The sequence below is a fragment of the Halopseudomonas salegens genome, from assembly GCF_900105655.1.
Classification (GTDB): domain Bacteria; phylum Pseudomonadota; class Gammaproteobacteria; order Pseudomonadales; family Pseudomonadaceae; genus Halopseudomonas; species Halopseudomonas salegens.
Map to the genome: position 1 here is coordinate 343,786 of NZ_LT629787.1, position 57,671 is coordinate 401,456.

General features: G+C 54.3%; 40 protein-coding genes and 1 tRNA gene (2 of these 41 only partly in view). 28 read left to right on the forward strand and 13 right to left on the reverse strand.

The window, feature by feature from the left end; genetic code table 11:
* From BLU07_RS01565 to BLU07_RS01590, 5 genes are all read left to right on the forward strand, one after another.
* Window positions 1–922 carry the 3' portion of a DEAD/DEAH box helicase gene (locus BLU07_RS01565; protein WP_092383470.1) on the forward strand. Its footprint begins 1,679 nt before the window's first position, so the window shows 922 of its 2,601 coding nt (coding positions 1,680–2,601); the start codon falls outside the window, past its left edge; its stop codon occupies window positions 920–922.
* 101 nt (window positions 923–1,023) lie between these two features.
* Complete coding sequence (locus tag BLU07_RS01570; protein WP_229744492.1) at window positions 1,024–1,242, forward strand: DCL family protein; 219 nt, start codon at window positions 1,024–1,026, stop codon at window positions 1,240–1,242.
* A gap of 131 nt (window positions 1,243–1,373) precedes the next feature.
* A complete protein-coding gene (locus BLU07_RS01575; RefSeq protein WP_092383474.1) occupies window positions 1,374–3,671 on the forward strand; it encodes a 3'-5' exonuclease in 2,298 nt (765 codons plus the stop codon).
* Between the two features lie 614 nt (window positions 3,672–4,285).
* Window positions 4,286–5,098, forward strand: a complete 813-nt coding sequence (locus BLU07_RS01585) for an inositol monophosphatase family protein (protein ID WP_092383476.1) — start codon at window positions 4,286–4,288, stop codon at window positions 5,096–5,098.
* Window positions 5,099–5,502: 404 nt separating this feature from the next.
* Window positions 5,503–5,967: a hypothetical protein gene (locus BLU07_RS01590; protein WP_092383478.1), complete on the forward strand. Its 465-nt coding sequence runs from the start codon at window positions 5,503–5,505 to the stop codon at window positions 5,965–5,967.
* A 99-nt stretch (window positions 5,968–6,066) separates the two neighbouring features.
* Here BLU07_RS01590 and BLU07_RS01595 read toward each other — a convergent pair whose 3' ends face one another.
* Window positions 6,067–6,324, reverse strand: a complete 258-nt coding sequence (locus BLU07_RS01595; protein ID WP_092383480.1) for a helix-turn-helix domain-containing protein — start codon at window positions 6,322–6,324, stop codon at window positions 6,067–6,069.
* 89 nt (window positions 6,325–6,413) lie between these two features.
* Here BLU07_RS01595 and BLU07_RS01600 point away from each other — a divergent pair, with 89 nt between their 5' ends.
* The 3 genes from BLU07_RS01600 to BLU07_RS01610 all read left to right on the forward strand — a co-directional run bounded on the left by BLU07_RS01600 (window position 6,414) and on the right by BLU07_RS01610 (window position 9,429).
* The gene (locus BLU07_RS01600) at window positions 6,414–6,818 is read left to right on the forward strand and encodes a hypothetical protein (RefSeq protein ID WP_157719049.1); all 405 of its coding nucleotides are present in this window, start codon (window positions 6,414–6,416) and stop codon (window positions 6,816–6,818) included.
* Window positions 6,819–7,224: 406 nt separating this feature from the next.
* The gene (locus BLU07_RS01605; protein ID WP_092383484.1) at window positions 7,225–8,094 is read left to right on the forward strand and encodes a site-specific integrase; all 870 of its coding nucleotides are present in this window, start codon (window positions 7,225–7,227) and stop codon (window positions 8,092–8,094) included.
* A gap of 21 nt (window positions 8,095–8,115) precedes the next feature.
* Entirely contained in the window at window positions 8,116–9,429 is a 1,314-nt protein-coding gene (locus BLU07_RS01610; RefSeq protein WP_092383486.1) for a hypothetical protein, read from the forward strand.
* A gap of 649 nt (window positions 9,430–10,078) precedes the next feature.
* Here the strand turns inward: BLU07_RS01610 and BLU07_RS01615 are convergent.
* The 8 genes from BLU07_RS01615 to BLU07_RS01650 all read right to left on the reverse strand — a co-directional run bounded on the left by BLU07_RS01615 (window position 10,079) and on the right by BLU07_RS01650 (window position 19,743).
* Entirely contained in the window at window positions 10,079–11,701 is a 1,623-nt protein-coding gene (locus BLU07_RS01615; protein ID WP_092383488.1) for an NADP-dependent glyceraldehyde-3-phosphate dehydrogenase, read from the reverse strand.
* Between the two features lie 57 nt (window positions 11,702–11,758).
* Window positions 11,759–12,403, reverse strand: a complete 645-nt coding sequence (locus BLU07_RS01620; protein WP_092389504.1) for a bifunctional 4-hydroxy-2-oxoglutarate aldolase/2-dehydro-3-deoxy-phosphogluconate aldolase — start codon at window positions 12,401–12,403, stop codon at window positions 11,759–11,761.
* Between the two features lie 51 nt (window positions 12,404–12,454).
* Window positions 12,455–13,168, reverse strand: coding sequence for a 6-phosphogluconolactonase (gene pgl / locus BLU07_RS01625; RefSeq protein ID WP_092383490.1), 714 nt, complete (start codon window positions 13,166–13,168; stop codon window positions 12,455–12,457).
* Window positions 13,155–14,624, reverse strand: a complete 1,470-nt coding sequence (gene zwf, locus BLU07_RS01630) for a glucose-6-phosphate dehydrogenase (RefSeq protein ID WP_092383492.1) — start codon at window positions 14,622–14,624, stop codon at window positions 13,155–13,157. Before zwf ends, pgl begins: the two co-directional genes overlap by 14 nt.
* 148 nt (window positions 14,625–14,772) lie before the next feature.
* The gene (locus tag BLU07_RS01635) at window positions 14,773–15,732 is read right to left on the reverse strand and encodes a glucokinase (RefSeq protein ID WP_092383494.1); all 960 of its coding nucleotides are present in this window, start codon (window positions 15,730–15,732) and stop codon (window positions 14,773–14,775) included.
* Complete coding sequence (gene edd, locus BLU07_RS01640; protein WP_092383496.1) at window positions 15,729–17,555, reverse strand: phosphogluconate dehydratase; 1,827 nt, start codon at window positions 17,553–17,555, stop codon at window positions 15,729–15,731. Before edd ends, BLU07_RS01635 begins: the two co-directional genes overlap by 4 nt.
* Window positions 17,556–17,611: 56 nt before the next feature.
* Window positions 17,612–18,694, reverse strand: a complete 1,083-nt coding sequence (locus BLU07_RS01645) for a Gfo/Idh/MocA family protein (RefSeq protein ID WP_092383498.1) — start codon at window positions 18,692–18,694, stop codon at window positions 17,612–17,614.
* Window positions 18,691–19,743 carry a Gfo/Idh/MocA family protein gene (locus tag BLU07_RS01650; protein WP_092383500.1) on the reverse strand — a complete coding sequence of 351 codons (1,053 nt, stop codon included), beginning with the start codon at window positions 19,741–19,743 and terminating at the stop codon, window positions 18,691–18,693. The genes BLU07_RS01645 and BLU07_RS01650 overlap by 4 nt, the downstream gene beginning before the upstream one ends.
* Before the next feature lie 559 nt (window positions 19,744–20,302).
* Here BLU07_RS01650 and BLU07_RS01655 point away from each other — a divergent pair.
* The 5 genes from BLU07_RS01655 (at window position 20,303) to BLU07_RS01675 (ending at window position 26,616) form a co-directional block, all read left to right on the forward strand.
* Window positions 20,303–20,962: a TetR/AcrR family transcriptional regulator gene (locus BLU07_RS01655; protein ID WP_172830082.1), complete on the forward strand. Its 660-nt coding sequence runs from the start codon at window positions 20,303–20,305 to the stop codon at window positions 20,960–20,962.
* A gap of 128 nt (window positions 20,963–21,090) precedes the next feature.
* A complete protein-coding gene (locus tag BLU07_RS01660; protein ID WP_092383505.1) occupies window positions 21,091–22,086 on the forward strand; it encodes an alpha/beta hydrolase fold domain-containing protein in 996 nt (331 codons plus the stop codon).
* Window positions 22,083–24,023, forward strand: coding sequence for a cellulase family glycosylhydrolase (locus BLU07_RS01665; RefSeq protein ID WP_092383507.1), 1,941 nt, complete (start codon window positions 22,083–22,085; stop codon window positions 24,021–24,023). The genes BLU07_RS01660 and BLU07_RS01665 overlap by 4 nt, the downstream gene beginning before the upstream one ends.
* A gap of 74 nt (window positions 24,024–24,097) precedes the next feature.
* Entirely contained in the window at window positions 24,098–25,540 is a 1,443-nt protein-coding gene (locus BLU07_RS01670) for an MFS transporter (protein WP_092383509.1), read from the forward strand.
* A 389-nt stretch (window positions 25,541–25,929) separates the two neighbouring features.
* On the forward strand, window positions 25,930–26,616 hold the full coding sequence (locus BLU07_RS01675) for a TetR/AcrR family transcriptional regulator (RefSeq protein WP_092383511.1): 687 nt from the start codon (window positions 25,930–25,932) through the stop codon (window positions 26,614–26,616).
* 156 nt (window positions 26,617–26,772) lie between these two features.
* On the opposite strand, the gene BLU07_RS01680 is transcribed toward BLU07_RS01675, so the two are convergent.
* Window positions 26,773–27,840 carry an alpha/beta hydrolase gene (locus BLU07_RS01680; RefSeq protein WP_092383513.1) on the reverse strand — a complete coding sequence of 356 codons (1,068 nt, stop codon included), beginning with the start codon at window positions 27,838–27,840 and terminating at the stop codon, window positions 26,773–26,775.
* A 972-nt stretch (window positions 27,841–28,812) separates the two neighbouring features.
* Here BLU07_RS01680 and BLU07_RS01685 point away from each other — a divergent pair.
* The 7 genes from BLU07_RS01685 to BLU07_RS01715 all read left to right on the forward strand — a co-directional run bounded on the left by BLU07_RS01685 (window position 28,813) and on the right by BLU07_RS01715 (window position 38,013).
* Entirely contained in the window at window positions 28,813–30,645 is a 1,833-nt protein-coding gene (locus BLU07_RS01685; RefSeq protein ID WP_157719050.1) for a DUF1302 domain-containing protein, read from the forward strand.
* 8 nt (window positions 30,646–30,653) lie between these two features.
* Complete coding sequence (locus tag BLU07_RS01690) at window positions 30,654–32,000, forward strand: DUF1329 domain-containing protein (protein WP_092383517.1); 1,347 nt, start codon at window positions 30,654–30,656, stop codon at window positions 31,998–32,000.
* A gap of 378 nt (window positions 32,001–32,378) precedes the next feature.
* On the forward strand, window positions 32,379–33,917 hold the full coding sequence (locus BLU07_RS01695; protein ID WP_092383519.1) for a carboxylesterase/lipase family protein: 1,539 nt from the start codon (window positions 32,379–32,381) through the stop codon (window positions 33,915–33,917).
* A 167-nt stretch (window positions 33,918–34,084) separates the two neighbouring features.
* Window positions 34,085–35,707 carry a methyl-accepting chemotaxis protein gene (locus tag BLU07_RS01700; RefSeq protein ID WP_092383521.1) on the forward strand — a complete coding sequence of 541 codons (1,623 nt, stop codon included), beginning with the start codon at window positions 34,085–34,087 and terminating at the stop codon, window positions 35,705–35,707.
* Window positions 35,708–35,728: 21 nt separating this feature from the next.
* A complete protein-coding gene (locus BLU07_RS01705; protein ID WP_092383523.1) occupies window positions 35,729–36,889 on the forward strand; it encodes a hypothetical protein in 1,161 nt (386 codons plus the stop codon).
* Between the two features lie 10 nt (window positions 36,890–36,899).
* Window positions 36,900–37,295: a phosphate ABC transporter substrate-binding protein gene (locus BLU07_RS01710; protein ID WP_092383525.1), complete on the forward strand. Its 396-nt coding sequence runs from the start codon at window positions 36,900–36,902 to the stop codon at window positions 37,293–37,295.
* A 313-nt stretch (window positions 37,296–37,608) separates the two neighbouring features.
* Complete coding sequence (locus BLU07_RS01715) at window positions 37,609–38,013, forward strand: hypothetical protein (protein ID WP_092383527.1); 405 nt, start codon at window positions 37,609–37,611, stop codon at window positions 38,011–38,013.
* 97 nt (window positions 38,014–38,110) lie between these two features.
* Here BLU07_RS01715 and BLU07_RS01720 read toward each other — a convergent pair whose 3' ends face one another.
* Window positions 38,111–38,296, reverse strand: a complete 186-nt coding sequence (locus tag BLU07_RS01720; protein WP_157719051.1) for a hypothetical protein — start codon at window positions 38,294–38,296, stop codon at window positions 38,111–38,113.
* Between the two features lie 246 nt (window positions 38,297–38,542).
* Window positions 38,543–39,973, reverse strand: a complete 1,431-nt coding sequence (locus BLU07_RS01725) for a tyrosine-type recombinase/integrase (RefSeq protein ID WP_092383531.1) — start codon at window positions 39,971–39,973, stop codon at window positions 38,543–38,545.
* 177 nt (window positions 39,974–40,150) lie between these two features.
* Between BLU07_RS01725 and BLU07_RS01730 the strand changes: the two genes are divergently transcribed.
* The 3 genes from BLU07_RS01730 to BLU07_RS01745 all read left to right on the forward strand — a co-directional run bounded on the left by BLU07_RS01730 (window position 40,151) and on the right by BLU07_RS01745 (window position 43,036).
* Window positions 40,151–40,223 (forward strand) — tRNA-Thr (locus BLU07_RS01730).
* A gap of 303 nt (window positions 40,224–40,526) precedes the next feature.
* The gene (locus tag BLU07_RS01740) at window positions 40,527–40,847 is read left to right on the forward strand and encodes a nucleotide pyrophosphohydrolase (RefSeq protein WP_092383535.1); all 321 of its coding nucleotides are present in this window, start codon (window positions 40,527–40,529) and stop codon (window positions 40,845–40,847) included.
* Window positions 40,844–43,036, forward strand: coding sequence for a DUF2075 domain-containing protein (locus tag BLU07_RS01745; protein WP_092383537.1), 2,193 nt, complete (start codon window positions 40,844–40,846; stop codon window positions 43,034–43,036). Before BLU07_RS01740 ends, BLU07_RS01745 begins: the two co-directional genes overlap by 4 nt.
* Before the next feature lie 192 nt (window positions 43,037–43,228).
* Here BLU07_RS01745 and BLU07_RS01750 read toward each other — a convergent pair whose 3' ends face one another.
* Window positions 43,229–44,272 carry an alpha/beta fold hydrolase gene (locus BLU07_RS01750; RefSeq protein ID WP_092383539.1) on the reverse strand — a complete coding sequence of 348 codons (1,044 nt, stop codon included), beginning with the start codon at window positions 44,270–44,272 and terminating at the stop codon, window positions 43,229–43,231.
* 607 nt (window positions 44,273–44,879) lie between these two features.
* On the opposite strand from BLU07_RS01750, the gene BLU07_RS01755 reads away from it, so the two are divergent.
* The 5 genes in view from BLU07_RS01755 to BLU07_RS01775 are tightly spaced (at most 53 nt apart) and all read left to right on the forward strand, a layout consistent with a single transcriptional unit that may run on beyond the window.
* Window positions 44,880–46,457 carry a TolC family protein gene (locus tag BLU07_RS01755; protein ID WP_092383541.1) on the forward strand — a complete coding sequence of 526 codons (1,578 nt, stop codon included), beginning with the start codon at window positions 44,880–44,882 and terminating at the stop codon, window positions 46,455–46,457.
* A complete protein-coding gene (locus tag BLU07_RS01760; RefSeq protein WP_092383543.1) occupies window positions 46,457–47,188 on the forward strand; it encodes an efflux RND transporter periplasmic adaptor subunit in 732 nt (243 codons plus the stop codon). Before BLU07_RS01755 ends, BLU07_RS01760 begins: the two co-directional genes overlap by 1 nt.
* A 53-nt stretch (window positions 47,189–47,241) precedes the next feature.
* Window positions 47,242–55,800 carry a VCBS domain-containing protein gene (locus tag BLU07_RS01765; RefSeq protein WP_092383545.1) on the forward strand — a complete coding sequence of 2,853 codons (8,559 nt, stop codon included), beginning with the start codon at window positions 47,242–47,244 and terminating at the stop codon, window positions 55,798–55,800.
* A 10-nt stretch (window positions 55,801–55,810) separates the two neighbouring features.
* Window positions 55,811–57,151: an efflux RND transporter periplasmic adaptor subunit gene (locus BLU07_RS01770; protein WP_092383547.1), complete on the forward strand. Its 1,341-nt coding sequence runs from the start codon at window positions 55,811–55,813 to the stop codon at window positions 57,149–57,151.
* Window positions 57,145–57,671: the 5' end (the start) of an HlyD family efflux transporter periplasmic adaptor subunit gene (locus tag BLU07_RS01775; RefSeq protein WP_231701715.1), read on the forward strand. It continues 1,582 nt past the right edge of the window; only the first 527 of its 2,109 coding nucleotides appear in the window; it begins with the start codon at window positions 57,145–57,147; its stop codon lies off the right edge, out of view. The genes BLU07_RS01770 and BLU07_RS01775 overlap by 7 nt, the downstream gene beginning before the upstream one ends.

The window sequence follows — 57,671 nt, forward strand, 5'->3', positions numbered from 1 at the left end:
CGATCTTGGGGACGGCATGGCGGACTATCTCTCTAAACGTGGACTATCGGATCTCTCCAGTATTGAGGACAAGGATAAGTTCGAGCAGGTTGGAGCCTATTTGCTCACCACTTTTATGCGGCTCGGCTCCATATCAGCGGCTAGCCTTGCGAAACGCCATGACGCTGCATCGATTGCGAAACTCGACCAAGCCCTAGGGGGGCTAGCAGAGCAGATCGAAATCAGCGTCGACCTTGCCACCAGACACCCAGGCGTGAATGCGATTGGCCTTCAGCATCTTCTCGAAGCTTTTCGTGCCTACCCTGGTGATGTAGAAAACCTGCTCCCTGCTGAAGTCGCGAGCAACGACAGCTATGATCGATTCGTAACAATTATGGAGAGAGTCAACGAGCATTTGTTTTTTGCTTTCACACCCGGGACTCGTATCAAGCTGTATGCGTTGATCGTCGTCAAATGGCTAAAGGGGTACTCGCTGGCCAGGATCATTCGTGACAGTATTGATTGGCACCAAAAGGTCGGCAGGTCTTTCAAGTTGCCTGAGCTCATCCGTGGCACGATGGAGTTAGTGGAGCAGATCGCTCGGTTTAGAGCACCAAAATACCTTTCCGCTTATATGGATGTGCTGCATTTGCACCTTCGCGAGATTGGCCGTGAAGACCTAATCGATGATGGCATAGATATCGGAATGCAACTTGAGTTTGGCGTTTCGTCGACGACGCTACTTTCGCTCATGGAGCTTGGTCTCTCCCGCATGAGCGCTGTTGCTTTATACGAGAAAATTGCCCGCGACGATTTAAACAAGGAGGAATGCATAGCGTGGGCCTACGAGCGCGCAAGCCAACTTCACGCAATGGATATTCCAGCCATTATCATTCGCGAGGTGCGCGAGCGTCTTGCACTACCCGATCAAGCAGCGCAGTAAATAACCCTACGACTTAGAGGTTACCTATGCCAGCAAAGCCTATCACTCTCGGCTCTTTGCACTTTGAAAGGAGGGGGGACGCCATTGCGTTTCTCAAAGCGATGCTCGGGCGTTATGACTTAGGCGATCGAGTCAACGCTGACGACGCAGTTTTCTTGCGAGCGGCGCTAGAGAATCACCCGGATTCTGCCAAGAAAATCGGTTGTGGCATTATTGACTTTAGCGTTCGAAGCGCCGACTTCGGCACCAAGTGCTTCTGGGTCAACCGCTCCGATGGAACGACAGAGAAGTTTTCCGTCACTGCTTGTATCCGCGGCTAGCTCTACGAAAAACGAAGTATTGCCCGCTCGCAGTGAGTGACCGCTTCTGGCTGCTTGCAGTAAAGAACAGGCCAAGTGCATTCTTCAGAAATCGCTCATCCGCGTCAGCCAACTCAGATCAAGGAAGAATCATGGAAGCAGTCATCTACACCAAGAAATTCAACGGCTATCTGAGGTCGCTTCAAGAAGCTGGCCACAAGAAGATCGTTCAAGCCGTTCGAGCTGCGATGGCCGAAGCAGGAACAAATGGCTCTATTAGCTCTCTGCCTCGCACCAAGCATGGCGAGTCGCGCCTCAAAAACGTAGAGAAATTCGATCTTCCTGGCGCCTATCGACTTGTTGTCCAGCTGGTGGACGGCGTGAAAAAAACCAGGGCATTCCTGTTCGTTGGGGATCACGACGATGCCGAAAGATGGCTGGATAGCCATCGAAACTACACCTGGGTAAAAAGCCCAACGGATGGCACGCTGAACTTCATGCCAGCCACCTACGACGGTAACCGCCATGTTCCGGTCGATCGCTTGGACTTAGATAGCCCTGAGTCCGAGCTCCAAGCTCCTCTCCTTAGATTCTTGAGCGACGATGATTGGTCGAACCTGAAGTGCAACGACAATCAAATGTCACTAGCAAAACGAATAACTGGTGCGCAATTCGAGCAAGACGCAGATGGCATCCTCGTAAAGTTGGATGAACTGGGTGACTACGATTCAGCTAGTACGCTTTTCGACCTATTCGTCTTGGCTCATAACAAGGACTGGGCAGAGCTTAACCATCGAGTACTTATCGCAGACGAAGCGAGCGTAGTATCCGAAGATAATACCCTTCAGGCGGAAATGCGCTCCATCGCCAACGCCGAGCACTTTGTTACCTTCGACGACGAAGGCATGCTTGATGAGTTTTTCGGGAAAAAAACATTTTCCGACTGGATGCTGTTCTTGCACCCAGAACAGAAAAAAATTGTACAGCGGGACTATAAGGGACCCGTTCGCCTGCGAGGCGTATCGGGAAGCGGAAAAACCTCAGTCCTGGTGCATCGAGCTCGTTTCCTAGCCAAGAAATACCATCAGCCTGTCGTGCTTGTGACGCTTACGGAAAGCATGAGAAAGCTTTTGGAAAAGCTGGTCGATGAGCTTTGTGGTGCAGAAAAATCACTCATCCAGACCAAGACCATGAACTCCTTTGCTCGGGACGTGCTTAGCGAATTGCAGGTACGCATCAATTTTGCGCCCTTAGCACCTGAGGCCCAGCAAGTCCTGATGGAAGACGCTATAGCAACACTCAAAGATGAAGCTGGCTTTTCCAAAACCCCAATGGGCTCAATGCAAGAGCTTGAACTACGCAACTTCCTTAAGGAGGAGTTCGAGTATGTTCGCGGTCGCCTGTGCCCATCAGAGTTTGAGCGCTATCTCGATTCAAGCCTGTTCAATCGTAGAGGCAGGGCGATAGCGCTCAATAAATCCGCACGCGAAATGATCTTGAAGGTAGTAGTGCGCTATGCCGCTGGCGTTGAATCCAAGCGTCAGCAAGATCATGAGCTTCTTGTATCCCAAGCTGTCGAGCGCATGTCTAAAGAAAGTGGGAATGTTGGCCAGTACCGCAGCGTTTTGGTCGATGAGGTCCAAGACCTGACCGAACTAGACGTCGTGCTTCTTAGCAAGCTCAAAACGCCGGAGGGCGAAGTGTTGGCCCATGTCGAAAACGGGATATTCCTGGCCGGCGATGGAGCTCAGAGCATCTACAAACGGGGCTTTGCACTCAAACGAGCTGGTATTGATGTTGTCGGACGAAGCGTTAGCCTCAAAAAGAACTACCGGAATACACACGAAATCCTCACCGCTGCATTCAACCTGGTCTCTAAGTTCGAGTTCTCGGATACCGACGAAGATGATCTCCGCCGCCCATCTCTACCGGACTTTGCCAAACGACACGGTGAAAAGCCATGGTTGATTCAGTGCCAGAATCAGAATGATGAAGTCGAGGCCGTCGCGAACAAAGTCCAATCACTGCTTGCCATGGGACAAACTGCTGGCCAGATCTGCATCATTGCGCCCCAGAATAGACTACGAGAGGAGGTCCGGCAGGCTCTGACGAACAGAGATATACAAAGTGCTGAGCTTCGTCAGGACATCGACTATGAGAGCGATAACGTTAAAATCAGCACCATTGAGTCCGCGAAAGGGCACGAGTTCGCTACCGTGTTCATCATGGGTTTGGTTGAGGGGGTAATGCCCCAGGCAAATATACAAGCCCATGAGGAATCGCGAGAGGCATCCAGGCTCTACGTGGCAATGACTCGTGCGCGGGAATCGCTATATCTGACGTACAACCCTACGCCCGGCTACCCAGCGTCCAGATTCCTAATGTCTATTCAGGATGATTGCAAAGAGGCTAGGTACCGGAGCGGTGAGTTCCAGCTGATTGAAGCTTAGTCAATGGGATGAGCGTACTGGGAGTCTGAGTCGCCCTTAGTTTCGCACGCAACTTTAGGCGTCCGCTTTTGGCCGATAGCTGCCGATCACATGCCGTCTAGCGTAAGATATCGATTACGGTAGAGCAGTGGCTGAGAGTGAGGCGAACTTCCCATGAGCGAATCAGTACGGACGATTGTGAGATGCCAAGATTCCGGCGATGACACCGGGGATCTTATTGTCGAGCTCCCGCCAAACGTGCTTGCAGGAATGGGCGTCGGTCCCGGTGATTCACTAACTCTCGAATTGATTGACGGCGTGATAGTCCTCACTCCAATCAGGCATGCTGAAACCAAATCCTGAGACAGCTGTTGACCGCCGAGAGTAGCTCCTCCCACGGGGTGCAGGCGGCCAATAGCCGACAAAGCCAAAGCGATAGCCATCTCGAAGATGGACCGTCGTGGTGATGAGGCGCGGATTGGTAGACCACTACACTCTCGACGCTGGAGGGGCTAGAGCAAGTGCGCTCAGCCTTTGACGCGGAGTCCGGCTGAAGCTGAGATTCTTCTGTAGTATGCATCTGCATCACCTGTCAGGTGTGGCTCCTTCACGTTAAAGCGAAATGGAAAGCAGGTATGAATACGCTCGATTATGCTCAGGTGCTCAAGGAGGTCATCCGTGAGGTCGTTGCTGCCGGTGAGTTGTTAGTGGCTGAATGGCAGCGACCTTCAGGTCCTCGCGGCTCCGGGGACAAAGCAGATGTAGATTTAGAAATCGAAAGTTTGCTTCGCACCGGCTTGATAGAAATTCTGAACTGCGACTTTTGGGGGGAAGAAACTGGGTCGCAGCTTAACGGTGCGGAGCACCTTTGGGTGGTCGACCCGAACGACGGAACGGCCGATTTTTTAAGCGGGTTTAAAGGTTCGTCGATTTCCGTAGGTCTGCTTTTCAGGAGCAAGCCGGTTCTAGGAGTGGTGTATGCACCCGTGACCGAGGATCGCGGCCCGGATTGCATCGCCTGGGCACTGGGGACGGACTACATCTACCGCAACGGCCTGATGCTGAAGCGTTCGCTTTGCGACATTGAACTGCAGCGCAGCGCGAGCGTGTTGGTCAGCAACGGAGCTCGGAAGAAACTGGGATTAAACGCGCAACTCTGCGCGCCCGCGACACCTGTGCCTACTACCAGCATCGCCTACAGGTTGGCTGCGGCAGCTGCGGGCGACGCGATTGCGGCTATTTCCCTCGTCCCCACCTCAGCACATGACGTAGTGGCGGGACACGCCATCCTTCTCGGTGCCGGCGGCGTATTGGTAGATGAAACGGGCGAAGCCATCGGTTACGACTCGATAGAGAAGCTCAAAACTACTTCCAAGCGCTGCTTCGGGGGTGCGCCAGCTGCCTGCCGCGACCTCGTGATGCGAGACTGGGATATCGTCTTTCGCTAGCGGAGGATTCGCTAAAGCCTCATCATCCGGGCTTACGCGCTCAAACAGTTCGGTTATCAACCTGCGGGGCGCAGTATCAATATCGAGCACGTCGATGGCTACGTCGGTATGTTGATGGCAAGGCTGAAAGTCTCATTCCTATCTCTCCAAGCTTCTGGTTTCAGCGCTCAATCAGGGGCATGTCCGTAATTGTCCAGCGACAAGTCTGTACTTTTGGTATGGGGTTAGCTTGCGCATTTGAAACATTTCTTCTGGTATACTAAGTCATTGAAAAACAAGATAAATAGATATTGACTCGGCAATTTATGACCTCTACCATCAAAACTGTCGTGGATGCTGGGGCGGTGAATAAAAACGCTGTCACCACCCGTTGACCATCTAGCAACCTTCCACGAGCGGTATCTATGCAAGAAAACAGTTCACACCAGAATAAATTCAGTCCGTTGCTAATCCTGGTCCACCCTGGCTCGTTATGTGGTTCGGCGGACATGAATCTTTCCGACGAAGCAGATGCTGCCAGGGAAGCTGTGATAGACGAGTTAAACGGCTGGTCGGGCAACATACTGGTACTCGACGGTTGGTTGAGTGACGAGCTTGGGCTTTACCCTCTCCTCGATAGAGCCATTAAAGATGCGATTTCAAGATCGCCGATGCTTGCCGACAGGCTAGAAGCAGACGATCCAGAACACACAGAGATCGCCCTTAGTCATCTCGCAGAGCTAGGTGTTCCTTTGTCCACACCTATCTCCTTAACGGGCGCCTGGTATGAACCAGATTACAATTCAGGTTGCGTGCTTGCCACGCAGCAGGGTCTCCTCGAAGCTGGCTACACAAACGTTACCGTTATGCAAAGCGCTGCAGTGCTGTGAGAGGCGAGTGCTAGCGCTCATATTGGGAGCAACCGGTGTAGGTCCGATTCGCTGGCTCTGATCATTGTGGACTACGACCTTGGAGGCTCCGGGCAAGCTTCACTGTTGCCGCGACTCCGCTACTAACTGCTCGTACCGTGTAACGAAGTCGATAAGGCTTAACCCCAGCACCGCACATATATCCCTAAGTTGGACCAGGTCGAGTCTGCGTGAACCACGTTCTATGTCGCTTACAAACGATTGTGGGCGGTCAAGCGCCTTCGCGAAATCGGCCTGTGTTAAACCCGCTTCTGTTCGGCATTCCTTGATCAGCTTGAGCAGTATTGTTGTTTCAGGACGATAAAGAGATTTCGACACAAGCGCCTCAGGTAACTGTTGACAAGGCGCTAAGGTATTACTAATATGCGAATATCGGTTTTTGGGATATTCAGATAGGAGTGCTTGATTTGCAATGGCCAGAGCTTAAAGGTTTCATCCAACTCGTTACCTCGTCCAAAGGGATGGTTTATTTTGACGCGCTCGAGGCATGCAAGTTTTACAAGATTGATATGTCGGACTATCAGGTAATCCTTGACCGATGGAAGACATTTCTCAAATACATGCCATTTGACTCAGAGCATCAGGCTTTGGAAGAAAGTCTTTGGATACCCATTGTATGCATAGTGTCTTTTCTTGAAGACTTTGGTTGGGAGCGCGATCATGTCGGAGAAGGTGACTTGTCACACGTGACCGACAAGCGAAAGGAAGGGTTGGTACGCGCAATGGTAGAAAGCCAATTCGCTGAGGCCAAGTACGCTTTGGCAGAAGACCGCTCGGCATGGTCGAGCCGGCTGTGGTCTTCGGTGCAGTAAGCCAGGTGCGGCTTGCTGCTTAGAGGGTCGCTAAATTCGACGCGTGCGAAGCGCTCGTCGGCATGCGTTTGATGGCAAACATACAAGCCGTACTCGATTCATCGAGTACGGCTCGACGTTACCCATACTTGACCGTCAAGTATGGGGGCGTTGAGGATATTCGCCCAGAAACGAGCAAGACTTCGAACGCAGGTGAGAGGTCTTCAGTTTCTGGGCGAATGTCCTCAATGCACCTTCGCGAAGCGGCTAATATTTTGCCATCAAAAACATGATGTTTTTCTATGCTATGCATGGCTAACCGATTTATATAACTAAGGTTGGCTGGCTGTAAACTTGTTCTGCACCGAACAGATGCTCATTATATACATACCGGCTGAGCGCCATAATAATAAGAAATCGGTGCGTTATGAACGATCAAACAAAAAAGCAATATATTGCGATTGCTGCACACTTTTATAGCCATCATATGAACGGTGCTGCTTTGAGTGTTTCAAGTATCAAGCAAGCTCTGGTATCTACCGCTGTAAATTTTCAGCCCGCATATTTCAGAAGGTTGAAAAATGCCATCTCCTTCGATCTGGAGAACAAGGGGCATATTAAAGCGGCTACAAAAATCAAGGCGGTAGTGAACCCTGTCACTGAGCGCGGTAGCACGCTAATCAAAAAAGCAAAGCCAAAGAGGGCTAAATCATTCGCTGACGACGACCTCGTCGCCCTGGCTAAACATCTTGGGGAAGCTGACTTCCTGCCAGCCTTTGCCGCTGTCTGCCTGATAAGCAAGACAGGAGCCAGACCCGCAGAGCTTCGTGATATGCATCTTGATGGAAATCTACTCTTCATTCGCGGTGCAAAAAAGACTAATGGCACGCGGGGTGCTGACAGGCTGTTGACTATCACCGATGAAACTGTGAGAGGGATAGTAGCAACATGCATAGAAATCCTTCGAATAAATACTTGGACGATTGATGCCATCAGACATCGAATCCGAATGGAAGGCCAAAAAATTTGGCCGCGAAAGAAAATTATTCCAAGCATGTATTCAATACGGCATCAGGTCGGTGCGAACTTGAAAGTCTCATCGTTCGATTTAAAGACAATCGCATACATTATGGGTCACCAGTCTACCAACTCAGTTAGGCGCTATGGTGACAAGCGGCAAGGAAACCCAAAGGCGATAAAGATCGAGCCAGCACCGGTAGCTGACTTGAGGGCGGTGCGTGACAAAATTAAGCCATATAACAAAAAGATGCTCGATAGCGATGTGCTTAAGAGTTAGTGATAGTAGAAGGAATCAGGAATGGCAGTTAGGCTAGAATTTTTGACCCAGGACCCTGAGGAGATCGAGCTAGCGAAGCGGTACTGGGCTATGGACGGTGAGGGCGCTTACATCGAAAAAGTAAGTGACCTGGTTCCGTTTCGTAAACTGACCCAGTCAAGCTTTGTTAGTAGCCATGTGCGCCAGTGGTGCCTCGCTTATGATGAGAATCAGCGATGCTACCTTTGCAGCGGAGCCGTCTCGGTAACCAAGCGTCATGAGCCGAGAAAGGCGTTTCAGCTTTCTAGCCGTCCTTGCGCAGCGTGTACGGAGAGTATCAAACAAGATGAGCTGCGGATGAGGCAAGCCGAAGAGGCGGAGCTCCAGTGCATGCTGGAAAAGCGCAGTCATGAGATGTATTCCCGTACTATTTCATATGAGTCACTGCCAGATGACGTCTGCGTGCTGCTGGTGGCCATCGATATGCTTTTAGGACCACGTCTTGCCAAAGGCACCTTCAAAGAGGCCGAGTGCGATGCGCTCGCTCCATATGGTTCCAGTTGTTTCTTCAGAAGGCTGCGCGAGGAACATATCATCTTGGATTCGCCCCGCATGGCTAGGCCAGGGACTTACTTTCTTGAAGATGATGAGCTCATGATTCGCCGGAATCAGGCAGAGTATTTCCTGGTTGCCGACGAAAAATGTGGGCGCGGCGATAAAGCCATCAGAACCATCGCAGAGCGTGAATTCACCGACGCGAAAGCTTTGTTCGAGCTCTGGCTGGATTATGCTGAAAACGACGTCGTTCGTTATTTATTTGACCAGTGTGACACCTATCGTCTTATCCTCGAACCTGAAGACCTCGAGAAAATCAGAGGGGCAGTCAGGCAAGGGCTTCACACCTACAGTGTTTCACAGCTATGGTTCGTGGTATGGGTTGTGATAAAGGGCGCTGCAAGCTACGCAAATCACAGGTTCTCCAACCGCACTAAAGCTGCCGCAACAATACCCAGAAAAATTCGAAAGCAGCTCGAGATGGCGGCCCAGGAGAATGGTATCGGCAGAAGCTGGAATCGACCAGATGGTCATCTTGCAGGCTCTCTTGGGAAAGTCTTTTTGAATACCTTCCAGATCGATGAGAAAGCCGACGGTAGGCAAGTATTCCAGAGATTCACGCTGTTGAATCCATCAAATATGGAACTTGAGTCTTTGGAGTCCGCAGCGGCGTCGTTCATGCGGAGGGCCTTGGAGCGACAGAACTCCGGGACTGCGATGGTCAATTTTGCTGAGGCTATCCGTGCTGGGTGTGATGCCTGGACGGCGCTTGAACGGGGCATGTTCACCGATCAAAGGTAAAGGTTTTTAGCAAACACCTGTCCCCCCAACGGTCATTAACAAACATCGCCTGGGGTTATCTCGTAATCGCACCATCATACGTCTTGTGACCCTTCCAGCATGCAGGCTAACAGGCGAGCATCCTCAGGCGCATGATGCGGTGGTTCTGCTCCAGAGTAAGCAATCGCCAAGTCACTTTTGATTTCGCCTTGGGACACGTTTGTTGGCAGGCCTACCGGACCGGCGAGCCACAGCAGCAGCGGCCAGTCCCAATTAGAGCGTCACTTGTGATCTCTATCGGGCCCTGCTCTCCGAGAAAATCCAGGAGCTCGGCTCGGGCCTGCGCAGTTGTGCGGCCTTGGGTTTCGAGGTCTAGCTGCGGTAGCAGGTTTTCAAGAACAAAATCGGAGAACGAGCCTACTGCCGAGTGGAAGTCCAAACTGATCAGTCTAGCGTTGGTCGTTGCGCATGGGCCGGAGCTATATGTCGGAGAGCCAAGTGTCTAGAATACTAGGAGCGATTCAGTCCTCGAACTGCTCCTACCACTTTGAATGACACTCGCTTAGCATCGGTTGCTAGCGACATGTCCTGGTTTTCGTGCGGGCGGTCGCTTTCAAAGCTGCTTCAATATCAGGCGGAGGGCGCGGTTTTGCTCTGACGCGCCCAGCCCTCACAGGAGGTAGTCTGTGCTTAGAAACTTTGATTCGCGGCCTTCTATGATCTGCTTCACAAGGTGTTTGTTTGATTTGGTAAAGCGCGTTGCGACCACAGAACGGATAGAGAACGCCCGCAGTGCATCTGCCACAGAGAGCGTTCCTTCCGCTGAATCTTTTCTACCGGTAAAAGGGTAGCTATCCGGTCCGCGTTGGCATTGGGTGTTGATGTTGATTCGCGCTACCTGATTCACGCAGGCGTCTACGAGGCGGCCGACTTCTGATGGATCTTCGCCGAAAATCGATAGTTGCTGGCCGTAGTCTGAGCACGTTATGTGTTCAATGACATCGTGGAGGCTTTCGTAGGGGACTACCGGAATCAATGGACCGAATTGCTCTTCACGGAAAAGTCGCATCTCTGGTGTTACCGGGCTCACTATCGCTGGATAAAAGAAAGAATGATTTGAGTCGCCCCCGTTTGGGTTTATAACTTTCGCTCCCTTTTCCAACGCGTCGCTCAGTAATTGCTGGAGATATTCGATCTTGCCGGGCTCTGGCAAAGGCGTTAGGCCAACGCCTTCATCCCACGGCATCCCTGGGCGTAGGCTCCCGATGCGAGCGCTTAGACGTTCCAGAAAGTCCTCGACGATGCGCTGGTGAACGAAGAAGAGCTTTAGCGCGGTACAGCGTTGACCGTTGAAAGAAAGGGCGCCCGTGACGGCCTCTTCGACAGCAATATCTAAATTGGCATTTTGAAGCACAACGGCCGGATTTTTCGCGTCTAGCCCCAAAACGGAGCGAAGTCTGTGCGGGCGAGGATGAAGCTTTTTGAGAGTATTCGCGACCTTGTGGGTGCCAATGAAGGCGAAAATATCGACGTTGCCGCTGGCCATCAACGGGCTCACGGTATCCTGCCCGCGGCCATAAATGACGTTGATCACGCCGGCTGGGAAGCTGTCTCGGAAAGCTGCCAGCAGCGGGCGTAATAGTAGAACGCCGAGTTTCGCTGGCTTGAACACCACTGTATTGCCCATGATCAGGGCGGGAATCAAGGTGGTGAAGGTCTCATTGAGGGGATAGTTATACGGCCCCATGCAGAGGGCGACGCCCAGAGGTACGCGGCGAATTTGGCCGAGTACACCTTCTTTCAGTTCGAACCTGCTGGAAGCTCTATCAAGTTCCTTTAGCGCATCAACGGTCTCGACTATGTAATCGCAGGTTCTGTCGAATTCCTTTTGTGCATCCTTGAGAGATTTTCCAATCTCCCACATGAGCAAATTTACCACTTCACCGCGCTGCTCGCGCATACGGACCAGGAACTGCTCGACGCGATCAATACGTTCTGAGACGCGCATGGTCGGCCATAGCCCGCGGCCCTTGTCGTATGCGCTGACTGCGGAGTGCAAGGCTTCGTGAGCCGCCTCCGCATCTAGTTGCGGGGCGCTGCCGAGGACGACCTGATGTTCTTCGCCTGTCTCGTCGCACAAGAAAATGGGACTCGTCACAGGTGCTAGTACGCCTTTCCAAATTACCAGTTGTCCGTTCAGAAGGTATTCACGCTGCTCCGTTGGATTAGAAAGTTGAAACTGCTTGGGCACAGCTTCACTGCGTGGAAAAATATCTACGACTGACTTGCCCATCTCGACTTCTCACTGTTTGGTTGCGTTGCTCGGAGGGGGTGGTACCTGCTGTCGGCGTTAATTCGTTCCGCACGCAGCGAGTGCAGCCTTCGTTGCTGTCTCGACTGCTCTCCAGTTGGCCTGACGCACATTCTCGGCCTCCAACATCCAGGTACCCCCGACACACATCACGTTCGGTTGCGCTAAATATTGAGCGGCGTTTTTGGCGCTGATACCTCCAGTTGGGCAGAACCGGATGTCTTCGAACGGGCCGCCAAGCCCTTTTAGCGCCCCGATACCGCCATACATTTCAGCGGGGAATAGTTTGAAACGACGGTAGCCCCGCGCGTAGCCAGCCATTACGTCAGACGCAGTTGCAACACCCGGAATTAGTGGAACAGGACTGTTCAAGCCAGCTTCAAGAAGCTCCGGTGTGCTGCCCGGGGAAACAATGAACTGGGCGCCTGCCGATTCCGCCTGGGTGAACATGTTCGTATCACGAATCGTGCCGGCGCCTACTATCAGCTCAGGACGCTCTTTTCGTAATAATTGGATCGCATCCAAGCCGATTGGGGTACGCAGGGTCACTTCAAGTACCCGCAGCCCTCCGGCCGCCAATGCATCTGCGAGGGGAAGGATGTGTTCTTCTCGCTCGATGGTAACGACTGGCAAGATGCGCGCCTGATTACACCAAAGGTCAATAGCCTCAACCTTTTTGGCCATGAAGGTATTGCTAGATGGGGTTGGCATAGGATGTATTTCTCCTGGTGGTGCTCAAGGGCACCAGTAGATTTGCATAGGGTGTGCTAGAAACGCGCGAACCGGCATGTCGTCGACACTTGCGCCGCCAACTGCTTCCTGGAGCGTTGCAAGTTTGTTAGCGCCTTGAATCGAAAGGATTACTCTCGATGCTGTCCGCAGCATCGAGAAAGACATGGTTAGGCGTTGCTTGGGATCGTCGGGAGCTAGCATGGGCAGGCATCGCTTCGCCCCATCCGGGCATAAAGCCTCTGTCAAATTGGGGCTTTTCGGGAACAGCGAGGCGGTGTGACCGTCGTCGCCCATACCGAGAATTAATACATCGATGTGGGATAGGCCGCTTAGCGCTCGGTCGGCCCGAACAGCTGCTTTCCCATGTGATCCACACGGCTCATAAAGGCCGAAAAAGCGGGCTGAAGCAGCGAAGCCTTTCAATAGGTGGCGACGCACCAAACCTTCATTGCTTTCGAGATCCTGTATCGGTACGCAACGTTCGTCAGCCAAATAAATACGTACCCGAGACCAGTCGAGACGCTGCCGAGAAAGGTATTCGAAAAACAAAATAGGACTTCGGCCGCCGGACACCGTCAGGGAGGCGTCTTTCTGGTTGGCCAGCACTTCACGCAGCAGTTCTCCTACCGCATGCGCCAGTTCCTTGGCTAGCTCAGTACCGTCAGAAAACTTCGATAAAGATGCATTAGAAGGAAGCTGGATATCAGTCATCGTCATGCCAACTCCGGCCGTCGCGATCCATCAGCTTCATCGCCGCTTCAGGACCCCAGCTTCCTGCTGCGTAGTTGTCAGGCGAGATTCCCTGGGCTTTGCAATTGGCGATCAACTGGTCGCACCACTTCCAAGCGCATTCGATTTCATCTTTTCTAACAAAGAGGTTTTGCTGGCCTTTCATTACTTCCAGCAACAAGCGCTCATACGCGTCTGGTATTCGAGAATTAGCGCTTGAATCGGCGAAATTTAAGCGCAGTGGCTCGCTTCTAAGCTGCATGCCCCTTTCGAGGCCGCGGTCAGTAGTCATGACCGATAAGGAGATGCCTTCATTTGGTTGTAGACGGATGATCAGTCTGTTGCTGATTATTTGGCCGTGCTCAGGCAAGAAAATGCTATGTGGAGGTGCTTTGAAATGAACCACAATCTCGGACAGCTTTTTTGCCATTCGCTTGCCGGTGCGCAAGTAAAATGGCACGCCGATCCAGCGCCAGTTTGATATTTCAACTCGCAAGGCAACGAAAGTCTCCGTTGTGCTTTCGGAATTTGCGCCTTCTTCTTCAAGATATCCTGGCACAGTGGTGCCTTGCAGGTTTCCTGCTCGGTATTGTCCGAGGACCAAGTTGTCCTTCAGCTTTTCAGAGGAGATGGGAACTAGAGACTTCAGTACCTTAACTTTTTCATCACGAATACTGTTTGCGGACAGATCCGGGGGTGGGTCCATAGCAATCAGGCAAAGCAATTGCATGAGGTGATTCTGTATCATGTCGCGCAGTTGCCCGGCCTGGTCAAAATAACCCCAGCGACCTTCAATGCCGACTGTCTCCGCGACGGTAATCTCGACATGCGAGATGTGGTTTTGATTCCATTGGCTACCGAACAAATTGTTGGCAAAACGAAGTGCGCTCAAGTTTTGCACGGTGTCCTTACCAAGATAGTGGTCGATCCGGTAAGTACGGTTTTCTGGAAAATAGCGAGATACCGCATCGCTAACCTCGTGGAACGAAGCGAGGTCATGGCCGATGGGCTTCTCTAGAACCACGTCGCAGCGCTCTGCTAGCCCGGCAGAAGCGAGCCCGGCGCAGATTGAGCCGTAAACAGACGCCGGCGTCGCGAAGAAAGCGATAATCGGAGTGTTTGCTCCGACTTTCTCCGCCAAGCTATCAAAATCGCTCGGCTTACTAAATTCGATAGACAGACATTCGATTCTTTCAACGAAGCGTTCTAGGATCAAATCGTTGATATGTGGATGAGCAACGTGACGAACCAGCTTCTCTTTGATTAGTGCTTGCGCTTCAGTCCTATCAGTAGTTTGGCGTGACAGGGCAATTATTCTGGTATCCGCCGACAGTAATTCAGCCCGATCGAGCTGATAAAGAGCGGGAAAAAGTTTTCGAAGGGCCAGATCACCGAAGGCGCCGAAAAGCGCAAAAATGCGCGGCTCTATAGAAGTTTTTGACATGTAAAGATCTCATCCGTTTGCGTTTGATTTCTCAGTCGGAAATATCTAACGCGGTAGTTTTTATTCCAGCTCGTGGCACCATTTATTTAAGTGAGCGCTGATAGTTCGCGCGCGTAGGCTGGACAACATTGAAGCGGCTTGCGGGGATTTATTTGCCGCAATTGCTATCTATCGCAATACCAGCGCCTTCAAGGCCGACAAATTCAGCGGTAACCAGCCACACGGGAACTTGATCGAGGTAGTCAGCCATCCGATGTCCGTCTGAAAAACCGTAGGTGAAGCCACTTGATGCGACAAACGACGCGAAGCGAGGCACTATGCCTCCCGCTATATAAACGCCTCCGCGAGCACCCAGCGTAAGTACGTTGTTTCCGGCAACCCGGCCTAACCAGATACAAAAGCGTTCCAATGTTTTGGTGGCGCCCGGGTCACCAGCCAGAGCAGCCGCGCTAACAGCTTCTGGAGAGGTAAAACGCGGCTCAATACGTTCGATAGCGCACACCGCTTGGTAGAGCTGCAACAAGCCCCTCCCGCTCAGAACATCCTCGGCTTGTACTCGTCCCTGTTTCACTTTCATCTCACGCCAAAGCGCAATTTCCTGGTCGTCCCCAAGGGGTAGGTCGATATGGCCGCCTTCGCCCGCCAGAACGGTGTGGGTTCCGTCACTGGCGGGCACTAACGTCGCGACACCGAGCCCGGTTCCTGCCCCAATCACAACTATGGGGGCTGTGGAATCAGCTCTACCTTGTCGCAGAGGCAAATAATCCACATTTCCTAGGTGTGTAACTCCCAAAGCGGTTGCCGCAAAATCGTTGAGGAGCACAAGCCGACTCAAAGAAAAACGGCGACAAAGTGAGCTGCGAGATAAGTGCCAATGATTGTTGGTGAATCGGAAATGCTCGCCCTGGATTGGGCCGGCGCAAGCTAACGCCATCTGGGAAATCTCGGCCCGATCGTGGGCTAGCGAATGAAGGTAATGCTCTACAGCATGCTCAATATTCTCGAAGCTTGCGGTTTCGAATACCCGTATCGATTCCAATCGCGATTTCCGCCACAAGCCGAATCGAGCGTTGGTGCCGCCGATATCACCGACTAGCGCAATGCTCATCGCAGCGCACCTAAGCTGGCAGTGAATACACTCGCGCCTTCTTCCGCGGTGCTGACTGATGCTCGCATGAAGGAAAAGAGTTCTCGGCCGAAGCCTTGAGTTTGATTTTCAGCCTTCTCAGTCGGTGCTCTTCCCGCTAGCACTTCTTGGTCGACTAGCGCTTCGACAGTGCCTCGGATGCCGTCGACCCGCACAAGATCGCCGTCACGCAGTTGGGCTAAAGTACCGCCATCAGCCGCCTCGGGGCATACGTGAATAACAGCCGGAACCTTTCCAGACGCGCCGGACATTCTTCCGTCGGTAACCAGTGCTACCTTGAAACCTCGATCTTGAAGAATGCTCAGATAGGGTGTGAGCTTATGCAGCTCTGGCATGCCGTTACTGCGAGGCCCTTGAAAGCGCACTACCGCTACAAAGTCGCGCTCAAGATTTCCTGAATCGAACGCCTCCATCAGCTGCGCCTGATCGTCGAATATGATTGCTGGCGCCTGGACGACCTGGTTCTGAAGCGCTACGGCCGAGACCTTCATCACGCCTCGGCCGATATTGCCTTCAAGCACTCTTAATCCGCCCTCCGGGCTAAATGGTTTCGAAGCAGGACGAAGGATGGTTTCGTCGAAACTCTCGGTAGCAGCCGGACGCCATGCGAGGCGTCCGTTTTCCAAGAAAGGTTCGCTCGTATAGCGATGCAATCCTGGTCCCATTACGGTTTGAACGTCGTCATGTAATAAGCCTGCATTTAGAAGTTCTCCAATTAGAAATCCGACGCCGCCTGCTGCATGGAAATGGTTTATATCGGCCGTACCGTTTGGGTAGACCTTCGCCAGTGTGGGAACTGCAGCCGATAAGTCGGCCATGTCATCCCAGGTCAGATGGATGCCGGCGGCTTGAGCAATGGCCGGTAGGTGCAATGTGTGATTGGTCGATCCGCCGGTAGCGTGCAAGCCAATTACGGCATTGATGATGACCTTTTCATCAATTAGTTTGCCTAGGGGGGTAAACGCGCCTGCTTGCTTCGTCAGCCGAGTAACTCGAAGCGCTGCTTCATCGGTCAAAGCATCTCGTAGGGGTGTGCCTGGGTTCACAAATGAAGAGCCGGGGAGGTGCAGGCCCATTATCTCTAAGAGCATCTGGTTGGTATTGGCGGTGCCGTAAAAAGTGCAGGTCCCTGCGCCATGGTAGGCTTGCATTTCTACTGCGAGCAGCTTCTCACGGCCTACCAGCCCTTCCGCAAACTGTTGCCTTACCAGAGCCTTCTCTTTGTTTGAAATACCAGTGGGCATCGGGCCCGCTGGAACGAACAACGCGGGTAGATGGCCGAAACGCAAAGCGCCGATTAGCAAGCCGGGTACGATCTTGTCGCAAACGCCAAGCAGCAGTGCTGCATCGAACAGATTGTGGGACAACGCTACGGCGGTAGACAGAGCGATAACTTCACGACTGTATAGGCCAAGCTCCATCCCTGGTTCGCCTTGAGTCACGCCGTCGCACATCGCGGGTACCGCGCCGGCTACTTGCCCGATCGACCCGATATTGCGGAGAGCTGCGCGCAACCTTTGGGGATAATCTTCATAGGGTTTATGGGCCGAGAGCATATCGTTATAAGCCGTAACGATAGCAACATTGGCTGAATCGACCAGACGCAGGCGTTGTTTGTCGTCTCCCGAGCAGCCCGCCACGCCATGGGCGTAGTTGGCGCAAGGTAACCCATGCCTGGGTCGATCTTTTTCAGAAGCTTCTTCGATCAAGCTTAAGTAACGCTCACGAGTAGGTCGACTGCGCTCGATCAGGCGTTCGGTCACTTCTAGAACTCGCGGATGCATAGGTACTCCAATTGTGTGACATCTGGTTTAGGCGCGCAGGTCGCTTCGCGGACGGATCAAAGGGCCATATGCGCTATCGGCGTTGAGTCATCACTGAGCTGAGTGTCCAATGAGACAGCTCTTTTAGTAGTCGCACAGTGGTAGCAAGCGGCTAACCAGCGAAGAGTCCGTTCACCCTCAACGGCACCTAGTAGAGGCTTGGTCGCCGAGCTTAGAGCAGCGCAGAAATGATCAATCTGGGGGGCATACCCAGAGCGGGTGAACATGCCGCGCAAGGTGGCCTCTGTCCAAGAATTGAAAGAAATCGGAACAGCGTCCCCGCCTTTGCGTTGCAATGTGAGCATCTGGGGCTCTGGCATAAACTTCGCCTCTAGCGTGCCCGTCGACCCAACCACCTTGTAGCCGCATCCGAGGGGGTCGATACCGAAGCCGACTGACAGGGTTAGATCAACACCGCGGCTCGACGCCATAACTGCATCCGCACGACGGTCAAAACCAGTCTGGTCATCAATTTCTATCGTCACCGATGAGACCTCTTTCAGCTGGTCTTCAGCTAATAACCAATCAAACGTAGCGATTACGTGGGACCCGAGATCCACCAGTGCTCCGCCTCCGGCAAGGCTAGATGATGCATGCCAGTTGCCCGGTGGAAGGGGAGGATTGTAGAAGTGGCTTTCAATACGCTGAACATCGCCTATAACTCCGCGTTCCATCTGGCGACGCAGTTCGACCATGATTGGAGCAAAGATATGGTTCTCTGCATAACCGATGAAAGCGCCGTCATTTTCCAACTTCACAAGCGCCGCAGCGTCAGCAAGCGTCAACGTCAAAGGCTTTTCCACAACGATTGCTTTTCCTGCGGCAATCGATTCCTTGGCATGCTCTGCGTGAGTCCCGTTCGGGCTGCCGACAATCACGAGGTCGACGTCCGGTTGGCTCAACATTGAGTGATGGTCGGCGAATTGATAGTGCGGAACTCCCACCAAAAGGCCCATGTGCTTGGCTCGGGTCTCGGACCGCGACGAGATTGCGGTCAATTGGGCTGAATTCGAGCTGCGGATACCCAGGGTATGCAGGTAGGCAACCAGGCCTCCACCGATGAGCCCGACGCCAGTTTTTTTACGGGTGTTGTGTTTCATCGGCGCAGTCTCTTCAAGATTTCTTCGCAAATTTCCAGATCGAGCACGGAATTAGCGATGCTCGTAGCGTTCCCTGAAGCAGCCTGAGCTAGTTCATAAACGTGTTTCCATTCGCGGCGGAAGCCGGTTTCATAGGAGTCACTCCACACCTGTCTTTCGGTCCCCCCGTTTGCAGCTTTGCTAACGGTGCATTCCGAGCTGGCGGTGGGCGCGTATGTAGTGGGATATCGCACCTGCACGGAGGTATCTTTGGTCCTCAATGAAAAACCCCAGTCAATCTCGCGCTCTGACTGAAGGAAGCTGGTCAGGTAGACTCGTCCGGTCCCGTAGCGAAAACCGACGTGTAACCCGTGCTCGCTAAAGCGCTCTGCAAACGTGATTTCGTCGGGTTCGCCCAGCAACTTACGCATCACCGGAATGTCATGAATATTCAGGCCAATGGCAACGCCATAACTGAGAACATCCGGCAAGCCAATATCTGTCCCAAGAGGCTCCGACGCCGCGAGCGCGTACGTAAGAGTCTGCATCGTGGTGGATGCTGCTGTGGTGGGCCGATGGATATGGGCAACGTCATTAATAAAGTCGACGTTTGGACCCAGGATGGTACGGAACTCTCCTAGTGCCGGCTTCCTACCGGCCCAGAGCCGTTCCGCCTGCTCTACTGCCGGGTCATAGACATGCGGATAACCCACAACTACCGCAGTTTCGGACTTCTCAACTACAGCAGCTACCTCTTTGGCCATCCGTACGTTCATGGTGCATGGCTTTTCAACAAGCACAGCCTTCTTGCCTGCTTCGCAGGCCGCGAGTATGTACTCGGCATGGAACACTTCAGGCGCTGCGATGAGCAAGACGTCGACAGACTCGTCCGCGATCATGGCAAACGGATCGTCCCAGGCTTTGGATCCGGTGCTAGCGGCAAACTGCCGCGCCCCTTCAGACCAGGCATCATTGCAAGCGTAAATAACGAACATTTCCGACAGGCTCAGAAGGACGGGGCGGTGTACCACTTGGGTCACCACTCCGCAGCCGATGATACCTACACGCATTCGCCCAGCCACAAAGTACTCCTTTCGCTATCCGGCCGTACCTGCGGCCGATCCGGTTCGTATTCATGCATGACGGAGGGAAATTAGGGCCTTCGTCGACGTCTAGTAGAACCGTTGTGCTTTCTATCGTCTGTTGGCCCAGGGTTGCTACTAGGCAGCGGACTGTGCACATTTTAAGCATCTCAGCAATAAACATACAATACAGATAGTAAGTTTAATGGAAAATAGCTTCGCCTTACCCAAGCCGGCAGTCGTGCTGCGCGGATTTTGGCGCTCGGAGAGCTGGAAAATTCGATCTATTCGATTTCTGTTCAGCTAGATGCCACTTGCTGCCACTAGTGTTGCGTCTACACCAATCTGAAGATACTATCCGGATAGAACGGAAGTATTTAGGAAAATAACATGGGTTTAACAATGTTCGTGATTGCACCTCTCATCTCGACCAAGCAGAATCAGAGTCGCGATCATTGCTTGTTGCTGAAATCGGCACTTATCGCAATCAGCTGTTTGCAGATAAATAGCCGCAATGAAGCGGCTCAAGAACAGGGATGCCCTAGCTTTGAACCGTTTACAGTCCCACAAGGCGGCGTTGCCTCCTGCCGCTACCGCGAGCCCGCGAACCCGTCGGACCCAGGCGCAACGCACGGCGGAAACCAGGCAGGCGTTGATAGATGCTGCGGTGAAGATTATTTACGAATTGGGCTATGGCGGCGCTACGACAGCGGCTATAGCAGACGAAGCGGGTGTAAGCCGCGGTTCCATTACACACCAGTTCGGCACCCGTGCAGCCTTGATGGCCGAAGTTCTGCGCTGGGTGTACCAGCAGGAGGCTCAGTCGTACCGCGAGCTCTTAAGCAAGCTGGCGAGCACCGCCGATCCCGCGGACTGGGTGACGATGTGTTGGACGGTCATGAGCAAGCCATCGGGCCTTTCTGTTATCGAGATTCTTCAGGCCGCGCGGAGAGATCAGGTGTTGGCCGAGCAGATTATGCCGATGCAGCGTTCAATCGAGTCGGACGCGCTTGCGGCAGTGGCCGGGCTGGAGCAGACCGATCAGAGTCGTCGCCTGGATCTCATGCGGATGATTGTTTGGTCAATTCGCGGACTGTCTTTGGCCAAAGTCATTATTACCGACGAACACGAGATCGATCGCGTCGTCGACCTTTTGCGTCGCACAGTTATGGCGGCCACGGATGCCAAGCTGTTCGGCGACCGTTAGTTCGTCGCTTCCTGCCTGATCCTAGCTTGGGCTGTGCACCCACAGCCCGGGCCGCTTTGCCCATCTCAATCCACCTTCCAGTGATCTGCGAGTTTCGCTCGTAGGTCTGTTCCTGCACGGAGATATTTATGGCTGAGCCATCTGCCGGACCCGGTGTGCCGTTGCACCCGCGTTATGAAATCCCAACCACTATTTCCAGAGAGGCTGCGGCAGCTCTGGCTGGCGTTTATCAACGAATATCTCAGTTTCCCCTTGGGACCTCACCGACCTCTGAGGAAGAGTGGAAACAAAAACAGGTTTTCATGGAGCAACTATTTCGACCAATGACAGAGGCAGTAGCGGACGCGTTGAAGGTCAGGAGGGTCAACGACGTGATCGGTGGCGTTGATGTGGTCCGGCTCCGCCCACCCTCATTCAAGGGTAATGAACAGCAGTTGATCTACTTGCACGGAGGCGGCTACGTGCTTTTTTCGGCCTATTCCATGCTGACCATTCCCGCATTGGTTGCGGCGGCGACGGGCCTTGAGGTGATCTCAATCGATTACACACTCGCGCCTGAAGGCAACTGCCACAGCGCGACCGATCAAGTTGTCGCAGTTTGGAAAGAACAAATGGGCGATGGGCGTAGGCCCGGATCCGTTGGGATGTTCGGAGATTCCGCCGGTGGCGGACTGGCTGCTGGATCGATTTTGAAAATGCGTGATCTCGGATTGCCTTTGCCTGGTGCGCTTTATCTGATTTCGCCCTGGTCTGATATTGCTGATGCCGGAGACACCTTCAGAACCCTGGCGTCGTTTGATCCGACTCTCACATCGGAATCACTGGCTTCCGGTGCGACCGCTTATGTTGCGCCGGAGGACCAACATCACCCCTACGCCTCTCCGTTGAACGGCGATTATTCCCAGCCGTTTCCGCCGACTCTGATCCAGGCCGGCACGCGGGAAATTCTGCTAAGTCAGGCGATACGACACTACGATGCTATCGCTTCGGGCGAAGGGACCTGCATTCTTGATATCTACGAAGGTATGCCCCACGCCTTTCAGGCGTTGATTCCACATGCTCCAGAGACGCAGCGCTCTATAACAAGAGCTGCAGCTTTCTTCGCCAAGGAGCTCTCGATATGAGCCGTTTTCTCGATATACGTGGCAATCAATTCGTTGACCGACTCGGTCGTCACGTCATCCTCCGAGGCGTCAACTTTGCAGCGGATACGAAGGTGCCCCTTACCCCAGATCAGCGGACCTTCGTGCCAGCGGACTTTTCCGACCACCGCACCGTAAGTTTCGTTGGCCGGCCAGCGCCGCTTGAGGAACTGGACATCCACCTAGACCGCCTCGCTCACTGGGGTTTCAACTGTCTTCGCCTGATTACAACGTGGGAGGCGGTAGAGCACGCTGGGCCAGGTCAGTATGACGAGGAGTATCTCGATTATTTCGCGGAAGTTTGTCGGCGGGCAGGGGCGCGTGGATTCTACGTTTTCGTCGATTTTCATCAGGATGTCTGGGCGCGGATGTCGGGTGGGGATGGCGCACCGGGCTGGACGTTCGAAGTAGCGGGCCTCGACTTCACCAAATTCGACAAAGCGGATGCAGCGCTGCTAATGCAGAAACGGTATGACCCAAGCAAAGGCGGACGTCAAGAGTCTTACCCGTCGATGAGCTGGGGTAGGAACTATGCCATGCCGGCAAACGGCATCATGTGGACCCTCTTCTTTGCAGGATCAATTTTTGCTCCGTCGGCGAGAGTGGGTAACGAAAACATCGGGGACTACTTGCAGCGGCATTATCTTGGATCGATGCGCGCTCTTGCCGAGCGCGTCGCAGATCAAGAGCATGTCGTAGGTTTCGATACCTTGAACGAGCCGGGAACCGGCTATGTAGGGAAGCTGCTTGAGCAAGATCTTACGTTCGGTGGCGGGCTGCGGTGGACCCCACTGCACGGGCTGGCAAGTGCTAGTGGAGCCGCTCAAAAGCTTCCTGTGCTCGCGCATGACAAGAGCGTCGTCGGTGAAGTCACTGTCAACGCCGCTGGCGAATCTATCTGGCTACCAGGTTTCGAAGATCCTTTCCGCAAGGCAGGAGTGTGGGGCTTCGACGAAATGGGGCGAGCGGTTGCGCTGAAATCCGATCATTTCACCAAAATCGACGGGCGCGAGATCGACATCAATCGGGACATCATGGCGCCTTTCTTCAATAGAGTTGCGTTAGCGGTGCGTCAAGTGCGTCCGGACTGGCTGATTTTTGCCGAGGTCAGTCCGTTCGCACTGGCTGCCGGGAACGGATTCCCAAGTGGCTGCCCCGATAAAACTGTCAACGCGAGCCATTGGTACGACCTCACCTCGCTTGTGCTCAAAAGCTTCAGCGCTGAAAAAATGGTGAACCTACTTACAGGCCAAGTCAGCACAGGCCGCGAGCAGATCGAAGCGAGCTACAAAGAACAAATGCAGCAGATCAAGGCCGCTGGCGATCAACTCAATGGTGGAGCGCCAACTTTGATAGGTGAGTTTGGCATTCCCTATGACATGAACGGTGAGGCAGCCTACAAGCGATGGGCTCAGGGCGAGCGCGCAGCGGATGTATGGAGCGCGCAAACCGAGGCGCTGAACCTCATGTACAACGCGATCGATCAGCTATTGCTGTCCTCGACCCAGTGGAACTACACCCTGGGTAACCGCAACGATGCAATGATTGGCGATGGCTGGAACCAGGAAGATCTTTCCATCTGGTCTTCAGATCAACACGATGCATCAGTGGACGAGCTAGATAGCGGTGCTCGGGCGTTGCATGGCTTTTGCCGTCCCTACGTTAAAGCGTGTCAGGGAAAACTTCTCTCGCAGCGCTTCGATAAAACTGCTGCTTCATTCGAAGCAGAGATCGAAGTTGACGCCGCTATAGAAGCGCCCACAGAAATCTATGTGCCAGCTGTTCAATTCCCCAACGGCATAACCATTTCCCTGGGCTCATCCAGCGCGGAAGTGAAACATACCGGGTCGATCATTTCGGTTGCGTCGTCCTTATCCGAAAAAATCATCATTCACATTCGGGGTCGGGATGCTGCCTGATACAGACGAGACGGGCTGCTGGCCTGAGTTCGGATGGCAGCTTTTCAACTCACCAGAATAAAAAGAGGTATGTGATGGAAGCCGAGACGCTCGCACAACACAACGCACGAAATGTGAAACTACCGTTTCGTCATGTCTTTGGATACTCAACAGGACAACTGGTAGAGGGAGTGGTTGTGCACTCCTGCAACGTATTTCTTTTCTTCTACCTGACCGCGGTCTGCGGGCTGACCAGCAGCTTGGCAGGAATTGCGCTGGCCATGGGGCTTATAGTCGACGCTGTGCTCGACCCATTGATTGGTTCCTCGTCAGACAATTTTCGATCTAGATTCGGCCGTCGCTTGCCGTTCATGGCTTTCGGTCTAGGGCCGCTTGCCGTGGCGCTCGTCATGATCTTCTCGCTTCCCACAGGGCTTGAGGACTGGAGCCTATTTCTATGGATTTGTTTACTCTCGGTGACGATGCGGGTGTCGCTGTCCGTGTTCATCCTCCCTTACATGGCGCTAGGGGCTGAGCTTACAGAGAACTATGAAGAGCGCTCTGTACTGAACGCTTGGCGTTGGGGTATTGGAATTTTGGGTGCCCTGGTGGCCATTGCGCTCGGTTTCGGAGTGTTCTTCGAGGGGGAGAACGGGCTGGAGAATCGAGAGGCCTATACCTCATTCGGCTTCACACTGGCGGCAGTGATTGTCGTTGGCGGGCTGCTTGCGATTTTGACAGCTTATACGACGCGAAGCAGGCAGCATCAGATAACCGAATCATCCTCCATCTTCAGTGTATTCAGTGAAGTCAGAGAAGTTTTCAACAATGCCTCCTTTCGAGTGATCTTCGGCAGCGCGCTCTTCTTCTTCATCGCTATAGGCGTGCACACCACGCTAGGGCTGCACGGCAACAAGTATTTCTGGAGTCTGACCAACGAGCAAATTCAGTGGGTAACGCTGTCAATGTTCGGGGGCCTCGTACTCGGGGCACCGGTAGCTGGTCCATTCCTCAAATTTTTTGAAAAGCGCACGGTGGCCCTCGTCGGTATGGCGGGCCTGCTTACCGCGTACGGCTTGCCTCCGTCGCTTCGGCTCCTAGGTTTACTTCCATTGACTGGCAATGAGTTGGCGATAGCGTTGGCCACAGCTACCTTGACAGGTGGAATCATGATCTCGGCCGCCGCGATCGCATTCGGATCGATGATGGCCGATGCGGCTGACGAACATGAGTACCTGTTCGGATCACGGCGAGAAGGCCTGTTTTTCGCGGGGTGGATGTTCGCGATGAAAGCTGCGATGGGTGTAGGTGCTCTGATTTCCGGATTTGCACTCGATCTCATAGGATTCGACGCGCCCGAGCCTGGGAGCGGAGAAGTGATAGCGCAAACCGCCGCGGTCGTTCAACAGCTCGGCTTGATCTATGGGCCTGGCTGCGCGCTGGTGGGGTTCATCGGTTTGGCAGCGACCTTTTGGTATCGTCTTGACCGACAGCGGCACGCTGAAGTAATGGTTGATCTAAGAACGCGGCGCGGGTAGCGAAGCTCGACAATTTACTGGTCGCGAAGTCGTAATCGTAAATACACGTCTATTGAGAGCACCAAAAACATACAACTAAACCAGTATGTTTTTGGTGTCGTATTTCAATGCTTTGATCGCCGCCAGGCTCGGTGGTACTCATTGCTGGCGCTGGTGGCAATATTCTGGGGACGGTGCTTAGCCGCTTCCGTTAATTGTTGCGCTCGTGTATATGTAAATATACTATCCAGATAGAATGTAGATGGCAGTGTTCTGGGAGGCCGTTACTATCTGCCTTAGCTACTCCAGCATTGATAGCAAAAAACTGAGCTGGCGATGATTTCGCTTCGCTGATAACGAAGCGTTTCTCGAAGGTCGATTTAACACTTAGAACCGTAACCAGTCGGTGCATGAACAGGATTGCCATAGCTTTGAATCGTTTCCAGCCACTTGAATCAGCACCTCAGTCATCAGTTCCTGAGAGTAAACAAGTACCCGCGCGTCGTACTCAAGCACAACGGACTGCGGAAACCCGTCAGGCTTTAATCCATGCCGCGGTAAAAATCATCTATGAGCTGGGTTACGGTGGTGCTACTACGGCAGCGATTGCCGACGAAGCCGGGGTTAGTCGCGGCTCCATCACCCATCAATTCGGCACCCGCGCAGCATTGATGGCTGAGGTATTGAGTTGGGTTTACAAGCAGGAGGCTCGAGCGTACAGAAAGTCTTTACGCGAGCTGGCAGCTATGCCCGATCCGGCCGAATGGGTTCGCATGTGCTGGGCCGTGATTAGCAAGCCGTCAGGTCTTGCCGTTATCGAGATCCTGCAAGCTGCTCGGCGAGACCCAGTACTAGCCGAGCAGATTCTGCCGATGCAGCGAGCAATTGAGTCGGACGCGCTCGCGGCTGTAGATGGGTTGGATGAGGCCAATATGACCCGTCGGCTGGATGTGATGCGGATGATTGTATGGTCGATTCGGGGGCTATCATTGGCCAAAGTAATCATCAATGACGAAAACGAGATCGAACGCGTCGTCGATCTTTTGAGGCTCACCGTTACGGCTGCGACGGAGGCGAAGCTTATCGGCCACCGTTAGAAACAGGTCGCAGAGGCGTGACTGTAAGTTCATGTCTGGAATTTGATATTCCGTGGTTTGGCGGCACGCCACGAACAGTTAGCCGTAGCGCTGAGAGCAAAACCTTCACGCAGCAATCAAATGAAACATGACCCGCGGCGGGTCGCTCAACTATTTTCAAACCATGCCCGATGTTCCTGATGTTAGCCATTGGCGTAGTCGTTCGATTGCAAGTTTTCCGTCATCTGTTTCCGGGCGATCCAAAGGAGCATGTTCCGACTCGGCAAATACATCGTGCCAGACCTCTACGCCAGACATACGAAGTCGTTCAACGTACGGCTCACTGCTTCTTCTCAGTATGTCCCTACCACATGTCATCACGTACGTAGGCGGAAGCCCTGAAAGTGAAGCCAAGGCGGGAGATACATAGGGCTCGTCCCAGGAAGCAGTCCCCGCCCAGTTTGCAAACATCTCTGCAATCCAGTCACCAGGTAACGTTTGAGCGATTGCGAGATCCTTCTCCATCTCTGTTGAGGAGGGTGGCAAGTTGCCTTCGAGCACTGGGTATGCCAAGTAGAGGGAAGCTGGCTGCACGCGTTGCTCATCACGTAAACGGAGGGCCAGGCTTGCCGCCAGACACGCACCAGCGCTACCTCCCCCAAGATGGAAATGTGGAGCCTTAATCCCAAATTGTCTAAAGTGTTTTACCGCCCACTCCCAAGCGCTGAACACGTCATCTTGGGGGGCGGGGTAATGTACTCCGTCGAGACACATCCGGTAGTCGACAGAGAGCACTGGTATGCCCGCGGCGGCCAACTCAATGGATGGCCAATGCGCCTCTCTGGCATCAAGGCTGCCCATCACAAATGCCCCACCATGAATCCATACGAATGCCGCGCTAGCCTTGGGTGCATCTTCTGGAGGCAAGTACAAGCGGGCTTTGGTCCATTCGGAATTAGCACCTATCACGTCGTGTACGCGAACACCTGACAAGCCCGGTCGGTCTTCGAGTAGTTTCTGTTGCCAGAGGCGACCATCCGGGATCCCGCCTGCCGTTTCAATAAGTTGGAGTACATCCCGAAAAGGCGGGATATCACCACTGAGTGAGCCAGTCGTTAGACTGAGCAAGCGTTCGCGGAGAGGGGCCGGTAGCTGCTTCGCAACGCGCAAGGCATAGCCGATAGCTGTATATAAAAACCGTGAAGGCTTGGGAGCAAGGGTGTGCTCAATTTGACCGTCGATCATGTCGTCATCCCCCGAACGCTGTCTGCCGATCTGACGTGATAAGTTTTTGCCTCGAAATCTATACAACCACCGTGTACTGCCTCGCCAACCAGTAGGCCGCCGATCCAAATTTCTTCTCGCGCAAGAAAACTGTCTTGGCTAGGTGCTCTGTCTGAGGTCTTGTAGCGGCATTCCAGAAGCATCACACGTCCTTTCGGTTCTTAGAGCTCACCTCTGGGATATTTCCAATCGTGAGCGTGTGGTCTTGAGTATGTTTTGGAAGAAACATACCGTCAAGCATGAATGTTTCTGTGCTGGGGGTGTGAAAGTAAAGATATGCTGGGATTAAGCGCAGACCGTGCCGTACCTCTTAGATCGCCGTTTGCCGAAGAGAGAATTCCAGGTGCAGCGGTTGATCGTATGGACGAACTAGCATGGTGACTCTACGAGCATTGGCTCTGCGCAAACCGCCCGCGTTAAGGCCTCATCTCACGAAAAATAGGCGGTAAAGCCAGATTTCAGGCAGAAAAGCACTTAAATGGTCAGGAAGAATCAGAAGCACATTCGATCGGCGATTCATTCGAGGTAGCTTGGGCCTGTCCGGTTAGATATTAACCCCGTTCTCTAGCTAGTGCTTCTCCTATGCCTCGAATTTTCAGCGAGAGAGTGGGAATTATGTTGCGTTGAGCAGCAGCTACATTTACTATCCATCCGGAACGCAAGTATCCTGTGCGGCGAATGGATGTATCTACGCTCTTGGACTTTGCGTTTCCATTGGTAGAGCTTCATACGATGTGGATGCGGAGCTAACTCAGGCGGGTTGAGAGTCGAGATAACGGGCATACGACGGCCCTCTTATTCCGGCTTAAGAGGGATAAGCAGGTGCAGCGGGTAACCGCACCGCTATGTGTATCGAAACCTGTGCTAGCGCTCAATAAATACAAAAACCTTCCAGCAATGAAAATGAATGATTGGGAAAGGTCGGAGCAGTCTATGAAAACAACAAAGAATCAACCTACACCATCACGGTTCCTCACAAAAAATAATCCGGCATACGCCTTCGGAGCTTTGAGCCAAGCAAAGCCGCGTTTGCTTCTTTTGTCATTTTTTGGCGCGGCTTCTCTAATGGTTACCCCTACCGCCAGTGTTGAAGCAGTTGAGCTTGATGTGGCGGGCTGGGAAGGGTCTGTAGATACCGTTTTGACGTATGGCACTGTTTATCGGATGCAGGAACCTAGCGGAAAATCGATAGCTTCCTCAAACGGGGGCGATGTAGACAATGGGCCTCTGGCTTCGGATGATGCAAATTTAAACTTTCGCAAAGGCGACTTGGTATCTGAAGTCGCGAAGGTGGTATCTGAACTGCAATTGCAGAAAGACAATTACGGTTTATTTGTGCGTGGCAGGGCATTTTACGACTTCGAGCTGATGGATGACGATCGGCGTCATCGAGAGATCAGCGATGACGGGTTGGATCTGGCAGGCTCAGGGGTTGAGTTACTGGATGCATTTGTCCAGGGTAGTTGGGACTTGGGTGAGCGGCCGCTCAGTGTTCGGGTTGGGCGTCAGGTCGTAAATTGGGGTGAAGCCCTATACGCGCAAAATGGGATTGCAGCCACTAACCCCTATGATTTGAGTGCATTGCGAGCGCCTGGTTCTCAGTTGAGGGAAGCCTTCATCCCCACCGAGATGTTGTTCGGATCTTTCGGGCTGACTGATAATTTAAACCTTTCGGGGTATTGGCAACCAGGGTCCGCTTGGGAACCGGTAAGGCTTGATCCATGCGGCAGCTTTTTCAGTACCAATGACATCGTTGGAGATAGTCAATGTGACTATTTACCCGTAGCGTCACTGCAAGAGTTGATCACTGGCGCCGTATTGGGAAGTCCAACTGCGTTCGATAGTCCTGACGAGCTCAGAGCCTATCTAGACGGCGTTCCAGGCCCATTGCAAGGTCTGGCGGGGCCGCTACTTGCTTCTACTTTTATACCTCGTGCGGAAGATGTAGAGCCAGACGGAAGTCAGTACGGTCTTTCCCTGAGGTGGTTCGCACCAGAACTAAACCAGACTGAGTTTGGGCTGTATTACCTGAGATATCACAGCCAAGCGCCTGTCGTGAGCGCCTCTGCTGCAAATGTTATCCCGACACCACTGGGCTTCTTCCCGGATGCCAGCAGCGCGACCTATTTTGCTGAGTACGTGGGCCGCCGCGACCTCTACGGTTTCAGTTTCAATACATCCATAACCGGTGGTCCGCTCGAGGGCGTCGCGGTTGCCGGGGAGCTAAGCTACCGACCAGACTCCGTAGTGTCCCTCTACACACCTGGAGCGGTGATCGCGCCGGCTGTTAATGGAAGCCAGCCTGCCGGGACTTATATTCCTGGTTATATTGAGCGGGACCGGATTCAAGCCTCAACCTCACTGTTATACATATCTTCACGAAGGCTGCTTGGCGCTGACTCTACAACGTTAATAGGTGAAGTTGCAGCCAACAGGGTCATGGGTAGCCTGCCGTCTGAATTACTGGACGATCCTCTTTTGCCAGGTGGCTTTACTAACAGCTCTTGGGGCACGACCCTTTCCGCCGCGTTTACTTACGAGAATGTTTTAGATGTGTTCCGTGTCACACCCTCGGTAAGCGCTTATGCCGCCATCAACGGCAGAAATGGAGCAAACAATGAAGGCCAGCGGGCCTACTCGCTACAAGTGAATGCTCTCTATAAAGACTCCATCGGTGGGGGGGTCAGCTATACGGCGTATCACGGCGGCGGCCGTTCGGATCGCGACCGTGATTTTTTAAGTCTATTTGCAAGCTATAGCTTCTGAGGTGCGTAATGAAGAACAATCAGAAAATTAGAACGTTGCTGTTGGTTTCCGCTATTGGCTCATTTTATTTTGGTGCGGTCGCACATGCGGCGACGGCGAGCCGGTTGGGCGAAGACCTGACTCCTATGGGAGCGGAGAGAGCAGGCAATGCTGAGGGCACTATCCCCGCCTGGACCGGTGGATTGTCGAAAGATGAAAATGCCGCTGATCCCGAGTCAGGTTATAAAAACCCCTTCGCAGGCGAAACTCCAGTTTTTACCATTACTGCAGATAACTTTGAGGATTACAGAGATAATTTGAGTGAAGGGCAAGTGGCCATGCTCAAACGATATCCGGATACGTGGAAACTACCCGTATACCCCACTCATCGCTCAGCTTCTTACCCTCAAGAAATTTACGATGCAGTGAGGAGTAATGTTGACACCGCCCGTTTGGAAAACGACGGTAATAGTGTTAGCGGGGTCAACTTTGTGACTCCTTTTCCCATAGCGGAAAACGCGAAAGAATTGATGTGGAACCATTTGATGCGTTACCGCGGCCGAGCAGTGGAGCATACGCTGGCGGGTCTCACCAGCTATGGTGATGACTCTTTCAAGGTGCAAAAAAATAAGTTTACCTACCTCTTCAATAAGGACGTCACATCCGAAGAAGATGGCAATATCCTCTTTTATTATTTGCTAGAGACTCTATTGCCGGCGCGCGAGGCGGGCACCTTAGTGCTGGTGCATGATACCGTTGATCCGCTCGGAGCTCCGCGCCAGTCGTGGTTGTATAGCCCAGGACAGCGGCGTGTTCGGCGCGCCCCTACGGTCGGGTACGACACACCGACTGCGGGCGGGATGATCACTGTCGACGACTCGGACGTTTTTAGCGGTGCGATGGACAGATATGATTGGGAGCTCGTCGGGAAGAAAGAATTATATGTGCCATATAACAACTATGAGCTCGCTTCCAAGCAGCTGGATTACAGCGATATTATGGGTGCAAACCACATCAATCCTGAGCTTGCTCGGCACGAGCTTCATAGGGTTTGGCATGTCCGCGCCAAACTAAAGCCAGATGCACGCCATATCTATGCGCAGCGGGACTTCTATCTGGATGAAGATACATATCAAATAGTACTTGCAGATAGCAGGGATGTAAGAGGTGAGTTGTGGCGCGTGAGTTCTATTTACACCATAAACTTTTATGATCAACCCTTACTTTGGAGTATTGCTCAGGTCATGAATGACCTGGTGTCTGGACGCTATATTGCGCTCGGTATGTCTAACGAAGAGGATCCCTACGATTTTTCGCCAGGCGTAGAGGCACAAGATTTCACACCGTCGAACCTTCGCAGGTCTGGGTTTAGATAAGGCGTGAGGGCCGGAGGACGAGATCAAGCGTACTCCGGCGCTGCAGTTCGGTTAACGTCTCTACGGCTTTTTAGTTTCTCCTAAAACGCTGTCACTGCTGCGGCCTTTCATGTGGCTCGACGTCGGAGAAATTCGAAGATTGAAGGTGCGGCGGTGGACCTCGGCAAACCTTTGGCCTGTTATAGAGGTAAAGGAAAGGCGCTAGCGGCGAGCCGTCGACAAATTGCCATATCTAAGCAAGTACAGTTTCTTATATGTGGCGGGAGCCAGACAAATAACGAGCTAATTTGCGCCCAGCCATTTGTGGCGGGTCAATAACTAACTATCGATTTCCCATTGTGCTGCTTTGCTCATAAAGACCTCAATGAAGGTACTAATATGTATTCTATTGTTGATATCGGATTGCATGCGGTCCGAACGGCTTTTTTACTCTTCCTCGTAGTATTTCCCGCTTGGGCGGATTCCTCGAAACCTGAAGCGGTGCTTTCACAGGGCGCCGTGCAGGGGCGACTCCAGGACGGTGTTGAGCGCTTTTTGGGTATCCCTTATGCCATTCCACCGGTTGGCAGTCATCGCTGGAAACCAGCCCAGCCTGTCGCGTCCCACGAAGGTGTACTACATGCGGATAGCTACGGTGCAGCTTGTTTACAGCCTTCGCATCCTAGCTTACCAACATTAGAGATGAGTGAAGACTGCCTTACTCTCAACGTGTGGAGACCTGAAAAGTCAGACAAGCCCTTGCCTGTGATGGTATGGATTCACGGTGGTGGTTTCACTATGGGCAGTGGGCAGATACCCGGTGAAGTACTGGCCCGCGAAGGGGTCATTGTAGTGTCGTTCAATTACCGTTTGGGAGCGCTCGGCTTTTTCGCCCATCCAGAATTGGAAAGCTCCATTGCCAATTTTGGGCTAAGTGATGCGACCCTGGCATTGGAGTGGGTGCATAACAATATTGCCGCCTTGGGAGGAGATCCGGCCAATGTGACCCTGTTCGGGGTGTCCGCTGGAGGCATGATGGTCAACATGTTGTTGGTGAGTGATCAGACCGAAGGTCTGTTCCAAAAGGCGATTGCTCAGAGTGGCTACATTACCTGGCCATTGCCTGTAACAGAGAAGGAAAAGGCGAAAGCAGTGCAGGACATTGATGGTCGAGATATGGAAACGGCCGAGCAGGAATGGAAAAAACTCGTGGACGCCGTAGTTCCAAACACCATGACTCCAGACGCTTTGCGGGAGCTGGATGGTGGTGCGCTGGTTGCTACTGTGCAAGGCTTTTCTCGCCCCATCGTTGATGGTGTTACCCTTGAGGACCAGCCTTATCGCCTTGCCCAGACTCGCTCGCTGAGCGTCCCTCTGATTACCGGTGGCAATAGCTTCGAGGGTAGTATCATGCCTTACTCAGGCATAACTATGGGTCAATATCAGCAGTCGTGGGAAGGTCAGACCTCCACCTTCAACGAGCTTTACGCTAATGATCTTCAGCTTGATTCAAATCTCGCATACAGCCGCGCTTTTGGCGATGAGCGTTACCTGCTATCGGCATACTATTTAGCGCGGGCGTGGCAGGATAAAAAAGCGCCTGTGTGGTTGTACTACACAGATATCGCTGTATCACCTGATATTCCAGGTGCGCCCCATGGCGTGGATCAAAAACTCCTATTTCATCCCGATGCATTACCTTCTGACGATGTAAAAAAGCTGGCGACAACTTTGCGAGACTACTGGATCAACTTTGCTACTTATGGCGATCCCAATGGTCAGAGCGAGAAAAGCTGGCCGTCTTACCGTCTGGAGGAGGAGAAGTGGCGAATCCTTGGTGGGGCTCACCAAACCGCTTCGGTAAAGCCAGAGACGATGGAAGTACTCCGACAGCGCATAGACGCGCGTGAGCCGCCACATTCTGACAAAACTAGGTAAGTTTTATTAATTGCCCCTAATTTCGTAGAGCTGTGACGGTCTGCTTTCGGCGGCCAATAGCGGCCATTCAACGAGGCTACGAAACTAGGGCCGATTCAGAGTGATGAACGGTCTGCACTCAATAGCGGCATTTTGCTAGCGTCGCTGCGCCGCCACTGGAACCCCAAATGCTCAAGAATCTCTCCCTGTCGTACAAGCTCGCTCTGCCGCCGGCTCTAGCCTTGCTGGGCCTCGTTCTGTACGTGGTTTATATCTCCTTTCAGCTGTCCATTACCGACGACAGGCTGACGGCGCTTGAATCGCGCAGTTACCCTGCCCTGGAAACCGCCGACAAGGTTATTTTTCAGTTTTCGCGTCTGCCGGAGATTTTCAACAGCGCAGTCACCGCTGGCGAAGCGGCCATGCTCGACGAGGCACGCCAGCTCACCTCGTCCATCACAGCCGATCAAGAGAAACTCAAGACGTTGACGACCGGGCAACCCGCGCTCACCGAAGAGCTTGCGCGCTGGCAGGAGGCAATTAGTCGCTATGCGGAGAACGCTTCAAGCGCGTCGCTATCGCTAATTGAAGGCAACGCCACGTTCGAAGATCTGCGGCCCAGCCTGGACCGGATGGCAACAGATCTAGAACAGGCCCAGAGCTTGGGTACCGCTTTTCGGGCCAACGTGTATGCCGAATTTCAAAGCACCCTGGCCCTCACCCGGGAAGATAACAGCGCCACCACCCGGCTGGGTATTACTCTGTGCCTGGTCCTTGTTGTACTGGTCAGCCTGGTCGCCATCGCCACGACGCGCAACATCATGTCCAGCGTGCGCGGCGTGATCGAATCGCTCAAGGCGATTGCCAACGGCGATGGCGACCTTACCCGTCGAGTCAATGTCGACGCCCAGGACGAAATCGGCGAGATGATCCGCCTCTTCAACGGTTTCCTTGACAAGTTGCAGAACACCATCAGCCAGATCGTCACGGCCGCAGGCCCGCTCGGAGAGGTCTCGCGCGAGCTGTATCGACTGACCCAGGACGCTTCCGGCCATGCGCGCTCCCAGCAAGGCCATACCGATTCAATCGGACGTGACATCCTGGCCATGACCGACACGATTCAGGATGTAGCTCAGCGCTCGCAACGCGCCTCGGAACAAGCCGAGTCAGCGGCGCGCCAGGCCACTGTCGCCCGGAAGAATATTGGCTCGCTGTCTTCCAGCATCAATGATCTGGGCGACAGCGTGATAGGCGCAATGGAATCGATGGCCCGCCTGGAAGCCGAAACCCAGGAAGTGGGTTCAGTGCTGACTGTCATTCGTAACATCGCCGACCAGACCAACCTGTTGGCACTCAATGCAGCTATCGAGGCGGCGCGCGCTGGAGAACAGGGGCGCGGCTTCGCCGTGGTAGCGGATGAAGTGCGCAATCTGGCGCAAAAGACAGCTTCATCCACCAACGAAATACAGCAGATCATTCAACGACTCCAGCACAGCGCCAGCCAGGTGCTGGAAAACATGACTGCCAATGGCACCAAGTCACAGCAAAGCATCCAGCGATCCGCTGAAGCTACGCAATCACTTGAAACCATCGCCGCAGCAGTCGATGAAATCAATCAACTTAATGCCGGAATCGCCAATTATACGCAGGAGCAGATTGGCCTTTCAGCGTCCATCCAGCAGGAAACCCAAGTGTTGCAGCAGGACGCCCAAGCAACCGCCCAAGGGGCAGAAGCCACCGCACGCCTCGGCGAGCAACTGATCGGCACCGAAGATCATCTGCGAGCGGCCACCGCCCAATTTCGCGTTTAACTTTTTAGGAGCACTAACTTAATGACTATGATTCGCATGGTCGGCCTTGCCGCGTGCCTGGCTGCCACCCCCATCTTCGCATTGGAACAGGGCGAATATCGTTTTAATGGCTTTGGCACAGTGGGCTTCAACCACCTGGGCGGAGAAGAAGAAGGCACCGGCTTCGGCGTTGAAGGCCAGACGAAAACATCCTGGCGTGGCGACGAGTTGTCCAAGCTGGGCGGTCAGAGCAGCTACGGCATAACCGACGACCTGAGCGCCACGCTGCAAGTGCTGGCACGCGCCAAACACGATAGCTGGGAAGTGATGCCAGAATGGGCCTATCTGGCCTATCAGGCGAATGACAACCTGACACTGCGTGCTGGCCGCATGGGTACCAATTTCTACATGTACTCCGAGACCCTGAATGTCGGCTTTACCTACCCCTGGCTGAGTCTGCCAACCGAGGTCTATGGCCAGGTGCAGCTTACCAATGCCGAAGGCGTCGACCTGATCTACAGCCACACCACACCCTACGGTCAATTGGTCTTTCAGGCAGCGGCCGGACAGGCAAAAAACCGGGACCTGTATCTGTACGACACCATGCAGGACTTCGATTATGAAGATCGCATGTCAGCCAGCCTTCAACTGGCCACCAACCGCTTTGGCGATTTCCGCATAGGTTATTCCGAAGCCAACGTGACATTAGAAGCAAGTGAGCCAGTGACCGTCTTCACCGGCACGGGTTTTGGCCCCGGTACAGTAGACGTAAGCTCTGATGGCTTAAAGGGCAAGTACACGTCTATCGGTCATCGTTTTGATAACGGCACCTACCTGACCTCCTCGGAAATTACCAAGTTGGTTATCGAGAACGATGGCAGCAAGGAAGCACTTGCCTACTACGTCATGGGTGGTCGACGTTTCGGGGATTATCTGGGGCATCTGACCTTTGCCGAACGTAAGTCAGGTGGCCTGAGCCAGGACTCTTGGACTGTCGGCATGAACTACAGCCTGTTACCCAACGCGACCCTCAAGGGTGAGTACAAGCGCGTGTCAGCGGATGCCGGCTATGGTTCCTTCGACAACTCATTCCAGGATATCTACGACGCTGGCCTGCATCAGGCTACCGGCGGCGCGCTGGGTCAACCGCTGGAAAAGCGCGATGCTGACATCGTCAGCGTTGGTATCGACTTCGTATTCTGAGGAACACCCTATGAAACGTTTAATCTGTTCAATATTGCTTGGCGCTGCCTGCCTCGCGGCCAACGCCGAAGTAGCGGTGATCGTTAACCCGGCAGCGACAGCGGCACCCAGCCAATCCGAAGTAGCCAACATTTTCCTTGGCAAGGACAAGTCCCTGACCGCAGTCGACCAAGAAGGCTGGAACCCGACCAAGGAAGCCTTCTACACCGGCGCGACCAACAAGAACGAAGCCCAGCTAAAATCCTACTGGTCCGGCTTGATTTTCACCGGCAAAGGCCAACCGCCCACAAGCGTCGCCGACGACAGTGCGGTTGTTGCCCAGGTTGCCAGCGACGCAGGCAAGATTGGTTACGTCGACCGCAGCGCAGTGACCGGCGATGTGAAAGTGCTTTTCATCCTGCCCTGATCTCGTCAGTTGATTGAAAAAAGCCGGCCTTGCGCCGGCTTTTTTAATCAAGCGTCAGTAAGCGCTGACACCTCGCCGCGCTCACCTAACCCCGGTCAACGTCGCTCATTGTACCCAACGATTGAATCGCCCCTGGTTTCTTAGACACCTTTGACCGTCCGCCGCTGGCCGAAAGCGCCCTGTGCCGAGGAGGTGTTACCGTCCTTAAGGAGCTAAGTTTGCAATGCTCAGACCTGGCATACAAAATCAGTTTTGGAACCATCATTTGGCCGTTGTCCACTGAGATAATGATCGGGTGGATGAGAAGGACGTAATGACAAAAGATCAGATTGCTCAGTTGCTTGAGCTCGCCTGTCGCAGCACCAAATATCGCGACGTGGAGCGGGAAGATGCGATCTTGCAGGTTATCGAGTGGTCCGGTCTGTCCGACAGTGAGCTACTTGATATTATTGGCGCAGTGGGCCTGATCAGAACTTCTTTATCCCACGATACAGTCTTCATCAAGACAGACTACGGATATCCAATAATTCAAGCCTTTAGGCTGGATAAGCTGATACATCGAAAGTTTACAGAGGATGGTTATCCAGCGCCGGATCACGCCGTTTTCAATGTCGAGCAGGAAACCGGTGGTGATCAGTGGTACCAGCTATCTGTAATCAGCGAGACGCACTACAAGCTGATCCTTGAGCACATATGCGAACACATCCACGGCACGTGACGGTTTCTACAGATGGCCTGTACCACATGGCATTTGATTCAAAGGTCGCGTCAGCTATCTTACGTGTTGGGGAGGGGCGTTCACCTGAGAAGCCCATTCATCGCTTTGATGTGTAGCCGCCAAAATCCTCAGCTATTTTTTCAAACCAATCGGCGTTGTCCCGGTTGAAACGTGCTTTGTCTTCTGCCGTCATTGACGCTAGCAGCGCAATTTTTCGAGCTCGGTTTTCAGCCTTGATGCGACAGCCCGCTTCAAAGCCAGCGGGTATCTTTTCAAATTTCACCGGTGCCGTCTCCCAACTCCTAACGTCCATCTCAGAATATGTTGCTGTTGTGGTTTTCGTATGCCGCTATGAGTTCTCGCGTTTGATGTCGAGCAGCCCGCTCAGCATAACCCTCATTGAGAGTAGCCGCGTGATCAAGTGCAGGATGCTGCACTTTTCTTGATGAAGTGAATGGAAAGTGCAGCATCGTTCACATTCCCGTTCGTATGGGGGGTGAAAGCGGTTGCTGATGCGTTCTGGCAGCTTTCAACTGATCTTAGGCTCTGACAATACGACTTCCCGGCCTCCGACCATGATGGTGCGAGGCGCATTGGGCTCGATCTCAGCGGGTTTCGCTTTGCTTTTATTAACCTGAGGCGCTTCTTGGCCGTAAACCTTGATCCAATTCTTGTGGCCAAAGGCCTCTTTGAACAGATCGAGCAAGTATGCGTGCCAGTCGTTCAAGGCAGTCGCTTTTTCGTCGAAATAGGCATACCTGTCGTAAATCGCGTCCACGCTCAAATTGGCGTGATTCAAGATTCGGCCTCGGACATCTTTGCCTAGACCTCGCCCGGACATGTGAGTTGTAGCCGTTCGGCGCAAATCGTGAGCAGTGGGCCTTGGGTATCCTTCAGCGATGCGAAGCAAGCCTTCCGATTTTACTAGCTCAGAGTTAGCGACGTAGGTGTCATAAAACCTGCGCATTGCTCGGTTCAGAGAAGGCTGAGTTTGGTGGAGTGTCCTATCTCTGCCAGGCAGAACCCAAGGGCTCGGCTCTTCGATATTGCCGCGCTTTTTGTGTTTTACCGCTTGAAGGAGATGGAGGTGCTCCAGGATCTTTCTCACGGGAGCCGATAGGGGGATCGCGATTGGGTTGTTGTTTTTCTCGAAACTGCCGGACCTGTCCCAGATCCCTTGGTCAAAATCGAGGTCTACCCAGCGCATGGCAGCGATGGTCCCCGAGCGTTGCGCAAGCATCAAGGACAGCAGTAGCGCGAAACGAGTCGATACGGTGATTGTAGGGCTCGCTAGTCGTTTTAAAAACCACACAATTTCATGCTTATTGAGAGCTCGCTCTCTCGGCGTTTCTTTCGCTATTTTTTTCATCTTCACCAGCGGTGTGGCTTCGATTATGTCGCGCTCTACGCAGAAATTGAACAGCGCCCGAACTACTGCTTGCAGGCGATTCGCTGCTACCGGCGCGGTTTTGGCTTTGTCATCCAGTAGAGCCAGAATCTGCCTGCGCTTGACATCTTGCAGCTTCATGTCCCCGATCGATTTTACAAAATCTTTCTTGAGCATTCGCTCGTCTTCTTTCCAGGATTTTTTACTGGTTTTGGCCCATTGCAGGTAAGTATCCACTGCATCAGCTACGGAGGGGCTTGTGCGGTACTCGAACAGTTCGAGCGTTTTTTTCTTACCCGGATCGACACCTTGCTCTACCAGTTGGGCCGCATGTCTGGATTTGGCTCGGGCATCCGCTAGTGACATCTTGGGGTAGGACCCCAGCGTGAGCCGGCGTGATTTGCCGTGAAAGCTATAACACAGGATATAAGCAATTGATTTTTTGTTGACGCGTACGCCAAAAGTCCCTTGGCCATAGAGAGGCGGATCGAAGAATTCCTGACGGCCCTTTGCAGGGTCATATTTCAGCCGCTTCAGAAAGTGCTCTTTCAATGCGCCGCGGTCACTGGTCATAGCGGATCCTTTTGGGTAGGTTTCGGGTAGGAGTTTAGCGCTTGGGGTAGGATTCGGGTAGGAGTTTGACAGTTTTTATTTCTTGGCTATACATCGCCTGTTTTGGGCGTTACAGATTAAAAAGCTATATAAAACAGAGTGATAAGTGGTTAAAGTGGATTTCATCACGCTTGATTGGTCAGCGTTTATAGGGATATAACACTGACTTGTAATCAGTAGGTCCCGAGTTCGACTCTTGGTGCCGGCACCATATTCTGCAAAAAGGCTCACCTTCGGGTGGGCCTTTTTTGTTTCTGCACCTGGTTTTTAGCGAGCTGTGTAATCATGTTTTGGCGGCATCAACGCTGGCGATTGCTATCTCAAGCAAGGGGTTGAGGTTGGGGCGTTTCTGGAAAAAGCTACAGGCGATGAATAGCTTTTTCTCAATCCGCGACTGCTGTATCTGATGATCAGTGATAGTAACGAGCGGCCGCCCTTTAAATGATTGGAGGTTCTCTGCGCACGGGTCGTCTGGCATTATCTGACGACGCCAAGAAAAAATCGGGGAGAGCAGATGCAAGAAGCAATCGCAAGGCTGCGGCAGTTCCGGGATGAGCGGGATTGGAAGCAGTTTCACAATCCAAAGGATCTATCGCTGGCTTTGAGTATTGAAGCGGCAGAATTGTTGGAAGTATTCCTCTGGAAGTCGCCGGAGCAGGCTGATCTCAACAAGGTGAAAGAGGAGCTGGCCGACGTCATCGCCTATGCGCTGCTACTGGCAGACAGTTATGACCTGGATGTCGAAAAAATCGTTCTCGACAAGATTGCACTGAACGAAAAGAAATACCCGGTCAGCAAGGCCAAGGGCACGGCGACGAAGTACACCGAACTATGAGTCGCTCGCCAATGGTGGAGGTCCAGCGTTACCCGTTCAGCCGGGAAGCACTGGATGGCTTGCGCGACAACGCCTTTGCCACCGGCAGCTGGCCTTTGGTGTACGTACTCAGTGACGAACAACAGCGGCGTGCCTACATTGGTGAAACCACCGATGCGCTTACCCGCATGAGCACACACCTTAAGCATGACGACAAGCAGCTGCTTACCGCCGTGCATTTGATCACCAGCGAATACTTCAACAAATCCGCCACACTGGATGTTGAGTCGATGCTGATCAAATATATGGCTGCCGATGGCAAATACACCCTGATGAACGGCAATCTGGGGCTGGCAGATCACAATTATTACCAGCGGGACGCTCTATACGATGAGGTGTTCCGGGAAGTATGGAATCGATTGATCGCCCGCGGTGTGGTTTCCCGCTCCCTTGAGCATCTGGATAATTCCGATGTATTCAAATACTCCCCCTACAAGGCTCTGTCATTCGATCAGCGCCAGGGTCTGCTCGCAATCATGCATGAGCTGCTCAACCCTGAGGTCAAGAACGTCGTGATCGAAGGGGGCGCCGGAACGGGCAAGTCGGTTCTGGCCATCTTTCTGTTCAAGCTGCTTAACTCGGAAAGCCATCGGCTGGACCTACGAGAGTTCAACGATCAGGAAGCCGAAATCCAGTCGTTGGTGACCCGGCTCAAGGCCTTGATACCCACACCGCGAATGGCGCTGGTGGTGCCCATGACGTCGTTCCGCACTACGCTGAAAAAGGCCTTTAAACATGTCTCGGGTCTGAGCCCGAGTATGGTTATCAGCCCATCCGAGCTTGCCCGCCAACACTACGATATCGTGCTGGTGGACGAATCCCATCGGTTGCGCAAGCGGAAGAATCTGGGCGCCTATTTTGGCACCTTCGACAAGACCTGCGACGCGCTGGGTCTGGACAGGTACAGCTGTAGTGAGGTGGATTGGGTCTGTCAGCAGTCCAACAAAGCCATTTTCTTTTATGATCAGGGGCAATCCATCAAGCCCTCTGACGCAGACGTTGAGGTTTTCCTCACATTAAAAGCGGCCCCCGAATCCGTATCGCACCGGCTGCTGTCCCAATTCCGCGTCAAGGCAGGGCAGCCCTATGTCGACTTTGTCGACAATCTGCTCAATTGCCGTGTGGGTGGCGGCACTGTGTTCAAGGCCAAAAATTACCAGTTTGAGGTGTTCGACTCGCTCAGGGATATGGTGGATGCCATCAACGAGCAGGAGCAACAGCTTGGGCTGTCGCGGTTGATTGCAGGCTATGCCTGGCCGTGGGCGTCGAAGAAAGATCCAACCGCCTATGATATCGTCATCGGTGATGTCCAGCTGCGCTGGAACAGCACCAACACGGACTGGATCAACAAACAGGGCTCACACCTGGAAGTCGGCTGCATTCATACCACGCAGGGTTACGATCTCAACTATGCCGGCATCATCTTCGGTGAAGAGATCCGCTATGACCCGGCAAGCCACTCGATTGTGATCGACAAGGACAGCTACTACGACCGCACTGGGGGCCAGGGCATCAAGGATCCGGCAGAGCTGAAGCAGTACATCATCAATATCTACCGGACCATCATGCTGCGAGGTATTCGCGGAACCTTTGTGTATGCCTGTGATGACGTTCTGCGTGACTATCTCAAGCAACACATTCCGGTGCACGCTGCCAGTAAGTCAGAGCCAGAAGCAGCCAAGGTCACAGAGCTTGTACCTTTCGTCAACGCGGTTCCGCTCTTTGACCTGCAAGTGGCTGCCGGCGATTTCAGTGACATGCAGACGGCAGAACACAGTGACTGGATTGCTGCGCCTGCCAGTGAACGGGTGCGTGAAGGTATGTTTGCCTGCCGGGTGATCGGGGAGTCCATGAATCGGGTTATCCCTAATGACTCCCTGTGCCTGTTCCGCCCGGACCCTGGCGGCTCACGCAATGGCAAAACCGTGCTCGTCGAGTGCATCGACACCATTGATGCAGACTCCGGCTCGCGATACACCGTCAAGGTGTACGAAAGCCTGAAAAGCCAGAATGAACATAGCTGGCAGCACGCTTGTATTCGGCTGAAACCCAACTCCTATGATGACAACTTTCGAACCCTTGAGCTGACCGAAGATGAAGCTCTGAGGTATCGCGTGGTGGGGGAGTTTGTCTGTGTCATCGATCAATAATTCATTTCCAGGCCTCACAAACTGAAGCCTTGTCGAAATGCTCATCCAGACCTGTAATCCGCCTTCCGACCCAGCTGGCCGATGGGAGTAGCCGCTGCATGATGGAACCAACTAAAAGGCTCACTTGAAGTGAGCCTTTTAGTTGGTTCGTGGAATAGCTTCTGAAGCGGGAGATCACAAGAGTGCCAGTAACTAGTCTCCCGCCAGCCCCTTGAGCAGCGCTTTATGAAAGCGTTCGGGCTGCTGGATTTGTGGCGAGTGTCCCAGGTCAGGAAATTCCACCAAGGTTGCCTGCGGAATAGACCCGGCCGCCTGTTCTCCCAGTACGTCGTAGCGTCCCAGAGTTTTCCGTATTTCCTCGGGGGCTTGTGATTTGCCGATAGCGGTGTTGTCTTTCTCGCCAATCAATAACAAGGTTGGCATCTGGAGCTGGTCAAACTCATGCACTACCGGCTGTGTGAAGACCATATCCGAAGTCAGTGCCTGATTCCAGGCGACCAGTTCCTTGTCTTCACCGGCGTACATACCCGCCAACATGTCGACCCAGCGATCATATTCCGGCTCCCAGGTATCCACGTAATAGGTGGACTTCTGATAAGCGCGTATCCCTTCGGCAGTTTTGCCCAGTTCGGCCTGATAATTTGCGTCAATACTCTGGTAGGGAACGCCAAGCGCCTTCCAGTCTTCCAGGCCGATCGGATTGACCATGACCAGTTGCTCCGTCAGCACCGGGTACATCAGCGCGAAGCGCGTTGCCAGCATGCCACCCATGGAGTGGCCCATAACGGTGACTTTCTCAACCTCAAGCCCTTCCAGCAATGCCTGAGTGTTGGCAGCCAACTGATGGAAGCTGAACTGGTAATGCTCGGGTTTCGACGACTTGCAAAAGCCTATCTGATCCGGCGCAATGACCCGATACCCGGCTTTGTGCAGTTCGGCGATGGTAGCCTCCCAGGTGCCAGCGCAAAAATTCTTGCCATGCATCAGCACCAGGGTCCTGCCGTTTGCGTTGTTCTCTTCCGGGTGAATGTCCAGATAGGCCATCTGCAGGTTCTGGCCCTGTGAGCGAAAGCTGAAGCGCTCGACCGGGTAGGCATATGCAAAGCCGGACAATTCGGCATCATAGGTAGACGTTTGACCGGTTACCTCGGCCGCAGCACCACCGATAAAACCGGCAGTCATGATACCGGCGGTACAAGCTGCCAGTAGCGTTCGCGTAATCAAGGGGGCTGTCATGCTGCTCTCCTGTCATGGATGGGTAAAATAACCATACAGGAATCGCATTGGTTGGGCGCAATCCCCTCTGAACGCCGCCGTTCTGTTGGGCATTCCGGACAAGGGCATTGAGCAGAACGCTGACTCCGTACAAGAAACCCTCAGCAGGCTAAGGCGTTATTCGGAGTTTTCCAGTTTCCACACCACGGGGCTGGTTGGCAGCGGCGCCAGCTTCTAACAAGCCAATCTGCTGACGCAGGCCACCCCGGGTGAGCTAATAGATGAGTTATTGGCGCAAATTCGCGTTATTTCACTTGACGTCTAAAGCTGTTGGTGACTAAGGGAGAACTTAATAAAGTGACCGGTTTTGGTTGACCGTGTCAGCATGAGTTCTCCTCAGTTGTTACCGAAAGTATGCTTTCCAGATTTTACGGATTCTCAACGACGCCTGACTACCTGCGGGGCGTTGCATCGACAACTACGACAGGGTGCGGTCGGCCGTTTTTTGATATGGATCAACAAACTGCCGCGTGGTCAGCTTTCGTCAGCTTTAGCGATTTATTGGCTGGTATAAGATATCAGATCGCCATATTTCTGCTATCAGACGAAACAATAAGGTCAGACCCACATGTTCAAGAAGTCGATTCTTGCAGTCTCGCTGACTGCTACCCTCAGTGCCTGCTCAGTAAATCCCCAGATTATTGCTCCCGCCGAGGTGGCCCAATCGTCCCGTGAGGATATGTCCTTGTTGTTCCGCGATCAGGCGGTCAGTGGTGCGGTGAGTCTGGATGAGGCCATTGCCCGGGCAGTATTGAACAACCGCGAGAAGAAGTTGAAAACCCTCGAAGCGGCGCTGGCTCAGGGGCAGATCGAAGTGGCCAGGCATGCCATGTTGCCCGAACTGACTGCGGCGGCAGGCTATTCGCGACGTAGTGAGTATGCGGCATCGGCCAGTGTGGTCTTTGATGACGGCAAGCCTGGCCCCCTGGGTGAGAACCCCTCTTATTCGGTCTCGCAGGATAAAAGCCGGCACACGGAAGATATCAGCTTTACCTGGAATGTACTGGATTTCGGCCTTTCTTATGTGCGCGCCCAACAGCATGCCGATCGTTACCTGATCAGCAAGGAGAGGGAGCGCAAAGTGGTGCATAACATCACGCAGGATGTGCGGGCTGCATACTGGCGTGCCGTCTCTGCCGAGCGCCTGCTGGTCAAGATTGATCCATTGATCGAGCAAGCCAGTGACGCTCTGGCCAATTCCCGTCAAGTGGAAAGCCAGCGCCTGCGGGCTCCGCTGGAAGCACTTTACTATCAGCGCGAGCTGCTGGACATCCTCCGTGCCCTGCAGGCCTTGCGTCTGGACCTGTCCGGTGCCAGAACAGAACTGGCCGGGCTCATGGGGCTGAAGCCGGGCACGGCTTTCGAGCTGGCGGATGTCGGTAATCCGTCCTTTACCATGCCGGAACTGGGTGTGTCGCTGAACGAGATGGAGGAGCTGGCGCTGCAACAGCGTCCCGAACTGCTGGAAAGTCGCTATCAGCAACGCATTTCTGCCGCCGAAGCACGGGCCGCTTTATTGGATATGTTGCCCGGGATCAACCTGACTGCGGGGGTCTATCAGGACAGCAATGATTACCTGCTCAACCAGGACTGGACCAGCTTTGGCGCGCAGGTCAGTTGGAATCTGTTCGACGTCTTCCGTGTAGGTACCGAACGGCGGCTGGCAAAGACTCGTGAAGCGCTGGCCGAGGAGCAGCGTCTGGCGTCCTCGATGACCGTGCTTACTCAGGTGCATTTGTCGCATATCCGCTATCAGCAGGCATTGAAGAGCTTTGATCTGGCGGACAGCTACCTGCAGGTGGCTCAGCGCATTGGCGAGCAAACGGCCAACGCTGCCTCCAGTCAGCGTTCCTCTGAGCTGGATAATATCCGCGAATCCCTGAACGCCTTGCTGGCCGAGCTGCGCCGTGATGTCGCTTATGCTGATCTGCAAAACAGCTATGGGCGAATTTTCGTCAGCATGGGGATGGATCTGCTGCCCGAAGGGTACACCGAGGTGACGCTGGAGGATCTGAGTGAGCAGATTCGCCAACGCTTTGCCGCCTGGCAGGCGCAGAAAACGCCGGTAGCAGAAGAGGCGCCGGCTGATGATGAGGTTGATGTTACCCAGCAGCCGGCAATCGTTGCTGAAGGCAAGGTGGGTTGATGCGTTTATGGGCCAGTTTGCTGGTGCTTGCGGGGCTACTGCTCCCGGCGCTGGCGAATGCCGACTATACGGCGCGGGCAGTTATAAAAGCCAGCCAGCGGGCGGTGCTTTCCGGCGAGCTGGCAGCGCGGGTCGAGCGTTTGCCCCTGCGGGCCGGTGATGCCTTCGCCAAGGGGGATGTGCTGGTGGCGCTGGACTGTGCGCTGTATCAGGCGCAGACCGAGAAGGTGTCAGCAGAGCTGCAGGCTGCGCGTATCCGGCGTGATAACGCCAGCGAGATGGAAGCGCTTAACGCCATTGGCGAGCTTGAAGTGGCATTGGCCATGTCTGACTTTGCCCAGGCCCGGGCCGCGCTGACCATTGCGCGGCTGAATACGTCGCGCTGCAACATTCGTGCGCCCTGGGATGGTCGTGTGGTCAGTGTGTTGGTCAATGAACATGAAGTTATTCGCCAGCAACAAGAACTGATCGAAGTGCTCTCTACGGGTGCTCTTGAGGCTGAAGTGGTGGTGCCGTCAGAGTGGCTGCGCTGGCTTAAGCCAGGTATGCCTCTGCAATTGCTGGTGGAGAATATTGAAACAATGGCAGAGGCACGAGTGATTGCACTCAACCCGGCCATTGATGCGGTCAGTCAAACCGTGACGTTGCGAGCTGAACTGATCGATACCGGGTTGTTGGTACCCGGTATGAGCGCAAGTGCCAGGTTCATGCCCGAGGCTGAACACCCGTAAAGATGTATCGCCCGGGGCTAGCAATAGGTGCCCGTCAGTAAGGGGAAGGGAATATGAGCAAGCAGAATAAAATCGGACAAAGTGGATTTCGTCGCAAGCCATTGATCATGGCCCTGGAGTCACGCATTTTGCTCGATGGTGCGGTGATGGTTACAGCGGCTGAAGCCCTTTCAGACGTTGAGCTGCAGTCAGACGCAGTGCATGGCGAATCAGCCGAACAGAGTATGCATTTCGCCGCACCGACACCGGTCGGTCGCGAGTTGACAGTGCGTCGAGAAGTGGCGGTCATTGATACCAGTGTTGACGGCCATGAGGATTTGCTGGCTGAACTGGGTGCCTATACCGAAACCATCTTGATCGACGGTAGCGAGAACGGTCTGGAGCAGCTGGTTGCCGCTTTGCAGGGGCAGTCAGACATCGATGCTCTGCATATTCTTTCCCACGGTGAGCTGGGTGAGCTGCGCCTGGGCTCCCTGACCCTGAATGCCGATAATCTGGCGGCCAATAGCGAACTGCTGTCTACTCTTGGCCAGTCACTCAGTGACGATGCTGACCTGATGCTGTACGGCTGCTACGTGGGTGCCGAGCAACAAGGGCGTGGTTTTATTGATGCCCTGGCCGGAATCACTGGTGCCGATGTGGCGGCTTCGGATGACTTGACCGGTGCAGCACGCCTGGGTGGGGATTGGGAACTGGAGGTGGAAAGCGGAGCTATTGAAACCTTTGCCCTGACTTCAACGGATTTTGACAGCGTATTGGCTCCGACCGTGAACGCGGTGGCGGATTCGGTGATTTACACCGAAGGCGGTGACCCTGTCACCATTGATACCGGCATCAGCTTCAGTGGTGGCGGTGACTACCGTGAAGGCTATATCCGTTTTTCCGTTGAAAACCCCACCAGTGGCGACCAGTTTGTATTGCAGGATGCCGATGACGTAAATGCCGAAGGCGCTATCTCGGTGGTAGGCATTGATGTCTATCGGGGTAATGGGTCGGACCGTGAACGTATTGGCTCGATTGACTCGGTGGAAAATGGCGTCAATGGGCAGCCGCTGAAGATTCTGCTGTCCTCGCCTTTGCCCAATTCGGGCTTTGAGGAAGGCACGGCCAACTGGACATTGTCTAGTCAGATTTATGGCGACAACCCGGGTGAAATCAATTTCGATAATTACGTTATACCGCTGGCCAACAACAGTGACTCCAATAGTGTTTATAACGGTGGGACAGGTACCACAAATGTGCAAGCCTCATCCGGTAGCTTTAGTCCGCAGGCCAGTATCTCAGCAGGAACTGGTGTGGACGGTACTCAAGCTCTTTATCTGAGAAGTTCAGGAAATATAGTCAGTACTGATCAGGATCCCTTTGGCAGCTTTCAGGCCGATGGCTACGGTTCGATTCATGGCCCCTATGCCACCAGTACTGTGATTACGGTGGAGAATGGCGATTCCATCTCCCTGGATTTCAAGGCAGTTGGCAATACAGATGATTACGAAGTGTTCGGTTTGCTGCGGCGGGTGGATGGCAGTGGTAACTTTATCAGTGATAACCCGAATGATAGTGTCAATAACGTAGTGCTCTTTGCTGAACGTGGTGCTGATACAGGCGGTTTTGTCCGGGTGGATAAAACCGGTTTGAGCGCGGGTGAGTATCGCTTCCAGTTTGTCGGGGGCACATACGACGGTACAGGCGGCCTTGCTGTTGGCTCCAATCTTTACGTTGACAACATCCGCCTCATCTCCAGTCAGCAGGTGACCGATACCGTCGCCAGCAAGATTGCTTCCCAGGTGACCTACCAGAGCACGGCCGATGACACAGAGGTGGAGCGCACAATTACCATTGCTGCCAGAGACAGTGCCGGTGGTGTGGGTTCCGATACCATTACCCTGCAGGTAGAGCAGATCAACAATGCCCCATCTTTCTCGGGTGATGCTACTTTGGCTGCTGTCAATGAAGATACGCTGTCACCTGCCGGCAGTAGCGTTGGTAGCCTGTTTGATGGCGTTTTTGATGACCCGGATGAGGCGTTCACTCCACCGGATTCACTGTCCGGCATCATAGTGACCGGTGACAGCAGTGTTCCGGCACAAGGTGAGTGGCAATACAGCACTGATGGCAGCAACTGGTATGCCATTGGCGATGTCGCCGCTGACGATGGTCTGTTGCTCTCACGCGATGCCAGTCTGCGTTTTGTTCCGGCAGCCGACTATAACGGCACACCGGGTAGCCTGAATGTGCACGCGGTCGACAGTAGTCTTAACACTGTCATCTTTACCGATGGCACAAACCGGGTGTCCTTTGATACGACCGCTACCGGCGTAACCGGTGGTGAAAACGCGGTGTCGACCAGTGCCGTCAATCTGAATACCAGTATTACGCCAGTGGATGATGCCCCGGTTCTGGACCAGCCGGCGGCACAAGAGGTCAATGATACTGATCAGCTGGATACCTTTGCCGAGCTGACCGGCACGCTCTCGGCATCCGATATTGATACGCCGGACAGTGAGCTGTTTTACGGTATTGATGGTGGCCAGAGCCTGGTGGAGGATGTTGCTCTGGCGGGTAGCTTCGGTACCTTGCGTGTGGTCAGGGCGACCGGCGAATACACCTATACGCCGGATTCTGAAGCCATCAATGCCTTGACTACGGCAGAGGTCGACAGCTTTACCGTGACAGTAACCGATGGCACCACCACGGTATCGAAAACCCTTACTTTCAATATCAATGGCGCCAATGACGCCCCGGTATTTGGCACCATCACGGAAGTAGACGACACCACAACACCGCCTGACCTGAGCGGCGGTGTTGCGCCAGGGGATGGACTAGAAGTACTGGATAACGGCCTGCTGCGTTTTGGCAGCAATGCTCAGGACTCCATCAACGCCATGACCGGCATGCTGGAGCAGCCGTTCTATTATGACAATGGTCAGGATTTCAAATTAACCTTTTCAGACTATGCGCTGAATTTGGCACTGGGCGTCAATGGTGACGGTGCCAGTGACTGGAATCTGAATGGCGATGTCAATCTGGCACCCTCTTTCAGCAACATCACTGTGGACACCAGTGGGTTCAGTGGCGGTAGCGGCACTCTGGTATGGCGCGGAGAGATCACTATCAACGGTGCCCAGCTGGCAGTGACGCATGTCTACGAGTTGCCGGCTAGCTCTGCCTATGTGGAAACTCGCACCTTTGTTACCAATATTGGCTCCAGTGAGGCTACCAATCTGCGGGTATGGGTGGGTACACAGGATGACTATATTGCCGGTTCAGACATGCCAGCGAAACAGAAGGGCAACCTGGTGGGTGGGTCTTTCGAAGTCAACACGGCGACCGGTCAACAAGGGCAAGCGATCAAGGTATACAGTGATGATACGGCGGTACTGTTTTTCAGTACCTCCGAGAAAGCCGATACCATTATTGGTCGGGATTATGGCTGGACGTTGACTGATACAAGGGACACGCCGGCGATTGACCCATCGCAATCGGTCTTCGATCAGCCGTCAGAGGATGGTGGCTATGCGCTCTTTGTCCGAATGGATGACTTGGCAGTCGGTGAAACCCAGAGTTTTGACTGGTTCTACGCCGCCGGCTCAACCCAGCAGATTGACGCCATTATCGCCGAGGTTTCAGCTGCAGCCTCTGCCAATCTGGTAGAAGGTGGGCAGCTAATTGAAAGTGGAGAATACGTTCTTTCCGATGTTGATACCGGGGACGTGGTAACCCTTGCACCCAGCTCAGTCAGTGCAGGGCAGTTTGACCCACAGGGTAATCCTGTTGCGCTGGGTTCAGCCGTGCCCGATCAGGCGACATTGCTGTCCATGTTGTCGGTTACACCGACCACTGTAGTGGATGCTGCCAGTACCTCAGGTAATTTTGATTGGACCTTCGATGCCGGCTCGGAAGGATTTGATTTTCTGGCTCAGGGTGAAACACTCAAGCTGGAGTATACCCTGACTGCGGAAGATTCCTTTGGTGCCACCGCCAGCCAGGTGGTAGAAGTGGTTATCGAAGGCATCAATGATGCACCGGTGGCGCAGAATGGTTCCGGCTCACTGGGTGAGAACGAGATTTTCAGTGCCAGTGTCGCGGCAACCGATGTAGACGGTAGCATTGCCAGTTATGCGCTGGTCAGTGGTGTCACCAGAGGGTCACTGGGCTTTAACGCCAACGGTACTTACAACTTTGATCCGGGCACAGATTTTGACTATCTGGCAGAGGGTGAAACCACTGCAGTAACCTTCACTTATCGGGCAACCGATAACCAGGGCGCCGTCAGTCAGGTGGCTACAGTGACCTTGACTGTTGTTGGCAGCAATGACGCGCCTGTGGTGAGTGCAGGCAGTGGTACTGCGGCCGAAAATGACAGCCTGGCTTCCAATGTGCCTGCTGCCACCGATGTGGATGGCAGCATTGTCGGTTACCAGCTGGTGACCGATGTTGCCGAGGGTAGCCTGACATTCAATAGTGACGGTACCTACACCTTTGCAGCCAACAGTGACTTTGATGATCTGGCGGTCGGTGAAAGCAGACAGGTCAGCTTCACCTACACCGCTACAGATAATGATGGTGCAGTCAGTGCTCCGGGAACAGTAACCTTTACGGTAACGGGTACCAATGATGTGCCGACCATTTCGGCTGAAGCGGCGGCCCCTGTTAGCGAAGTCCCCGGTGATTCCAGCGCCCAGGACCTGAGCGATAGCGGCGAGATCACCTTTGACGATCTGGACACCACCGATGTAGTGGACATCACCTTTGCCGGCAATAACGACATCAGCTGGAGTGGTGGCAGTCTCGATGGCACCCTGGCCAGCGCCCTGGTCGGTGGCTTCAGCATCCCGACCACCACCGACGCAGCAGCACCGGGCAGCGTGGACTGGACCTATGCGCTGAATGACGTCGACCTGGACTTCCTTGCAGCCGGTGAGACCATCAGTTTCAGCTACACGATCACCGCGACCGACAGTCAGGGTGCCACGGACACGGATACCGTGACCTTTACCATCACCGGCACCAACGACGCGCCGACCATTTCGGCGGCAGCGGCCGATCCTGTTACCGAAGCCCCCGGTGATTCCAGTGCCCAGGACCTGAGCGATAGCGGTGAGATCACCTTTGACGATCTGGACACCACCGATACGGTGGACATCACTTTCGCCAGCAATAACGACATCAGCTGGAGTGGTGGCAGTCTCGATGGCGCCCTGGCCAGCGCCCTGGTCGGTGGCTTCAGCATCCCGACCACCACCGACGCAGCAGCACCGGGCAGCGTGGACTGGACCTATGCGCTGAATGACGTCGACCTGGATTTCCTCGCAGTCGGTGAAACCATCAGTTTCAGCTACACGATCACCGCGACCGACAGTCAGGGTGCCACGGACACGGATACCGTGACCTTTACCATCACCGGTACCAACGACGCACCGACCATCTCGGCGGCAGCGGCAGATGGCATTACCGAGGAGCCCGGTGACTCCAGCAGTCAGGCGTTGAGCGACAGTGGCGTGGTCAGTTTTGATGATCTGGATGTCAATGACACCCTGAGCATTACCGCAGTGAGCAACAACGACATCAGTTGGAGTGGCGGCACCCTGGATTCGGCCGTAGCCAATGCGCTGGTGGCGGGTTTCAGTATTCCGGCGACCAGCGATGTAGCCCCGGGCAGCATTAACTGGAATTACGACGTCGCATCAGTGAATCTGGACTTCCTTGCCGAAGGCGAGACCATCAGCTTCAGCTACGACATCACTGCTACCGATAGCCAGGGAGCCACAGCCAGCGATACGGTGACCTTTACCATCACCGGTACCAACGATGCGCCGACCATCAGTGCCGAGGCCGCTGACCCCATCACTGAAGTGCCGGGCGATTCCAGCAGCCAGGCGTTGAGCGACAGTGGCGTGGTCAGTTTTGATGATCTGGATGTCAATGACACCCTGAGCATCACCGCGGCCAGTAACAATGACATTGTCTGGAGCGGCGGCACCCTGGATTCGGCCGTGGCCAATGCGCTGGTGGCGGGTTTCAGTATTCCCGAGACCACCGGTGCAGCAGCACCGGGTAGCACCAACTGGAGCTATGACGTCAACGCGGTAAACCTGGACTTCCTCGCTGCCGGTGAAACCATCACCTTCAGCTATACCCTGACGGCAACCGACGGCGAAGGGGCGACGGATACGGATACCGTGACCTTTACCATCACCGGTACCAACGATGCGCCGACGATCAATGCCGAGGCCGCTGACCCGATCACTGAAGTGCCGGGCGATTCCAGCAGCCAGGCGTTGAGCGACAGTGGCGTGGTCAGTTTTGATGATCTGGACGTCAATGACACCCTGAGCATTACCGCAGTGAGCAACAACGACATCAGTTGGAGCGGCGGTACTCTGAATGCGGCGGTGGCCAATGCGCTGGTGGCGGGTTTCAGTATTCCGGCCAACGCTGATCTGGAGGCTCCCGGTACGCTGGAGTGGACCTATGCGGTCGGTGCGGTGAATCTGGATTTTCTCGCCGCAGGTGAAACCATTACCTTCAGTTATACCTTGACTGCAACGGATCCACAGGGTGCCACAGACACCACGACGGTCAGCTTCATCATTACCGGTACCAATGATGCACCGGTTGTTGAGGTTTCCCCGGCTGAAGTCATGGCCGAAGCTGGCGATGCCTCCGCACAAGTGTTGCGCCAATCCGGTACGGTTGGCCTCGGTGACAGTGATGTCAATGATGTCGAAACAGTCAGCTACGCGCATAACAATGATATCCGCTGGAGCGGTGGCAGCCTGGATGCTGTACTGGCGCAGCGTCTGCTGGCCGGTTTCAATATTCCGCCAACCTCTTCAGCAGATACTCCGGTCACCATCAATTGGGACTATCTGGTCAATGGCGTGGATCTGGATTTCCTTGCGGTTGATGAAACTATTACCTTCAGCTATACCGTGACGGTTACTGACAATCAGGGTGACAGTGATACCGCAGTGATTGATTTCCGCCTTGTTGGTACCAACGATGCACCGGAGATCGAAATCCAGGCCCCGCAAACCTTCGTCGAGGCAACGGATGCGGAAAGTCAGAGCCTGAACCAGTCCGGTCTGGTGCGGTTCAACGATCTGGACAGCAATGACCGCGTCAGCGTCCGTTTTGATAGCAACGATGATCTCGGCTGGCGTGATGCGACTGGCGAGATCGTAGCCAGTCTGCCGGCAGAGCTGGCCGAGCGTCTGCTGGCCGGTTTTACTGTGCCGCAGCCAAACGGTCTCGACGCACCGGGTGAATTGACCTGGCAGTACACGGCCAATGATCTGGATCTGGACTTTCTGGCAGCAGACAGCACCATCAGCTTCAGTTATACGCTCACCGTCACTGACAATCAGGGGGCATCCAGCAGTAGCGTGATCAGCCTGCTGATTCGCGGCACCAACGACGGGCCGGTTGCCGATGCGCTGGACATTGATCAGGTATGGCAGCAGGGGCGGGAGTTCGGGCTGGATGTGGCCGACCGTTTCTCCGATGCTGATCATGGAGACACCTTGACTTATGAGGTAACCGGCTTGCCCCGTGGGCTGGTTTACGATGCGCAGACAGGTGTGATCAGTGGCACAGCGACCGAGCCCGGGGTGTTCAATGTGCAGATCACCGCCAGCGATGCACAGGGCGCTTCGGTCAGTCGCAGCTTCGGCATGACGGTAACTGCACTGGTATCTGAGGCCGAAGTGCCGACACCGCCACCGGCACCGCAGCCAGCGCCTGAGGTAACGCCGCCGGCACCGACTCCGGTGGGTGATACGGGTACCGGACCGGGTTTGGATGCTGGCCTGATTTCGAACAATCCAGCAGGTAACAGCGTGATTGATGGCACCGGCTTTATGCCGCCTGGTATGCCTGATGGCGGCAATCAGGGTGGTGCTGAGCCTGCGGCCTCCATGCCGTTTGACGTGGGTGAAGCTGACGGTAGTGGCGACGACAATGCCGGTGAAGACCTTAATGCCAACTCACCTCTGGCTGGTGGCGATACCGAGGGTTCATCGGCGCCTGCAGGTGATGACGTCGTACTGCTGTCGGAACCGGGAGCAGTAGCCATCGCCACCACTGGCGCTGATGGACGCACAAGCGTACGTGCGGCGGTTGATGTCACCGTGGGTACTGATGGCGTGGTGAGCTTCACCGATGCCCAGCAGGAGGCCTTCAGTATCGTTGGTCTGACGGTATCCGGCATTGACCGGCCCGACAACGGATCAGCCCTGATCCGGATTCAGGATTCCAACTCGGCTACGTCCCTGCAGGAGTACACGGGTAGTCTGGGCTCCGGTGAGCGGCTGCCTGACTGGATCAGCGTGGACCGCAATACCGGTGCCGTCAGCATCAATACGCCGCCGGATGGCGTGCGTGAGGTGGTGGTTCGGGTGCAGGCCATCGGCAGTGATGGTCAGGTGCGCATGCTGGAGCTGAAGCTGGATCTGGATGAGCTGTTCCGCCGTGCTGTCAGCCCTGACGTTGAGATTCAGGCTGAGCCTGAGCCGGAAACCGGCTTTGTGCCCTTGCAGGGTCAGTTTGAGGCTGAGCTGCAGGCTCGTGACGGCTATGGCGATCAGTTGTTGAGTTTGCTGCGATCAACCTGAGGAGACGCGGGTGAGTGACAAGGTTGCAGCGCTGCTGGGGCTGGAACAACAACTGCGCAAGGCATCAGACCTTGCGCAGTTGTTTTATACCCTGGTCAACCAGACAGGGCAGTGCGTGCCTTACGTACAATCCGTACTGGCTCAGGGTAGCGCGCTGGATGCCTTGTCGGTGGTGGCGGCCTCGGATGTGCCGACGGTCGACTTTACCGCCCCCTATATCGTCTGGGTGGAACGGGTAATCAAATACCAGGTGGGCAGCGGGCTGGCCGCTCAGCAGGCCATATTGACGGCGGATGACCTGCCGGATAATGTGGCTGATGACTGGCGGGCTTTCGGTTTGCCGCCCTTTCTGCTCTGGCAGCCGCTGCCGGTAGAGGCGCGAGAGGGCAGCATTGCCGGTGTACATTTGCTGTTCAATGATCGCCGCTGGAGCGAGGCTGAGCTGGGTATCAGTCAGCATCTGGCCGCTTCCGCCGGGCATGCACTCTTTGCTCTGCGTCAGCAAAACCCCTGGCAGGGCTGGCGTCCGCGTTGGCGCAACCGGCGCCGTAACTGGATTATTCTGGCGATGCTGGCAGCATTGATGTTCTGGCCGGTGCGGGTCAGTGTGCTGGCGCCGGCACAGATCATTGCCCGTGAGCCCTGGGTAGCAACCGCCCCGCTTGATGGTGCCGTCGACCGGGTCATGGTTGAGCCGAACCAGGCCGTGGCTGAGGGTGAGGTGCTGGCCAACCTGCAGACCTCTGATCTGGCCAGCGCAGCAGAACTGGCTGATCAGGCGCTGCTGCTGGCCGAGGCCGAGCTGAAAACCGTGCAGCAAAGTGGCTTCCTTGATCCGCGACAAAAATCCCGTCTGGCTGAGCTGGAGACCACGGTGCGCATGCGCGAGATCGAGCGTGAGTACGCGCATCAGCGGTTGCAGCGGGCAAGTATCCGTGCCGCAGTCCCGGGCGTGGTGGTGCTGGACGACCCGGCAGCCTGGTCGGGGCGCCCGGTACAAACCGGCGAGCGGATTTTGCTGGTGGCAGATCCGCAGCGGGTGGAGATCGAGATCCGCTTGCCGGTCAAGGATGCGATTGCACTGGAAGAGCAGGCCGCGGTGCGCCTGTTTCTGGATCGGGCGCCCTTGCAGCCCTTGTCCGGACAATTGCGCCATGCCGCCTATGAGCCCAGTGAAGACAGTGGCCAGCAGATGTTCTACCGTCTGGTGGCCAGTCTGGATGCGTCTGCCGAGCCCTTGCCGCGTCTGGGTATGCGGGGTACGGCAAAGGTCTATGGTGAGCGGGTGACGCTGTTTTTCTATCTGTTCCGGCGCCCTATCACGGCAGCGAGGCAGTGGATGGGATGGTAGCGGTACGCCTGTCAGCCCTGCGTCAGGATCTCAAGTTATTGCCCGGTGCGGCAGATGAGCAGGGGGCGCCGCGCTGGCTGCTCAGTGACCGGGTGCGTAACCGTTACTTTACCCTGGCCGAGGACGCCATTGCGCTGGTGCGCTATTGGCAGCCGGGCGTGACCGCCAGCGAACTGAGTGAGCAGCTGGCGAGCCAGGGGCTGGATTACGCCGAGGAGGATATCACCGCCTTCAACGATTTCCTGGTGGCCAATAATCTGGTGCAGGCGCGGACCGACGCGGCAGTGGGCTATTTTGTCGGCAAGGCCCGAGAGGCCCGCCCGCCCTGGTGGCAATGGCTGCTGCACAATTATCTGTTTATCCGTATTCCTTTGCTGCGGCCGGACCCCTGGTTACGGCAGCTGGCTGCTTTTCTCGCGCCCTTGCTGACCTCGCGTAGCGAACGTCTGGTGCTCCTGGCCGGGCTGGTTGGTGTGTTTCTGGTATTACGTCAGTGGGATGCCTTCGTTGCGACCTTCAT

What these genes read in the sequence shown, in the direction of transcription:
- BLU07_RS01570 (WP_229744492.1), top strand. Translation starts at nt 1,024, where the DNA reads ATGCTCGGGCGTTATGACTTAGGCGATCGAGTCAACGCTGACGACGCA.
- BLU07_RS01575 (WP_092383474.1), top strand. Translation starts at nt 1,374, where the DNA reads ATGGAAGCAGTCATCTACACCAAGAAATTCAACGGCTATCTGAGGTCG.
- BLU07_RS01585 (WP_092383476.1), top strand. Translation starts at nt 4,286, where the DNA reads ATGAATACGCTCGATTATGCTCAGGTGCTCAAGGAGGTCATCCGTGAG.
- BLU07_RS01590 (WP_092383478.1), top strand. Translation starts at nt 5,503, where the DNA reads ATGCAAGAAAACAGTTCACACCAGAATAAATTCAGTCCGTTGCTAATC.
- BLU07_RS01605 (WP_092383484.1), top strand. Translation starts at nt 7,225, where the DNA reads ATGAACGATCAAACAAAAAAGCAATATATTGCGATTGCTGCACACTTT.
- BLU07_RS01610 (WP_092383486.1), top strand. Translation starts at nt 8,116, where the DNA reads ATGGCAGTTAGGCTAGAATTTTTGACCCAGGACCCTGAGGAGATCGAG.
- BLU07_RS01615 (WP_092383488.1), bottom strand. Translation starts at nt 11,701, where the DNA reads ATGGGCAAGTCAGTCGTAGATATTTTTCCACGCAGTGAAGCTGTGCCC.
- BLU07_RS01620 (WP_092389504.1), bottom strand. Translation starts at nt 12,403, where the DNA reads ATGGCCAAAAAGGTTGAGGCTATTGACCTTTGGTGTAATCAGGCGCGC.
- pgl (WP_092383490.1), bottom strand. Translation starts at nt 13,168, where the DNA reads ATGACGATGACTGATATCCAGCTTCCTTCTAATGCATCTTTATCGAAG.
- zwf (WP_092383492.1), bottom strand. Translation starts at nt 14,624, where the DNA reads ATGTCAAAAACTTCTATAGAGCCGCGCATTTTTGCGCTTTTCGGCGCC.
- BLU07_RS01635 (WP_092383494.1), bottom strand. Translation starts at nt 15,732, where the DNA reads ATGAGCATTGCGCTAGTCGGTGATATCGGCGGCACCAACGCTCGATTC.
- edd (WP_092383496.1), bottom strand. Translation starts at nt 17,555, where the DNA reads ATGCATCCGCGAGTTCTAGAAGTGACCGAACGCCTGATCGAGCGCAGT.
- BLU07_RS01645 (WP_092383498.1), bottom strand. Translation starts at nt 18,694, where the DNA reads ATGAAACACAACACCCGTAAAAAAACTGGCGTCGGGCTCATCGGTGGA.
- BLU07_RS01650 (WP_092383500.1), bottom strand. Translation starts at nt 19,743, where the DNA reads ATGCGTGTAGGTATCATCGGCTGCGGAGTGGTGACCCAAGTGGTACAC.
- BLU07_RS01660 (WP_092383505.1), top strand. Translation starts at nt 21,091, where the DNA reads ATGGCTGAGCCATCTGCCGGACCCGGTGTGCCGTTGCACCCGCGTTAT.
- BLU07_RS01665 (WP_092383507.1), top strand. Translation starts at nt 22,083, where the DNA reads ATGAGCCGTTTTCTCGATATACGTGGCAATCAATTCGTTGACCGACTC.
- BLU07_RS01670 (WP_092383509.1), top strand. Translation starts at nt 24,098, where the DNA reads ATGGAAGCCGAGACGCTCGCACAACACAACGCACGAAATGTGAAACTA.
- BLU07_RS01675 (WP_092383511.1), top strand. Translation starts at nt 25,930, where the DNA reads ATGAACAGGATTGCCATAGCTTTGAATCGTTTCCAGCCACTTGAATCA.
- BLU07_RS01680 (WP_092383513.1), bottom strand. Translation starts at nt 27,840, where the DNA reads ATGATCGACGGTCAAATTGAGCACACCCTTGCTCCCAAGCCTTCACGG.
- BLU07_RS01685 (WP_157719050.1), top strand. Translation starts at nt 28,813, where the DNA reads ATGAAAACAACAAAGAATCAACCTACACCATCACGGTTCCTCACAAAA.
- BLU07_RS01690 (WP_092383517.1), top strand. Translation starts at nt 30,654, where the DNA reads ATGAAGAACAATCAGAAAATTAGAACGTTGCTGTTGGTTTCCGCTATT.
- BLU07_RS01695 (WP_092383519.1), top strand. Translation starts at nt 32,379, where the DNA reads ATGTATTCTATTGTTGATATCGGATTGCATGCGGTCCGAACGGCTTTT.
- BLU07_RS01700 (WP_092383521.1), top strand. Translation starts at nt 34,085, where the DNA reads ATGCTCAAGAATCTCTCCCTGTCGTACAAGCTCGCTCTGCCGCCGGCT.
- BLU07_RS01705 (WP_092383523.1), top strand. Translation starts at nt 35,729, where the DNA reads ATGACTATGATTCGCATGGTCGGCCTTGCCGCGTGCCTGGCTGCCACC.
- BLU07_RS01710 (WP_092383525.1), top strand. Translation starts at nt 36,900, where the DNA reads ATGAAACGTTTAATCTGTTCAATATTGCTTGGCGCTGCCTGCCTCGCG.
- BLU07_RS01715 (WP_092383527.1), top strand. Translation starts at nt 37,609, where the DNA reads ATGACAAAAGATCAGATTGCTCAGTTGCTTGAGCTCGCCTGTCGCAGC.
- BLU07_RS01725 (WP_092383531.1), bottom strand. Translation starts at nt 39,973, where the DNA reads ATGACCAGTGACCGCGGCGCATTGAAAGAGCACTTTCTGAAGCGGCTG.
- BLU07_RS01740 (WP_092383535.1), top strand. Translation starts at nt 40,527, where the DNA reads ATGCAAGAAGCAATCGCAAGGCTGCGGCAGTTCCGGGATGAGCGGGAT.
- BLU07_RS01745 (WP_092383537.1), top strand. Translation starts at nt 40,844, where the DNA reads ATGAGTCGCTCGCCAATGGTGGAGGTCCAGCGTTACCCGTTCAGCCGG.
- BLU07_RS01750 (WP_092383539.1), bottom strand. Translation starts at nt 44,272, where the DNA reads ATGACAGCCCCCTTGATTACGCGAACGCTACTGGCAGCTTGTACCGCC.
- BLU07_RS01755 (WP_092383541.1), top strand. Translation starts at nt 44,880, where the DNA reads ATGTTCAAGAAGTCGATTCTTGCAGTCTCGCTGACTGCTACCCTCAGT.
- BLU07_RS01760 (WP_092383543.1), top strand. Translation starts at nt 46,457, where the DNA reads ATGCGTTTATGGGCCAGTTTGCTGGTGCTTGCGGGGCTACTGCTCCCG.
- BLU07_RS01765 (WP_092383545.1), top strand. Translation starts at nt 47,242, where the DNA reads ATGAGCAAGCAGAATAAAATCGGACAAAGTGGATTTCGTCGCAAGCCA.